Source organism: Streptomyces sp. NPDC031064 (assembly GCF_055570965.1).
Genome location: NZ_JBVIGF010000007.1, coordinates 103,780 through 161,450, shown reverse-complemented (window position 1 = coordinate 161,450; position 57,671 = coordinate 103,780). Strand labels below are relative to the sequence as shown.

55 protein-coding genes (1 of these 55 running past the window's edge) are annotated in these 57,671 nt (G+C 71.6%); 48 read left to right on the top strand and 7 right to left on the bottom strand.

Annotated elements, in window-relative coordinates:
* The 13 genes from ACZ46W_RS25040 to ACZ46W_RS24980 all read left to right on the top strand — a co-directional run.
* Window positions 1-101, top strand: partial view of an N-acyl homoserine lactonase family protein gene (locus tag ACZ46W_RS25040; RefSeq protein WP_468341531.1) — the final stretch only. The gene continues 652 nt to the left of window position 1, outside the view; only the last 101 of its 753 coding nucleotides appear in the window; its start codon lies off the left edge, out of view; the stop codon is at window positions 99-101.
* Between the two features lie 11 nt (window positions 102-112).
* Window positions 113-661, top strand: coding sequence for a LemA family protein (locus tag ACZ46W_RS25035; RefSeq protein WP_468341528.1), 549 nt, complete (start codon window positions 113-115; stop codon window positions 659-661).
* Between the two features lie 108 nt (window positions 662-769).
* Entirely contained in the window at window positions 770-1,678 is a 909-nt protein-coding gene (gene pdxS, locus ACZ46W_RS25030) for a pyridoxal 5'-phosphate synthase lyase subunit PdxS (RefSeq protein WP_073758122.1), read from the top strand.
* Entirely contained in the window at window positions 1,678-2,268 is a 591-nt protein-coding gene (gene pdxT / locus ACZ46W_RS25025; RefSeq protein WP_366130699.1) for a pyridoxal 5'-phosphate synthase glutaminase subunit PdxT, read from the top strand. Before pdxS ends, pdxT begins: the two co-directional genes overlap by 1 nt.
* 62 nt (window positions 2,269-2,330) lie before the next feature.
* On the top strand, window positions 2,331-3,083 hold the full coding sequence (locus tag ACZ46W_RS25020; protein WP_366130700.1) for a YebC/PmpR family DNA-binding transcriptional regulator: 753 nt from the start codon (window positions 2,331-2,333) through the stop codon (window positions 3,081-3,083).
* Window positions 3,084-3,199: 116 nt separating this feature from the next.
* Entirely contained in the window at window positions 3,200-3,733 is a 534-nt protein-coding gene (ruvC, locus tag ACZ46W_RS25015; RefSeq protein WP_468341523.1) for a crossover junction endodeoxyribonuclease RuvC, read from the top strand.
* A complete protein-coding gene (ruvA, locus tag ACZ46W_RS25010) occupies window positions 3,730-4,338 on the top strand; it encodes a Holliday junction branch migration protein RuvA (protein WP_468341521.1) in 609 nt (202 codons plus the stop codon). The genes ruvC and ruvA overlap by 4 nt, the downstream gene beginning before the upstream one ends.
* A 19-nt stretch (window positions 4,339-4,357) precedes the next feature.
* Window positions 4,358-5,446 (top strand): Holliday junction branch migration DNA helicase RuvB, encoded by a 1,089-nt coding sequence (ruvB, locus tag ACZ46W_RS25005; protein ID WP_468341518.1) that lies wholly within the window; start codon window positions 4,358-4,360, stop codon window positions 5,444-5,446.
* A gap of 165 nt (window positions 5,447-5,611) precedes the next feature.
* Complete coding sequence (gene yajC, locus ACZ46W_RS25000) at window positions 5,612-6,085, top strand: preprotein translocase subunit YajC (protein WP_468341515.1); 474 nt, start codon at window positions 5,612-5,614, stop codon at window positions 6,083-6,085.
* 140 nt (window positions 6,086-6,225) lie between these two features.
* Window positions 6,226-7,962, top strand: a complete 1,737-nt coding sequence (gene secD, locus ACZ46W_RS24995; protein WP_468341512.1) for a protein translocase subunit SecD — start codon at window positions 6,226-6,228, stop codon at window positions 7,960-7,962.
* A 1-nt stretch (window position 7,963) separates the two neighbouring features.
* Window positions 7,964-9,070, top strand: a complete 1,107-nt coding sequence (secF, locus tag ACZ46W_RS24990; protein ID WP_468341509.1) for a protein translocase subunit SecF — start codon at window positions 7,964-7,966, stop codon at window positions 9,068-9,070.
* Window positions 9,067-9,609 (top strand): adenine phosphoribosyltransferase, encoded by a 543-nt coding sequence (locus ACZ46W_RS24985; protein WP_366130707.1) that lies wholly within the window; start codon window positions 9,067-9,069, stop codon window positions 9,607-9,609. Before secF ends, ACZ46W_RS24985 begins: the two co-directional genes overlap by 4 nt.
* 166 nt (window positions 9,610-9,775) lie before the next feature.
* Window positions 9,776-12,259, top strand: a complete 2,484-nt coding sequence (locus tag ACZ46W_RS24980) for a RelA/SpoT family protein (RefSeq protein ID WP_366130708.1) — start codon at window positions 9,776-9,778, stop codon at window positions 12,257-12,259.
* Between the two features lie 55 nt (window positions 12,260-12,314).
* On the opposite strand, the gene ACZ46W_RS24975 is transcribed toward ACZ46W_RS24980, so the two are convergent.
* Window positions 12,315-13,544, bottom strand: a complete 1,230-nt coding sequence (locus ACZ46W_RS24975) for a DUF349 domain-containing protein (RefSeq protein WP_468341506.1) — start codon at window positions 13,542-13,544, stop codon at window positions 12,315-12,317.
* Window positions 13,545-13,718: 174 nt separating this feature from the next.
* On the bottom strand, window positions 13,719-14,504 hold the full coding sequence (locus ACZ46W_RS24970; protein ID WP_468341503.1) for a peptidylprolyl isomerase: 786 nt from the start codon (window positions 14,502-14,504) through the stop codon (window positions 13,719-13,721).
* Between the two features lie 154 nt (window positions 14,505-14,658).
* Between ACZ46W_RS24970 and ACZ46W_RS24965 the strand changes: the two genes are divergently transcribed.
* The 4 genes from ACZ46W_RS24965 to ACZ46W_RS24950 all read left to right on the top strand — a co-directional run bounded on the left by ACZ46W_RS24965 (window position 14,659) and on the right by ACZ46W_RS24950 (window position 18,748).
* Window positions 14,659-15,366 (top strand): MBL fold metallo-hydrolase, encoded by a 708-nt coding sequence (locus tag ACZ46W_RS24965; protein ID WP_468341500.1) that lies wholly within the window; start codon window positions 14,659-14,661, stop codon window positions 15,364-15,366.
* 13 nt (window positions 15,367-15,379) lie between these two features.
* Window positions 15,380-16,642 carry a histidine--tRNA ligase gene (hisS, locus tag ACZ46W_RS24960; protein WP_468341497.1) on the top strand — a complete coding sequence of 421 codons (1,263 nt, stop codon included), beginning with the start codon at window positions 15,380-15,382 and terminating at the stop codon, window positions 16,640-16,642.
* Window positions 16,643-16,729: 87 nt separating this feature from the next.
* Entirely contained in the window at window positions 16,730-17,347 is a 618-nt protein-coding gene (locus ACZ46W_RS24955; RefSeq protein ID WP_468341494.1) for a vitamin K epoxide reductase family protein, read from the top strand.
* Between the two features lie 45 nt (window positions 17,348-17,392).
* A complete protein-coding gene (locus tag ACZ46W_RS24950) occupies window positions 17,393-18,748 on the top strand; it encodes a replication-associated recombination protein A (protein WP_468341491.1) in 1,356 nt (451 codons plus the stop codon).
* Here the strand turns inward: ACZ46W_RS24950 and ACZ46W_RS24945 are convergent.
* The gene (locus ACZ46W_RS24945; RefSeq protein WP_468341488.1) at window positions 18,745-19,431 is read right to left on the bottom strand and encodes a DUF2470 domain-containing protein; all 687 of its coding nucleotides are present in this window, start codon (window positions 19,429-19,431) and stop codon (window positions 18,745-18,747) included. The genes ACZ46W_RS24950 and ACZ46W_RS24945 overlap by 4 nt on opposite strands.
* A gap of 194 nt (window positions 19,432-19,625) precedes the next feature.
* On the opposite strand from ACZ46W_RS24945, the gene rpsD reads away from it, so the two are divergent.
* Complete coding sequence (rpsD, locus tag ACZ46W_RS24940; protein ID WP_366130716.1) at window positions 19,626-20,240, top strand: 30S ribosomal protein S4; 615 nt, start codon at window positions 19,626-19,628, stop codon at window positions 20,238-20,240.
* Between the two features lie 131 nt (window positions 20,241-20,371).
* Here the strand turns inward: rpsD and ACZ46W_RS24935 are convergent, their stop codons facing one another.
* Window positions 20,372-22,513, bottom strand: coding sequence for an ATP-binding protein (locus ACZ46W_RS24935; protein ID WP_468341484.1), 2,142 nt, complete (start codon window positions 22,511-22,513; stop codon window positions 20,372-20,374).
* A gap of 172 nt (window positions 22,514-22,685) precedes the next feature.
* On the opposite strand from ACZ46W_RS24935, the gene ACZ46W_RS24930 reads away from it, so the two are divergent.
* The 14 genes from ACZ46W_RS24930 to nusB all read left to right on the top strand — a co-directional run bounded on the left by ACZ46W_RS24930 (window position 22,686) and on the right by nusB (window position 35,819).
* The gene (locus ACZ46W_RS24930; protein ID WP_064068038.1) at window positions 22,686-23,117 is read left to right on the top strand and encodes a DUF948 domain-containing protein; all 432 of its coding nucleotides are present in this window, start codon (window positions 22,686-22,688) and stop codon (window positions 23,115-23,117) included.
* 8 nt (window positions 23,118-23,125) lie between these two features.
* Window positions 23,126-23,485: a DUF6167 family protein gene (locus ACZ46W_RS24925; protein ID WP_468341480.1), complete on the top strand. Its 360-nt coding sequence runs from the start codon at window positions 23,126-23,128 to the stop codon at window positions 23,483-23,485.
* A complete protein-coding gene (gene alaS, locus ACZ46W_RS24920) occupies window positions 23,485-26,154 on the top strand; it encodes an alanine--tRNA ligase (protein WP_468341477.1) in 2,670 nt (889 codons plus the stop codon). The genes ACZ46W_RS24925 and alaS overlap by 1 nt, the downstream gene beginning before the upstream one ends.
* Window positions 26,154-26,618, top strand: coding sequence for a Holliday junction resolvase RuvX (ruvX, locus tag ACZ46W_RS24915; protein ID WP_468341474.1), 465 nt, complete (start codon window positions 26,154-26,156; stop codon window positions 26,616-26,618). Before alaS ends, ruvX begins: the two co-directional genes overlap by 1 nt.
* A gap of 101 nt (window positions 26,619-26,719) precedes the next feature.
* Window positions 26,720-28,381, top strand: coding sequence for an endolytic transglycosylase MltG (gene mltG / locus ACZ46W_RS24910; protein WP_468341471.1), 1,662 nt, complete (start codon window positions 26,720-26,722; stop codon window positions 28,379-28,381).
* A complete protein-coding gene (locus ACZ46W_RS24905; RefSeq protein ID WP_468341468.1) occupies window positions 28,378-29,205 on the top strand; it encodes a shikimate dehydrogenase in 828 nt (275 codons plus the stop codon). The genes mltG and ACZ46W_RS24905 overlap by 4 nt, the downstream gene beginning before the upstream one ends.
* 208 nt (window positions 29,206-29,413) lie before the next feature.
* A complete protein-coding gene (gene aroC, locus ACZ46W_RS24900) occupies window positions 29,414-30,598 on the top strand; it encodes a chorismate synthase (RefSeq protein ID WP_468341466.1) in 1,185 nt (394 codons plus the stop codon).
* A complete protein-coding gene (locus tag ACZ46W_RS24895; protein WP_468341463.1) occupies window positions 30,595-31,110 on the top strand; it encodes a shikimate kinase in 516 nt (171 codons plus the stop codon). The genes aroC and ACZ46W_RS24895 overlap by 4 nt, the downstream gene beginning before the upstream one ends.
* Window positions 31,107-32,198 carry a 3-dehydroquinate synthase gene (gene aroB, locus ACZ46W_RS24890; RefSeq protein WP_468341460.1) on the top strand — a complete coding sequence of 364 codons (1,092 nt, stop codon included), beginning with the start codon at window positions 31,107-31,109 and terminating at the stop codon, window positions 32,196-32,198. The genes ACZ46W_RS24895 and aroB overlap by 4 nt, the downstream gene beginning before the upstream one ends.
* Window positions 32,195-32,635, top strand: coding sequence for a type II 3-dehydroquinate dehydratase (gene aroQ / locus ACZ46W_RS24885; protein WP_468341457.1), 441 nt, complete (start codon window positions 32,195-32,197; stop codon window positions 32,633-32,635). The genes aroB and aroQ overlap by 4 nt, the downstream gene beginning before the upstream one ends.
* A 121-nt stretch (window positions 32,636-32,756) precedes the next feature.
* Entirely contained in the window at window positions 32,757-33,572 is an 816-nt protein-coding gene (locus ACZ46W_RS24880; RefSeq protein WP_468341454.1) for a Pro-rich N-terminal domain-containing protein, read from the top strand.
* Window positions 33,573-33,656: 84 nt separating this feature from the next.
* A complete protein-coding gene (locus ACZ46W_RS24875; protein ID WP_468341451.1) occupies window positions 33,657-34,763 on the top strand; it encodes an aminopeptidase P family protein in 1,107 nt (368 codons plus the stop codon).
* A gap of 58 nt (window positions 34,764-34,821) precedes the next feature.
* Entirely contained in the window at window positions 34,822-35,388 is a 567-nt protein-coding gene (efp, locus tag ACZ46W_RS24870; protein ID WP_468341448.1) for an elongation factor P, read from the top strand.
* Between the two features lie 2 nt (window positions 35,389-35,390).
* On the top strand, window positions 35,391-35,819 hold the full coding sequence (gene nusB / locus ACZ46W_RS24865; protein ID WP_468341445.1) for a transcription antitermination factor NusB: 429 nt from the start codon (window positions 35,391-35,393) through the stop codon (window positions 35,817-35,819).
* Window positions 35,820-36,061: 242 nt separating this feature from the next.
* Here nusB and bldD read toward each other — a convergent pair whose 3' ends face one another.
* Window positions 36,062-36,562 carry a transcriptional regulator BldD gene (bldD, locus tag ACZ46W_RS24860; RefSeq protein WP_064068023.1) on the bottom strand — a complete coding sequence of 167 codons (501 nt, stop codon included), beginning with the start codon at window positions 36,560-36,562 and terminating at the stop codon, window positions 36,062-36,064.
* A 196-nt stretch (window positions 36,563-36,758) separates the two neighbouring features.
* Between bldD and pyrR the strand changes: the two genes are divergently transcribed.
* The 13 genes from pyrR to metK all read left to right on the top strand — a co-directional run bounded on the left by pyrR (window position 36,759) and on the right by metK (window position 51,153).
* Entirely contained in the window at window positions 36,759-37,346 is a 588-nt protein-coding gene (gene pyrR, locus ACZ46W_RS24855; RefSeq protein WP_468341443.1) for a bifunctional pyr operon transcriptional regulator/uracil phosphoribosyltransferase PyrR, read from the top strand.
* A gap of 133 nt (window positions 37,347-37,479) precedes the next feature.
* A complete protein-coding gene (locus ACZ46W_RS24850; protein ID WP_468341440.1) occupies window positions 37,480-38,457 on the top strand; it encodes an aspartate carbamoyltransferase catalytic subunit in 978 nt (325 codons plus the stop codon).
* Window positions 38,458-38,462: 5 nt separating this feature from the next.
* The gene (locus ACZ46W_RS24845; RefSeq protein ID WP_468341438.1) at window positions 38,463-39,749 is read left to right on the top strand and encodes a dihydroorotase; all 1,287 of its coding nucleotides are present in this window, start codon (window positions 38,463-38,465) and stop codon (window positions 39,747-39,749) included.
* Entirely contained in the window at window positions 39,746-40,306 is a 561-nt protein-coding gene (locus tag ACZ46W_RS24840; protein WP_468341435.1) for a PH-like domain-containing protein, read from the top strand. The genes ACZ46W_RS24845 and ACZ46W_RS24840 overlap by 4 nt, the downstream gene beginning before the upstream one ends.
* Window positions 40,303-41,451: a glutamine-hydrolyzing carbamoyl-phosphate synthase small subunit gene (gene carA, locus ACZ46W_RS24835; protein WP_468341432.1), complete on the top strand. Its 1,149-nt coding sequence runs from the start codon at window positions 40,303-40,305 to the stop codon at window positions 41,449-41,451. The genes ACZ46W_RS24840 and carA overlap by 4 nt, the downstream gene beginning before the upstream one ends.
* Window positions 41,444-44,752, top strand: coding sequence for a carbamoyl-phosphate synthase large subunit (carB, locus tag ACZ46W_RS24830; RefSeq protein ID WP_468341429.1), 3,309 nt, complete (start codon window positions 41,444-41,446; stop codon window positions 44,750-44,752). The genes carA and carB overlap by 8 nt, the downstream gene beginning before the upstream one ends.
* A gap of 55 nt (window positions 44,753-44,807) precedes the next feature.
* Window positions 44,808-45,911, top strand: coding sequence for a quinone-dependent dihydroorotate dehydrogenase (locus ACZ46W_RS24825; RefSeq protein WP_468341427.1), 1,104 nt, complete (start codon window positions 44,808-44,810; stop codon window positions 45,909-45,911).
* Window positions 45,908-46,750 carry an orotidine-5'-phosphate decarboxylase gene (gene pyrF / locus ACZ46W_RS24820; protein ID WP_468341424.1) on the top strand — a complete coding sequence of 281 codons (843 nt, stop codon included), beginning with the start codon at window positions 45,908-45,910 and terminating at the stop codon, window positions 46,748-46,750. Before ACZ46W_RS24825 ends, pyrF begins: the two co-directional genes overlap by 4 nt.
* Window positions 46,751-47,082: 332 nt before the next feature.
* A complete protein-coding gene (locus ACZ46W_RS24815) occupies window positions 47,083-47,406 on the top strand; it encodes an integration host factor (protein WP_064068014.1) in 324 nt (107 codons plus the stop codon).
* 38 nt (window positions 47,407-47,444) lie between these two features.
* Entirely contained in the window at window positions 47,445-48,038 is a 594-nt protein-coding gene (gmk, locus tag ACZ46W_RS24810) for a guanylate kinase (protein ID WP_468341420.1), read from the top strand.
* A gap of 29 nt (window positions 48,039-48,067) precedes the next feature.
* The gene (rpoZ, locus tag ACZ46W_RS24805; protein ID WP_005319902.1) at window positions 48,068-48,340 is read left to right on the top strand and encodes a DNA-directed RNA polymerase subunit omega; all 273 of its coding nucleotides are present in this window, start codon (window positions 48,068-48,070) and stop codon (window positions 48,338-48,340) included.
* A 99-nt stretch (window positions 48,341-48,439) separates the two neighbouring features.
* On the top strand, window positions 48,440-49,693 hold the full coding sequence (gene coaBC, locus ACZ46W_RS24800; protein ID WP_468341417.1) for a bifunctional phosphopantothenoylcysteine decarboxylase/phosphopantothenate--cysteine ligase CoaBC: 1,254 nt from the start codon (window positions 48,440-48,442) through the stop codon (window positions 49,691-49,693).
* A gap of 251 nt (window positions 49,694-49,944) precedes the next feature.
* Entirely contained in the window at window positions 49,945-51,153 is a 1,209-nt protein-coding gene (gene metK / locus ACZ46W_RS24795) for a methionine adenosyltransferase (protein WP_468341414.1), read from the top strand.
* Between the two features lie 57 nt (window positions 51,154-51,210).
* Here metK and ACZ46W_RS24790 read toward each other — a convergent pair whose 3' ends face one another.
* The gene (locus ACZ46W_RS24790; protein WP_468341411.1) at window positions 51,211-51,894 is read right to left on the bottom strand and encodes a hypothetical protein; all 684 of its coding nucleotides are present in this window, start codon (window positions 51,892-51,894) and stop codon (window positions 51,211-51,213) included.
* 47 nt (window positions 51,895-51,941) lie between these two features.
* On the opposite strand from ACZ46W_RS24790, the gene ACZ46W_RS24785 reads away from it, so the two are divergent.
* Complete coding sequence (locus tag ACZ46W_RS24785; RefSeq protein WP_468341409.1) at window positions 51,942-54,095, top strand: primosomal protein N'; 2,154 nt, start codon at window positions 51,942-51,944, stop codon at window positions 54,093-54,095.
* Between the two features lie 238 nt (window positions 54,096-54,333).
* Here the strand turns inward: ACZ46W_RS24785 and ACZ46W_RS24780 are convergent, their stop codons facing one another.
* Window positions 54,334-54,879 (bottom strand): hypothetical protein, encoded by a 546-nt coding sequence (locus ACZ46W_RS24780; protein ID WP_468341406.1) that lies wholly within the window; start codon window positions 54,877-54,879, stop codon window positions 54,334-54,336.
* A gap of 228 nt (window positions 54,880-55,107) precedes the next feature.
* Here ACZ46W_RS24780 and fmt point away from each other — a divergent pair, with 228 nt between their 5' ends.
* Window positions 55,108-56,052, top strand: a complete 945-nt coding sequence (fmt, locus tag ACZ46W_RS24775; RefSeq protein WP_468342323.1) for a methionyl-tRNA formyltransferase — start codon at window positions 55,108-55,110, stop codon at window positions 56,050-56,052.
* Between the two features lie 34 nt (window positions 56,053-56,086).
* Complete coding sequence (locus tag ACZ46W_RS24770) at window positions 56,087-57,508, top strand: RsmB/NOP family class I SAM-dependent RNA methyltransferase (RefSeq protein WP_468341403.1); 1,422 nt, start codon at window positions 56,087-56,089, stop codon at window positions 57,506-57,508.
* Window positions 57,509-57,671 lie beyond the last annotated feature (163 nt).

Below are 57,671 nucleotides of genomic sequence, written 5' to 3'. Positions count from 1 at the left end.
AACGGATCGCCGCCTTCCGGCCGCGCCGGGTGCTGTTCGCCCACGACCGGTCGGTGTGGGAGGGCGACGCACCGGAAGGGCATGCGGCGGCGTCCCGGTAGCCTTTGCGCCCGTGATCGAAACCCTCATCTGGATCGTCGTCGGCCTGGTCGCCATCGGGCTCTACCTGAGCTGGACCGCCGGACGGCTCGACCGGCTGCACGCCAGGATCGACGCCGCCCGCGCCGCGCTCGACGCGCAGTTGCTGCGGCGCGCCTCGGTCGCCCAGGAGCTGGCCACCTCGGGCGTGCTCGACCCGGCGGCGTCGATCGTGCTGTACGAGGCCGCGCACGCCGCCCGGCAGGCCGAGGAGGAGCAGCGGGAGGTGGCCGAGAGCGAGCTGAGCCAGGCGCTGCGGGCGGTGTTCGGCGAGCCGGAGCAGGTGGACGCGGTGCGGGCGGCCCCGGGCGGCGAGCAGGCGGCCGGGGAGCTCGCGGCGGCGGTGCGCCGGGTGCCGATGGCGCGCCGGTTCCACAACGACGCCGTACGGGCGGCCCGGGCGCTGCGCCGGCACCGCAAGGTGCGCTGGTTCCGGCTCGCGGGACACGCCCCGTTCCCGATGGCGTTCGAGATGGACGACGAGCCGCCGACGGCGCTGGCGGACCGGCCGGGGAGCGGCTGACCTCGGGAAAACGAGCCACCGGGTCACTATTGGCCCTTGATGTGGACTGGGTGGCCCGGGTTTCCTCGGTGTAGTTGAAACCGCCCCGTTTCTTGAGTGAGGTCATCCGTGTCCAGCACCACCACCCCGCAGTCGCCCGAGACCGGCACCGCGCGCGTCAAGCGCGGCATGGCCGAGCAGCTCAAGGGCGGCGTGATCATGGACGTGGTCAACGCCGAGCAGGCCAAGATCGCCGAGGACGCCGGTGCCGTCGCCGTCATGGCCCTCGAGCGGGTCCCGGCCGACATCCGCAAGGACGGCGGCGTGGCCCGGATGTCCGACCCGAACATGATCGAGGAGATCATCGACGCGGTCTCCATCCCGGTCATGGCCAAGTCCCGCATCGGCCACTTCGTCGAGGCCCAGGTCCTGCAGTCCCTCGGTGTCGACTACATCGACGAGTCCGAGGTCCTCACCCCGGCCGACGAGGTCAACCACTCCGACAAGTGGGCCTTCACCACCCCCTTCGTCTGTGGCGCCACCAACCTGGGCGAGGCCCTGCGCCGCATAGCCGAGGGCGCGGCCATGATCCGCTCCAAGGGCGAGGCCGGCACCGGCAACGTCGTCGAGGCCGTCCGCCACCTGCGCCAGATCAAGAACGAGATCGCCAAGCTGCGCGGCTTCGACAACAACGAGCTGTACGCCGCCGCCAAGGAGCTGCGCGCCCCCTACGAGCTCGTCAAGGAGGTCAGCGAGCTCGGCAAGCTGCCGGTCGTGCTGTTCTCCGCCGGTGGCGTGGCCACCCCGGCCGACGCCGCGCTGATGCGCCAGCTCGGCGCCGAGGGCGTCTTCGTCGGCTCCGGCATCTTCAAGTCCGGCGACCCGGCCAAGCGCGCCGCCGCCATCGTGAAGGCCACCACCTTCTACGACGACCCGAAGATCATCGCCGACGCGTCCCGCAACCTGGGCGAGGCCATGGTGGGCATCAACTGCGACACCCTCCCCGAGGCCGAGCGCTACGCGAACCGGGGCTGGTAATGACCACTCCGCTCATCGGTGTCCTGGCTCTCCAGGGCGACGTACGTGAGCACCTGATCGCCCTGGCCGCGGCGGACGCCGTGGCCAGGCCGGTCCGGCGCCCCGAGGAGCTCGCCGAGGTCGACGGCCTGGTCATCCCCGGCGGGGAGTCCACCACCATCTCCAAGCTGGCCGACCTGTTCGGCCTGATGGAGCCGCTGCGCGAGCGCATCAAGGCGGGCATGCCCGTCTACGGCACGTGCGCCGGCCTGATCATGCTCGCCGACAAGATCCTCGACCCGCGCTCGGGCCAGGAGACGCTCGGCGGCATCGACATGATCGTCCGCCGTAACGCCTTCGGGCGCCAGAACGAGTCCTTCGAGGCGGCCGTCGAGGTCGCCGGCATCGAGGGCGGCCCGGTGGAGGGCGTCTTCATCCGGGCTCCCTGGGTCGAGTCGGTCGGTGCCCAGGCGGACGTCATCGCCGAGCACGACGGCCACATCGTCGCCGTACGGCAGGGCAACGCCCTGGCCACGTCGTTCCACCCGGAGCTGACGGGCGACCACCGGGTGCACGCCCTGTTCGTCGACATGGTGCGCGCCGCGGGGTGACCCCGTCCCGGTAGGATCTCTGGGGTTCGTTCAGAAATTGGTTACGCGAAGGAGACAGGCAGATGTCCGGCCACTCTAAATGGGCTACGACGAAGCACAAGAAGGCCGTGATCGACGCCAAGCGCGGCAAGCTCTTCGCGAAGCTGATCAAGAACATCGAGGTCGCGGCCCGCACCGGCGGCGCCGACCCCGATGGCAACCCCACGCTGTACGACGCCATCCAGAAGGCCAAGAAGAGCTCGGTCCCCAACAAGAACATCGACTCCGCGGTCAAGCGCGGCGGTGGTCTCGAGGCCGGCGGCGTCGACTACGAGACGATCATGTACGAGGGTTACGGCCCGAACGGTGTCGCGGTGCTCATCGAGTGCCTCACCGACAACCGCAACCGCGCCGCCTCCGACGTACGCGTCGCGATGACCCGCAACGGCGGCTCCATGGCGGACCCGGGCTCGGTGTCGTACCTCTTCAACCGCAAGGGCGTCGTGATCGTCCCCAAGGGCGAGCTGACCGAGGACGACGTCCTCGGCGCGGTCCTGGACGCGGGCGCCGAGGAGGTCAACGACCTCGGCGAGACCTTCGAGGTCATCAGCGAGGCCACCGACCTGGTCGCGGTCCGCACCGCCCTCCAGGAGGCCGGCATCGACTACGACTCGGCCGACGCCAACTTCGTCCCGACCATGCAGGTCCAGCTCGACGAGGAAGGCGCGCGCAAGATCTTCAAGCTGATCGACGCGCTGGAGGACAGCGACGACGTGCAGAACGTCTTCGCCAACTTCGACGTCTCCGACGACGTCATGGAGAAGGTCGACGCCTGACCCACGCACGCACGCACGCGACGGGCCGACGGGAACACACCCCGTCGGCCCGTCGCGTCGTTGTCAGTGCCACCCGATAGCCTGCACAAACTGATGAGCGAAGAAGGGGTGGCGGCGTGCGTGTACTCGGGGTGGACCCGGGGCTGACCCGGTGCGGTGTCGGCGTCGTCGAAGGCGTCGCCGGGCGCCCGTTGACGATGCTCGGCGTCGGGGTCGTCCGCACCCCCGCGGACGCGGACACCGGCCACCGGCTCGTCGCCATAGAGCGTGGCATCGAGGAATGGCTGGATGAGTACCGTCCCGAACGGGTGGCGGTGGAGCGGGTGTTCAGCCAGCACAATGTGCGTACGGTGATGGGCACCGCCCAGGCCAGCGCCGTCGCCATGCTGTGCGCTTCCCGCCGCGGCATCCCCGTCGCGCTGCACACGCCCAGCGAGGTCAAGGCCGCCGTCACCGGCAGCGGCCGCGCCGACAAGGCGCAGGTCGGGGCGATGGTCACCCGGCTGCTCCGGCTGGACGCCCCGCCCAAGCCGGCCGACGCGGCCGACGCGCTGGCCCTCGCCATCTGCCACATCTGGCGGGCCCCCGCCCAGAACCGCCTGCAACAGGCGGTCGCCGCCCACCGAGCCATGAAAGGCCGCACCGCATGATCGCCTTCGTGAGTGGTCCCGTCGCCGCGCTCGCCCCGACCACCGCCGTGATCGAAGTCGGCGGCATCGGCATGGCCGTCCAGTGCACGCCGAACACCCTGTCCGGACTGAGGATCGGTCAGGAGGCGCGGTTGGCCACCTCGTTGGTCGTACGGGAGGACTCGCTGACCCTGTACGGCTTCGCCGACGACGACGAGCGGCAGGTCTTCGAGCTGCTCCAGACCGCCAGCGGCGTCGGCCCGCGCCTCGCCCAGGCCATGCTCGCCGTGCACAGCCCGGACGCGCTGCGCGTCGCGGTGGCCTCCGGCGACGAGAAGGCGCTCACGGCGGTGCCGGGCATCGGGAAGAAGGGCGCCCAGAAGCTGCTGCTGGAGCTGAAGGACCGGCTCGGTGAGCCCATCGGTTCGGCACCGGCCGTCGGCGCGCCGGTCACCGCCTCCTGGCGCGACCAACTGCACGCCGCGCTGATCGGCCTGGGCTACGCCACCCGCGAGGCCGACGAGGCGGTGGCCGCCGTCACCCCGCAGGCCGAGGCGGCGGGCGGCGCCCCCGAGATCGGCCGGCTCCTCAAGGCCGCCCTCCAGACCCTGAACCGCACCCGCTGAGACCCCGAGGCAACCCACTGTGAATTGGGACGACACCGCACCCACCAGCAACGAATCCCCGGCCGGCGCCGCCGACCGGCTCGTCGGGGCGTCCGCCGACGGGGAGGACCAGGCCGTCGAGGCGGCCCTGCGGCCCAAGTCGCTGGAGGAGTTCGTGGGCCAGGAACGGGTGCGCGAGCAGCTCGACCTGGTGCTCAAGGCCGCCCTCGCCCGGGGTGCCACCGCCGACCACGTGCTGCTGTCCGGGGCCCCCGGCCTCGGCAAGACGACCCTCTCCATGATCATCGCCGCCGAGATGGGCGCCCCCATCCGCATCACCTCCGGCCCCGCCATCCAGCACGCCGGCGACCTCGCCGCGATCCTCTCCTCCCTCCAGGAGGGGGAGGTGCTGTTCCTCGACGAGATCCACCGCATGTCCCGGCCCGCCGAGGAGATGCTCTACATGGCGATGGAGGACTTCCGGGTCGACGTCATCGTCGGCAAGGGCCCGGGCGCGACCGCGATCCCGCTGGAACTGCCGCCCTTCACCCTCGTCGGCGCCACCACCCGCGCCGGCCTCCTGCCGCCCCCGCTGCGCGACCGCTTCGGCTTCACCGCCCACATGGAGTTCTACGCCCCGGCCGAGCTGGAGCGCGTCATCCACCGCTCCGCCCACCTCCTGGACGTCGAGATCGAGGCCGACGGCGCCGCCGAGATCGCCGGCCGCTCGCGCGGCACGCCCCGTATCGCCAACCGCCTGCTGCGCCGCGTCCGCGACTACGCCCAGGTCAAGGCGGACGGCCTGATCACCCGCGACATCGCCGCCACCGCCCTCAAGGTCTACGAGGTGGACGACCGCGGCCTGGACCGGCTGGACCGGGCGGTGCTGGAGGCCCTGCTCAAGCTGTTCGGCGGCGGACCGGTGGGCCTGTCCACCCTGGCCGTCGCCGTGGGGGAGGAGCGCGAGACGGTCGAGGAGGTCGCCGAGCCCTTCCTCGTCCGGGAGGGGCTGCTGGCCCGCACCCCCCGGGGACGGGTGGCCACGCCCGCCGCATGGACGCATCTCGGCCTCGTACCGCCGCAGGCAGGGGGCCCGGGAAGGGGACAACAGGGGCTCTTCGGGGCGTGACGGCGAGGAGACTCGCCGGGTCAGGAACCGCGGTGCCATGCTGGGCGTTGTTCCATTGATGCGGACTCGCCTAGACTCCGCCGATGCCGACCGTTCAGGCCGGCGTACCCACCCCCGAAGATCAGGCCGCGGTTCCCCGCGACCGTGCGAAGGATTTGTCGTCCCGTGAGTATCGTGACTCTCCTGCCGTTCATCGTCCTCATCGGGGCCATGTTCCTGATGACCCGCTCTGCGAAGAAGAAGCAGCAGCAGGCGATGGAAATGCGCAACCAGATGCAGCCCGGAACCGGCGTACGGACGATCGGGGGGATGTACGCCACCGTCAAGGAGGTCGGCGAGGACACCGTCCTCCTGGAGGTCGCTCCGGGAGTCCACGCCGTCTACGCCAAGAACGCCGTCGGCGCGGTCCTCGACGACGACGAGTACAACCGCATCGTGCACGGTGACGGTGACCTGAAGAGCGACACCCCGGTCGTGCCGGACGACGCCTCCTCGCTCACCGAGTCCGACGACGCGAAGATCGACCTGGGCAAGAAGGACGCGGCCGACGAGGTCGAGACCGCTCCCGAGGCCAAGGACGCCAAGGCCGAGGACGCCAAGGCCGACGACAAGACCGACGGCGACACCGACGCGAAGTAAGGCGTGCAGACGGACCGCGTCGCCGACCGGCGTACGCGGTCCGTTCCGTGCCGACACACGCGGGGGATTCCCCACACCACTTCGTGGCCGCCCCGACGCTCACCCGGCGTAGCGGCGGTTGGACAGGGAGAAACGAGAAGGTGGCAGCACCCAAGAAGGGCCGAGGGCCGGCGTCGGGGGGGCAGGGCAAGCCGGGGCGTGCCCTGGCCGCGATCCTGATCGCCATCGGAGCCCTGATCGGCGGGATGTTCTGGTCGGGTGACCTCACCCCGCGCCTGGGCATCGACCTCGCCGGCGGTACGAGCATCACGCTCCGGGCCGAGAGCCAGCCCGGCAAGAAGGACGCCGTCAACAACACCAACATGCAGACCGCGATCGGCATCATCGAACGCCGCGTCAACGGTCTGGGTGTCTCCGAGGCGGAGGTCCAGCAGCAGGGCAACCGGCACATCATCGTCAACATCCCCAGGGCGACCGACTCCGAGAAGGCCCAGAAGCAGGTCGGTACGACCGCCGAGCTGTACTTCCGCCCGGTCCTCGCCGTCGCCGGCAGCGCGCCGATCCCGGAGCCCTCCGCCACCGGCTCGCCGAGCGCCACGCCCAGCGGCAAGGCGTCGACGACGCCGAGCCCGAAGCCCAGCGCCACCACGCAGGGCCGTGCGGTCACCGACGCCCTGAAGAAGGACGAGTCGCCGTCCCCGAAGCCGGGCACGACCGACAAGCCGGCCACCACGCCGGCCCCGCAGCCCACCGCCTCCGGCGCCGCGGCCGTCGCCGCGCTCGACAAGCAGTTCGCCGCCCTGGACTGCACGCCGGACAAGAAGACCAAGCAGGTCCCCAACCCGGCGCAGAACGCGGACCCGGCCAAGCCGACCGTGGCCTGTGGCACCGAGGGCGACGCCAAGTACATCCTCGGCCCGGCCGAGGTCGCCGGCACGGACGTCGACGAGGCGCAGGGCGTCCTCGACCCGCAGCGCGGCCGCTGGATCGTCCAGCTCGGCTTCACCGACGCGGGCACCAAGAAGTTCGCGGCCACCACCGGCAAGCTGGCCAGCCAGGTCCAGCCGCAGAACCAGTTCGCGATCACGCTCGACGGCCAGGTGGTCTCGGCCCCGTCCGTGAGCAGCGCGATCGGCGGCGGCAGCGCCGAGATCTCCGGCAGCTTCGACCAGGAGTCCGCCACCGAGCTCGCCAACATCCTGTCGTACGGCGCGCTGCCGCTCTCCTTCGAGCAGGAGAGCGTCACCACGGTCACCGCCGCACTCGGCGGTGAGCAGCTCCAGGCCGGTCTGATCGCGGGCGCCATCGGTCTCGCCCTGGTCATCATCTACCTGGTCGTCTACTACCGCGGGCTGTCGCTCATCGCGATCCTCAGCCTCGGTGTCTCGGCCGTCCTCACGTACGCGCTGATGTCGCTGCTCGGCCCGGCCATCGGCTTCGCGCTGAACCTGCCGGCCGTCTGCGGCGCGATCGTGGCCATCGGCATCACCGCGGACTCGTTCATCGTGTACTTCGAACGCATCCGTGACGAGATCCGCGAGGGCCGCACGCTGCGTCCCGCCGTCGAGCGCGGCTGGCCGCGTGCCCGGCGCACCATCCTGGTCTCCGACTTCGTGTCGTTCCTCGCCGCGGCCGTGCTGTTCATCGTGACCGTCGGCAAGGTCCAGGGCTTCGCGTTCACGCTGGGTCTGACGACCCTGCTCGACGTGGTCGTGGTGTTCTTCTTCACCAAGCCGCTGATGACGCTGCTGGCCCGGACGAAGTTCTTCAGCAGCGGCCACCCGTGGTCGGGTCTGGACCCGAAGCGGCTGGGGGCCAAGCCCCCGCTGCGCCGCTCCCGGCGTGTCTCCGCCACCACCGAACCGAAGGAGGCGTGAGATGTCACGACTCGGCAGCATGGGCGCTCGCCTGTACCGCGGTGAGGTCGGGTACGACTTCGTCGGCAAGCGGATGATCTGGTACGGCGTCTCCATCCTGATCACCATCACGGCCATCGCCGGACTGATGGTGCAGGGCCTCAACATGGGCATCGAGTTCAAGGGCGGCGTCGTCGTCACCACGCCCAAGCTCGCGGTGTCCACCGAGGAGGCGCGGGACGCCGCCGAGGAGGTCTCCGGCCACACCCCGATCGTCCAGGAGCTGGGCACCGGCGGTCTGCGCATCCAGATCAGCGATGTGACCACCGCCGAGGCCGGCAAGATCAAGTCCGAGCTCGCCACCGAGCTGAACGTCCCCAGCAACAACCTCAACGCCGACGTCGTCGGCCCGAGCTGGGGCGAGCAGATCGCCAACAAGGCGTGGATGGGCCTCGGGGTCTTCATGGTCCTCGTGGTGATCTACCTGGCGATCGCCTTCGAGTGGCGTATGGCGCTCGCCGCGCTGATCGCCCTGATCCACGACCTGACGATCACCGTCGGCATCTACGCCCTGGTCGGCTTCGAGGTCACCCCGGGCACCGTGATCGGTCTGCTGACCATCCTCGGTTACTCCCTCTACGACACCGTCGTCGTCTTCGACGGTCTCAAGGAGGGGTCGAAGGACATCACCAAGCAGACCCGCTGGACCTACAGCGAGATCGCCAACCGCAGCCTCAACAGCACCCTGGTCCGCTCCATCAACACCACAGTGGTGGCGCTGCTGCCGGTGGCCGGCCTGCTGTTCATTGGCGGCGGCTTCCTCGGCGCCGGCATGCTCAACGACATCTCGCTGTCGCTGTTCGTGGGCCTCGCGGCCGGTGCGTACTCGTCGATCTTCATCGCCACGCCGCTCGTCGCCGACCTCAAGGAACGCGACCCGCAGATGAAGGCGCTGAAGAAGCGCGTCCTCGCCAAGCGTGCCCAGGCCGCCGAGAAGGGCACCGCCGAGGACGGCTCCGCCGAGAACGCCGAGAGCGCGGAGGAGACCGAGCCGGAGGACGCCACGCCCGCCGGGGCGGTCGTCGGACAGCGGCGCCAGCCCACCCGTGGGCGAGGCAGGCGCCGATGACCGTCACCACGCAGGAGCTGCTCCTCAGCCGCATCCGGGACGTCGCCGACTACCCCATCCCCGGCGTGACGTTCAAGGACATCACGCCGCTGCTCGCGGACCCGGAGGCGTTCGGCGCCCTCACCGGAGCGCTGGCCGAGCTGTGCGAACGGCACGGGGCGACGAAGATCGTCGGCCTGGAGGCGCGCGGGTTCATCCTCGCCGCGCCGGTCGCCGTCACCGCGCGCCTGGGCTTCGTCCCGGTCCGCAAGGCGGGCAAGCTGCCCGGGGCGACGCTGAGCCAGGCGTACGAGCTGGAGTACGGCACCGCGGAGATCGAGGTGCACGCCGAGGACCTCCTGCCCGGTGACCGCGTCATGGTCATCGACGACGTCCTCGCCACCGGCGGCACCGCCGAGGCCTCGCTGGAGCTGATCCGGCGGGCCGGGGCCGAGGTCGCGGGCGTCGCCGTCCTCATGGAGCTCGGGTTCCTGGGCGGCCGCGCCCGGCTGGAGCCGACGCTGGCCGGCGCCCCGCTGGAGGCGCTGATCACGCTCTGACCAGCGCGTACAGGGCACGGAAACGGGCACCCGGAGACACCGGGTGCCCGTTTCGCGTTGTCGGCGCCGAGGCCCGTCCCCGTCCGGGGGCGAGCGGCTCCCCCGAGGTCAGTACCATGGGATTCCGGGCCTGACCGGGGGACCCGGACCCGCACGAGGAGCGCTCTTGCCAGACGAGGCCCAGCCACTCTCCGCCGCGAAGCCCGACCAGCAGGCCGACAAGGCCGCGGCGCCCACAGCCACGCCCCCCGACAAGGCCGCGCGGAACACGTCCGGCCCCACGGCGCCCCAGCGCGCGGCCGGCCCGGCCCCCGTCTCGGCGCCGAAGCCCACGCCGCCCGCCGCCGCCCGCTCCGGCGGCTCCTCCAACCGCGTCCGCGCCCGCCTCGCCCGCCTCGGCGTGCAGCGCTCGTCGCCGTACAACCCGGTCCTGGAACCCCTGCTGCGCATAGTCCGCAGCAACGACCCGAAGATCGAGACGTCCACGCTCCGCCAGATCGAGCGCGCCTACCAGGTCGCCGAGCGCTGGCACCGCGGCCAGAAGCGCAAGAGCGGCGACCCGTACATCACGCACCCGCTCGCCGTCACCACCATCCTCGCCGAGCTCGGCATGGACCCGGCGACGCTGATGGCCGGTCTCCTCCACGACACCGTCGAGGACACCGAGTACGGCCTGGAGCAGCTCCGCAAGGACTTCGGCGACCAGGTCGCCCTGCTCGTCGACGGCGTCACCAAGCTGGACAAGGTCAAGTTCGGCGAGGCGGCCCAGGCCGAGACCGTCCGCAAGATGGTCGTCGCCATGGCCAAGGACCCGCGCGTCCTGGTCATCAAGCTCGCCGACCGCCTGCACAACATGCGCACCATGCGCTACCTCAAGCGGGAGAAGCAGGAGAAGAAGGCCCGCGAGACGCTGGAGATCTACGCCCCGCTCGCCCACCGGCTGGGCATGAACACCATCAAGTGGGAGCTGGAGGACCTCGCCTTCGCGATCCTCTACCCCAAGATGTACGACGAGATCGTCCGCCTCGTCGCCGAGCGGGCCCCCAAGCGCGACGAGTACCTCGCCATAGTGACCGACGAGGTCCAGGCCGACCTGCGGGCCGCCCGCATCAAGGCCACCGTCACCGGCCGGCCGAAGCACTACTACAGCGTCTACCAGAAGATGATCGTCCGCGGCCGTGACTTCGCGGAGATCTACGACCTGGTGGGCATCCGCGTCCTTGTCGACACGGTCCGCGACTGCTACGCCGCCCTCGGCACCGTCCACGCGCGATGGAACCCGGTCCCCGGCCGGTTCAAGGACTACATCGCGATGCCGAAGTTCAACATGTACCAGTCGCTGCACACGACGGTCATCGGCCCCAACGGCAAGCCCGTCGAGCTGCAGATCCGCACGTTCGACATGCACCGCCGCGCCGAGTACGGCATCGCCGCGCACTGGAAGTACAAGCAGGAGGCCGTCGCCGGCGCCTCCAAGGTGCGCACCGACGTGCCGAAGAAGGCCGGCAAGGACGACCACATCAACGACATGGCGTGGCTGCGCCAACTGCTGGACTGGCAGAAGGAGACCGAGGACCCCAGCGAGTTCCTGGAGTCGCTGCGCTTCGACCTCTCCCGCAACGAGGTCTTCGTCTTCACCCCCAAGGGTGACGTCATAGCGCTGCCCGCGGGCGCCACCCCGGTCGACTTCGCGTACGCCGTCCACACCGAGGTCGGCCACCGCACCATAGGAGCGCGGGTCAACGGGCGGCTCGTACCGCTGGAGTCGACCCTCGACAACGGCGACCTGGTGGAGGTCTTCACCTCCAAGGCCGCCGGGGCCGGGCCCTCCCGCGACTGGCTGGGCTTCGTCAAGTCGCCGCGCGCCCGCAACAAGATCCGCGCCTGGTTCTCCAAGGAGCGCCGCGACGAGGCGATCGAGCAGGGCAAGGACGCCATCGCGCGCGCCATGCGCAAGCAGAACCTGCCGATCCAGCGCATCCTCACCGGCGACTCGCTGGTCACGCTGGCGCACGAGATGCGCTACCCCGACATCTCATCGCTGTACGCCGCGATCGGCGAGGGCCATGTGGCCGCGCAGGGCGTCGTCCAGAAGCTGGTGCAGGCCCTCGGCGGCGAGGAGGCCGCCAGCGAGGACATCGCCGAGTCGGCCCCGCCGTCGCGCGGGCGCGGCAAGCGCCGCACCAAGGCCGACCCCGGCGTGGTCGTCAAGGGTGTCGAGGACGTGTGGGTCAAGCTGGCCCGCTGCTGTACGCCGGTGCCGGGCGACCCGATCATCGGCTTCGTCACGCGCGGCAGCGGCGTATCGGTTCACCGCGCCGACTGCGTCAACGTCGACTCCCTCTCGCAGCAGCCCGAGCGCATCCTCGACGTCGAATGGGCGCCCACCCAGTCCTCGGTCTTCCTGGTCGCCATCCAGGTCGAGGCCCTGGACCGCTCCCGGCTCCTGTCGGACGTCACCCGGGTCCTGTCCGACCAGCACGTCAACATCCTGTCGGCCGCCGTCCAGACCTCCCGCGACCGGGTGGCCACCTCCCGCTTCACGTTCGAGATGGGTGACCCCAAGCACCTGGGGCACGTCCTGAAGGCGGTGCGGGGCGTGGAGGGCGTGTACGACGTGTACCGCGTGACGTCGGCCCGCAGGCCGTAACCAGGCGACGAAAAGGGCCTCCCCACCCGGGGAGGCCCTTTGCCGTGTCCGTGCGTCAGCCGCCGAACTCCTGAAGACCCTTCAGCGCCTGGTCCAGCAGCGCCTGCCGGCCCTCCAGCTCACGCGCGAGCTTGTCCGCCTTGGCGTCGTTGCCCGCCGCACGGGCCGCGTCGATCTGCTTCCGGAGCTTCTCGACCGCGTCCTGGAGCTGCCCCGTCAGACCCGCCGCACGCGCGCGTGCCTCCGGGTTCGTACGACGCCACTCGGCCTCCTCGGCCTCCTGGATCGCCCGCTCCACGGCGTGCATGCGCCCCTCGACCTTCGGACGGGCGTCACGCGGTACGTGGCCGATCGCCTCCCACCGCTCGTTGATGGACCGGAACGCCGCACGTGCCGCCTTCAGGTCCGTCACCGGCAGCAGCTTCTCGGCCTCGCCCGCGAGCTCCTCCTTCAGCTTGAGGTTCTCGGCCTGCTCGGCGTCACGCTCCGCGAACACCTCGCTGCGCGCGGCGAAGAAGACGTCCTGGGCACCGCGGAAACGGTTCCACAGGTCGTCCTCGTGCTCGCGCTGGGCCCGGCCCGCCGCCTTCCACTCCGCCATCAGCTCGCGGTACCGCGCGGCCGTGGCACCCCAGTCGGTGGAGCCGGAGAGCGACTCCGCCTCGGCGACGAGCCGCTCCTTGGTCTTGCGGGCCTCCTCGCGCTGCGCGTCCAGCGACGCGAAGTGCGCCTTGCGCCGCTTGGAGAACGCCGAGCGGGCGTGCGAGAAGCGGTGCCAGAGCTCGTCGTCGGACTTCCGGTCGAGCCGCGGCAGGCCCTTCCAGGTGTCCACCAGCGCCCGCAGCCGCTCACCCGCGGCCCGCCACTGCTCGCTCTGGGCCAGCTCCTCGGCCTCCTTGACCAGCGCCTCCTTGGCGTGCCGAGCCTCGTCGGTCTGCTTGGCCTTCTGGGCCTTGCGCTCCTCGCGGCGCGCCTCCACCGTCTCGACGAGCTTGTCGAGCCGCTTGCGGAGCGCGTCCAGGTCGCCCACGGCGTGGTGCTCGTCCACCTGATGACGGATGTGGTCGATCGCGGCCATGGCGTCCTTGGCCGACAGGTCGGTGGTCTTCACCCGCTTCTCGAGGAGGCCGATCTCGACAACCAAGCCCTCGTACTTGCGCTCGAAGTAGGCCAGTGCCTCCTCGGGAGTTCCGGCCTGCCACGATCCGACGACCTTCTCGCCGTCGGCTGTACGCACGTACACGGTGCCCGTCTCGTCGACGCGGCCCCACGGGTCGCTGCTCACAGCGCCTCCTCCACATGATGCCGACGAGGGCGGTCACCCCCGGGCATCGTCCACAGTTCCCTGACGGGCCTCGCCCGCCCTCCACAACGCGACAGTCGAGGTCGCGCTGCACAACGCCAATCTAGGCGACCGGCCGCCCGGCTGTCCGCACTCAGCGCGACCGAATTCCGCGGTTCACGCCTTGCTGACGGTGGCCTTCTCAATGGTGACGGCCTTCTTGGGCGCACCGTCGGTGGCGCCGCCCTCGACGCCGCCCTTGGCCACGTCCTGGACGACCTTCAGACCGGCCGCGTCCATCGTGCCGAACGGCGTGTACTGCGGGGGCAGCTTGGTGTCCTTGTAGACGAGGAAGAACTGGCTGCCGCCGGTGCCCGGCTGCCCGGTGTTGGCCATCGCCACCGTTCCGGCCTTGAAGGTCACCGCGCCGTCCGCGCCCGGCTTGCCCAGGGAGGCGAGGTTCTCGTCCGGGAGGGTGTAGCCCGGACCGCCCGTGCCGTCGCCCTTGGGGTCGCCGCACTGGAGGACGAAGATGCCCTGCGTGGTCAGCCGGTGGCACTTGGTGCTGTCGAAGTACTTCTTGTCGGCGAGGTGCTTGAACGAGTTCACCGTGCGCGGCGTCTTCGCGGCGTCCATGGCGATCGAGACGGCGCCGTGGTTGGTGGTGAGCGCCATCGTGTACTTCGCCTTGGTGTCGACGGCCATCTTCGGCTCGTCCGCCTTGGGCTCCGGCGAGGAGCTCGGCGAGGCCGACGGGAACTCGATGGGGTCCTTGGCGTTCGCGGCGGACTCGGTGCGGAAGTTCGTGTACGCCCCGGCGCCCAGCACCAGCGCCACGGCCACCGCGGAGACGATGATCCTGTTGCGGCGCTTCGCCTTGCGCTGGGCCTCCTCACGGCGCTTCTGCTGCCGCTCGAACTTCTCCCGGGCGAGCTGGCGCCGCCGCTGATCGCTGGTGACCACCGGGTCTTCTCCTTGTCGGTCGTCTGTTCCTGTCCTGGCCGAGTGTGCCCGTACCGTATACGGGTTGGCTGTGGAATGAGCAGCGCCGGTAGGCTCTGATCTGCTGCATTCCTCCGCCGGACGACGCGTGCCGGACGACTCTTTAAGGACGATCGTGCTCATTGCCGGGTTCCCCGCCGGGGCCTGGGGGACCAATTGCTACCTGGTCGCCCCCGCCGCAGGCGAGGAGTGCGTGATCATCGACCCGGGCCACCAGGCCACCCAGGGAGTCGAGGAGACGCTCAAGAAGCATCGGCTCAAGCCCGTGGCGGTCGTCCTGACCCACGGCCACATCGACCACGTCGCCTCCGTCGTCCCGGTCTGCGGCGCCCATGACGTACCCGCGTGGATCCACCCCTCCGACCGGTACATGATGAGCGACCCGGAGAAGGCCCTCGGCCGTTCCATCGGCATGCCCCTCATGGGCGAGCTGACCGTGGGGGAGCCGGACGACGTCCACGAGCTGACCGACGGGGCGAAGCTGAGCCTCGCGGGCCTGGAGCTGACCGTGTCGCACGCGCCCGGCCATACCAAGGGGTCGGTGACCTTCAGCATGCCCGAGGCGGCGGACATCCCGCCGGTCTTCTTCTCGGGCGACCTGCTCTTCGCCGGCTCCATCGGACGCACCGACCTGCCCGGCGGTGACATGGCCGAGATGCTCGAATCGCTGGCCCGCGTGTGCCTGCCGCTCGACGACTCGACCGTGGTGCTGTCCGGCCACGGCCCCCAGACGACCATCGGCCGCGAGCGCGCCACCAACCCGTACCTGAGGGAAGTGGCGACCGGCCTCGGGAGCACGGATGCTCCCCGACGAGGAATGTGACGAGAGAAGTCCCGTGAGTACCTTCCAGGCCCCCAAGGGCACCTACGACCTGCTGCCGCCGAGCTCCGCGACGTACCTCGCCGTCCGCGAGGCGATCTCCGCGCCGCTGAAGAACTCCGGCTACGGGTACGTCGAGACCCCCGGCTTCGAGAACGTCGAGCTGTTCGCCCGCGGTGTCGGCGAGTCCACCGACATCGTCACCAAGGAGATGTACGCCTTCGAGACCAAGGGCGGCGACAGGCTCGCCCTGCGCCCCGAGGGCACCGCGTCCGTGCTGCGCGCCGCGCTGGAGGCCAACCTGCACAAGCAGGGCAACCTCCCCGTCAAGCTCTGGTACTCCGGCTCGTACTACCGCTACGAGCGCCCGCAGAAGGGCCGCTACCGCCACTTCTCCCAGGTGGGCGCCGAGGCGATCGGCGCGGAGGACCCGGCGCTGGACGCCGAGCTGATCATCCTCGCCGACCAGGCGTACCGCTCGCTCGGCCTGCGCAACTTCCGCATCCTGCTGAACTCGCTGGGCGACAAGGAGTGCCGCCCCGTCTACCGCGAGGCGCTCCAGGGCTTCCTGCGCGGGCTGGACCTGGACGAGGACACCCGCCGCCGCGTCGACATCAACCCGCTGCGGGTCCTCGACGACAAGCGCGCCGACGTCCAGAAGCAGCTCGTGGGCGCGCCGCTGCTGCGGGACCACCTGTGTGACGCCTGCAAGGCGTACCACTCCGAGGTCCGCGAGCTGCTGACCGCGGCCGGGGTGGTCTTCGAGGACGACGAGAAGCTGGTACGCGGCCTGGACTACTACACGCGCACCACGTTCGAGTTCGTCCATGACGGTCTCGGCTCGCAGTCCGCGGTGGGCGGCGGCGGCCGCTACGACGGCCTCTCCGAGATGATCGGCGGCCCCGCGCTGCCCTCGGTGGGCTGGGCGCTCGGCGTGGACCGCACGGTCCTGGCGCTGGAGGCCGAGGGCATCACCCTCGACCTGCCGGCCACCACCAGCGTGTTCGCCGTGCCCATCGGCGAGGAGGCCCGGCGCCGCCTGTTCGCCGTGGTCAACGAGCTCCGCAGGGCGGGCGTCGCGACGGACTTCGCGTACGGCGGCAAGGGCCTCAAGGCCTCGATGAAGGCCGCCAACCGCAGCGGCGCCCGGTACGCCCTCGTGCTGGGCGAGCGGGACCTCGCCGAGGGCGTGGCCCAGCTCAAGGACATGGAGTCCGGCGAGCAGGAGCCGGTCGCGCTCGACGCCATCGTCGAGAAGCTGGCCTCCCGCCCGGCCTGACCTCCAAGGACACCCCGGCCCCGGCCGGGGTGTCCTTATGTCCACCGAACGGCGGACAGTGGCCGCCATGCGGCAGAATGATCCTCCATGACGACTGCATCGGTTGACGAAAAGTCCTCCGACACGACCACGGTCGGCAGCAGCCGGGCCTTCGCATGGATGCTGGTGATCACGGGCGCGGCCGGGCTGCTCGCGGCGTGGGTGATCACGCTCGACAAGTTCAAGCTGCTGGAGGACCCGAACTTCACCCCCGGGTGCAGCCTCAACCCGATCGTGTCCTGCGGCAACATCATGAAGAGCGAGCAGGCCTCGGCCTTCGGGTTCCCGAATCCCATGCTCGGCCTGGTCACCTACGGCATGGTCGTCGCCATCGGCGTCGCGCTCCTCGCCGGGGCCCGTTACCGCCGCTGGTACTGGCTCGGCCTGAACGCCGGCACGCTCTTCGGCGTGGGCTTCTGCATGTGGCTCATGTACCAGTCGCTGTACGAGATCAACGCGCTGTGCCTGTGGTGCTCCCTGGCCTGGATCGCGACGATCGTCATGTTCTGGTACGTCACCTCGCACAACGTACGCAACGGCCTGCTGCCCGCACCCCGCCCGGTCAGGACCTTCCTCGACGAGTTCACCTGGGTCCTCCCCGTCCTGCACATCGGGATCATCGGCATGCTGATCCTGACCCGCTGGTGGGATTTCTGGACGAGCTGATCCGCTCCGGACCGACTGTCAGTGGCCTGACATACGCTTCTGGATGTGGAGCCCGACCTCTTTACCGCCGCAGCCGAAGAACGCCAGGAGAAGGACCCGTCCACCAGCCCCCTGGCGGTCCGGATGCGCCCGCGCACCCTGGACGAAGTCGTCGGCCAGCAGCACCTGCTCAAGCCCGGCTCGCCCCTGCGCCGGCTGGTCGGCGAGGGCGCGGGCGGCCCCGCCGGCGCCTCCTCCGTGATCCTCTGGGGGCCGCCCGGCACGGGCAAGACGACCCTGGCGTACGTGGTCTCCAAGGCCACCAACAAGCGCTTCGTCGAGCTTTCCGCGATCACGGCCGGCGTCAAGGAGGTCCGCGCGGTCATCGACGGCGCCCGCCGCGCCGCCGGTGGCTTCGGCAAGGAGACCGTCCTCTTCCTCGACGAGATCCACCGCTTCAGCAAGGCCCAGCAGGACTCCCTCCTGCCGGCCGTCGAGAACCGCTGGGTCACCCTGATCGCCGCCACCACGGAGAACCCGTACTTCTCGGTGATCTCCCCCCTGCTCTCCCGCTCGCTCCTGCTCACCCTGGAACCGCTCACCGACGACGACATCCGGAGCCTGCTGAAGCGCGCGCTCACCGACGAGCGCGGCCTCGCCGACGCCGTCACCCTTCCGGCCGACGCCGAAGCCCACCTCCTGCGCATCGCGGGCGGTGACGCCCGCCGGGCCCTGACCGCCCTGGAAGCGGCAGCCGGTGCCGCCCTCGCCAAGAACGAACCCGAGATCAGCCTCGCCACCCTGGAGGAGACGGTCGACCGGGCGGCGGTGACGTACGACCGGGACGGCGACCAGCACTACGACGTCGCCAGCGCCCTGATCAAGTCCATCCGCGGCTCCGACGTCGACGCGGCCCTGCACTACCTGGCGCGGATGATCGAGGCGGGGGAGGACCCCCGCTTCATCGCCCGCCGCCTGATGATCTCCGCCAGCGAGGACATCGGCCTCGCGGACCCGACGGCGCTGCCCCTCGCGGTCGCGGCGGCCCAGGCAGTGGCCATGATCGGCTTCCCGGAGGCGGCCCTCACCCTCAGCCACGCCACCATCGCCCTCGCCCTGGCCCCGAAGTCGAACGCCGCGACCACCGCGATAGCGGCCGCCCAGGCGGACGTGCGCAACGGTCTCGCGGGCCCGGTCCCGCCCCACCTCCGCGACGGGCACTACAAGGGCGCGGCCAAGCTGGGTCACGCCCAGGGGTACGTGTATCCGCACGACGTCCCCGGCGGAATCGCCGCCCAGCAATACGCACCCGACGCGATCCATGGCAGGCGCTACTACGAGCCCACCCGCTACGGCGCGGAGGCGCGGTACGCGGACGTGGTCGAGAAGGTGCGCGAACGCCTGCGCGGCGCGGAGGACTAGCCCTGCGCCGCCGCCTCGAACAGGGCGTGCATGGCGCGCCGCAGCCCGTGGATCTCCCGTACGGGCTCGGGGAAGTCGAAGCGCGCGTCGAAGGAGCGCCCCGCCGTGTCCCGGCAGCGCACCCGCAGCCCGAACCGGTCCAGCGCCAGCGGCACCACGCGCCGCACGCCGGCACGGTCCCCGAGCAGGCCGCTCAGCCCCTGCACATGGTCGTCGTGCGCGGCGGCGAGGTGCTGGAGCAGCTCGGTCTCGTACTCCATGAGCGGGTCCGGCGAGGCTGCCGCGAAGTCCTCGGCGCTCACCGCGGCGTCGCCCCACAGGTCGTCCACGTACACCTCGCCGACCTCCAGGCGCAGCATCATGTGCCCGGGCTCGGCGATCCCCGGGGCGCACGTGAGCCATCCGGAGACCCATGCCCGCCCCCGGATGCGGTGGGGGACGGCCACCGGGGCCACATCGGTCAGCTCCAGCACGGCGCGCAGCTCATCGTCCTGGGCGTGCGTGGCCGCGCGCACCACCGGCGCGTCGGCCGGGAACAGCAGGTACACCTCGCCGTCCGCGCCGACCGTCCGGACGTCCGGCATGAGCTGGTCGGCCCGGGCGCCCTCGGCCCCGGGCACGATGAGCACCGCGGAGCATGTACTCTGTACGAGAGTTCGTGTGCGCTCGGCTGCTGACGGCATCCGGGCGGTTTCAAGCCCGCTGGGACGCGGCTGACCATGAGCTGATCGGACCTCCGTCACATCGATGCTCTGCGAAGCAGGAGCATCGCTCTTTGTGCTGCTGTCTGTGATGCGCGTGGTGTTCCCAGGGCTCGACATGCGATCTCCTTGATTAAGGTAAGCCTAACCTAACCTATATCGGAGGTCTGGAGAACGTGCCTAACCAGTCGCGTCCCAAGGTCAAGAAGTCTCGCGCGCTCGGTATCGCGCTGACGCCGAAGGCCGTCAAGTACTTCGAGGCCCGCCCCTACCCGCCGGGCGAGCACGGCCGTGGCCGCAAGCAGAACTCGGACTACAAGGTCCGTCTGCTCGAGAAGCAGCGTCTGCGCGCCCAGTACGACATCAGCGAGCGCCAGATGGCGCGCGCCTACGACCGCGCCAAGAAGGCCGAGGGCAAGACGGGCGAGGCGCTGGTCGTCGAGCTCGAGCGCCGTCTCGACGCCCTGGTCCTGCGTTCGGGCATCGCCCGCACCATCTACCAGGCCCGCCAGATGGTCGTTCACGGCCACATCGAGGTCAACGGTGGCAAGGTCGACAAGCCGTCGTTCCGCGTCCGTCCCGACGACGTCGTGATGGTCCGCGAGCGCAGCCGCAACAAGAGCCTGTTCCAGGTGGCGCGTGAGGGCGGCTTCGCCCCCGAGGGTGAGACCCCCCGCTACCTCCAGGTGAACCTGAAGGCCCTGGCGTTCCGCCTCGACCGCGAGCCGAACCGCAAGGAAATCCCGGTCATCTGCGACGAGCAGCTCGTCGTCGAGTACTACGCCCGCTGACCTGACCGTCCCGGGTGCGCAGCCCGCCGCTTCCCTCGGGGAGCGGCGGGCTTCTGCGTTCCGCGACCCGTCGGGGCTCCGCCCCGACCCCGGGCGCACCGGCAGTGGCCGCAGGGCCGCACGGCGCGCCGTCAGGGAGACGCGGACCTCCCGCGCGCGCCCGCCGAGGCCCCTCGCGGCGGCGGCACCCGCCCTGGGCCCCCGCCCGACGGACCCGACAGCGCCCGCGCCACCGCCGCCTCCTTGCACAGGGCCGCCCCCTCCGCCACGTACGCCCGCAAGCGCTCAGCGCCCAGCTCCTCGCCCGCCCGCCGCTCGCACAAGGTGCGCGGCGCGCTGAAGTAGCCGGAGCCGAAGAGCGGCAGGCCGACCGCCTCCCACATCGGCGCGGCCGCGCCCTGGAGCACCGCCGCCTCCGCCGGGTCGCCCTCGGCGGCCGTCACCAGCGCCAGCAGCTCGATGGCCAGCACCAGGCCGACCAGGTCGTTGAACGCGTGGTCGATGGTGATGCACTCGACCAGCAGCTCCCGCGCCTCCCCGTGCGCGCCCCGCGCCCAGGCCGAGTACGCCAGGACGTACAGCGCGTACGCCCGCGTCCACCGCTCGCCCCGCTCCTCACAGATCTCCCGGACCTCCCGGCACAGGGAGACCGCCGCCTCGAGATCGCCCAGGAAGACCTTCGCCATGGCCAGCTCCACCTGGCCCATCAGCACCTGGCTGTTCAGCTCGCCCACCTCGCGGTACGCGGCCAGCGCCCGCGACAGCAGCTCCTCGGCGCGCGGCATGTCGTCCGACAACAGCGCCAGGCAGCCCATCCGGTGGGTCGTGTACGCGGCCGCCAGGGCGTTGCCCGTACGCGCCGCGCCCTCCCCGCACTCGTGCAGCGCCGCCACCGCCGCCGTGTCGTCGCCCTGGAGGATCGCCACGTACCCCAGCACCCACAGCGCCCGCAGCCGCACCTCGTCGTAACGGGACTCATGCCCCGGCTCCCGGCCGGGCTCCAGCGCCACCGCCCGGTCCAGCCAGTGCCGCCCCTCCGCCAGCCGCCCGCACCCCACCCACGAGAACCAGAGCGTCGCGGCGAGGTGCTGCGCCAAGTGGGCGTCCTCCGGCACCTCCAGGCACAGTTCGAGCGCCGCCCGCAGGTTGGGCAGCGCGCTGTCGGCGCAGGCCGCCACCTCCGCCTGGCGCGGGCTGAACCACTCCAGCTCGCACCAGGTGGCCAGGCCCATGTACCAGTCGCGGTGGCGCCGCCGCATCCGCTCCTCGTCGCCCAGCGCGGCCAGCCACTCCGCCCCGTACGCCCGGACCGTGTCCAGCAGCCGGAACCGCACACCCGCCGCCGTGTCCTCGCGGACCACCACCGACTGGGCGACCAGCTCGGCGAGCACGTCCAGTACCCGCTCGGCCGCCGGCTCGGGGCCGCCGCACACGTACTCGACCGCCTCCAGGTCGAACGGGCCCGCGAAGACCGACAGCCGTGCCCACAGCAGCCGCTCCTCGGGCGTGCACAGCTCGTGGCTCCAGCCGATGGCCGTCCGCAGCGTCTGGTGCCGGGGCAGCGCCCCGCGGGTGCCGCCGGTCAGCAGCCGGAACCGGTCGTCGAGCCGGTCCAGCATCCGTCCCACGGTGAGCACGGGCAGCCGCCCCGCCGCCAGCTCCAGGGCCAGTGGAATCCCGTCGAGGCGCCGGCACAGTTCCCGCACGGCGCCCGTGTCCCCGACGGGACGCCCCGGCACCGCGGCCGCCGCCCGGTCCAGGAACAGCCGAACGGCGTCGTCGGACGGCAGCGGGGCGAGCGGCATGACGGCCTCCCCGTCCAGCCGCAGTGGCCGGCGGGCGGCGGCCAGTACGGTCAGCCCGGCGGAGCGGCGCAGCAGCTCCCGCACGAGCCCGGCGCAGTCGTCCACGAGGTGTTCGAAGCCGTCCAGGACCAGCAGCAGCCGCCGGTCGGCGAGGTGCTCGACCAGCACCTCGCGCGGCGGACGGCGTGTGTGGTCGGTGAGCCCGAGCGCGTCCAGCAGCGCGTGCTCCAGCAGCTCCGCGTCGCGCAGCGGCGCCAGCTCCGCCAGCCGGACCCCGTCGCAGTAGCGTTTCTCCGTAGCGGCGGCGACGGCGGCCGCCGCCCGCGCCACGAGCCGGGACTTCCCCACCCCGCCCACCCCGACCACCGTGACGAGCCGGAACTCCCTCAGCAGCCGCTCCAGTTGGTCCAGTTCGCCGTCACGTCCGACGAACCGGTTCAGCTCCGCCGGGAGGTTGCTCCGTCGCATGGAACACGGAGCGTACCGACGCCGGTGCACTCCGTACAATCGGACCGCACAACTCCGTCTCTCTCCGCCCGTAATGCGGTACGGGGAGCGAGCGTCGGCGCGATAGGCTCGGAGGACGACTTTCAAGACGATCGACGTCCGACGTCCGACGATGCAGAGAGCGGTGCGCGCAGTGACCGGTGGAGAGGTTGCCGGGATCCTGGTCGCCGTCTTCTGGGCGATCCTGGTCTCCTTCCTGGCAGTGGTGCTGGTGAGGCTGGCCCAGACGCTCAGGGCGACCACCCGGCTCGTGGCCGAGGTGACCGAGCAGGCGGTCCCGCTGCTGGCCGACGCCTCGGCGACCGTCCGGTCCGCGCAGACGCAGCTCGACCGGGTCGACGCCATCGCGTCGGACGTCCAGGAAGTCACCTCCAACGCCTCCGCGCTCTCCACGACGGTCGCCTCCACCTTCGGCGGACCGCTCGTCAAGGTCGCGGCGTTCGGCTACGGCGTGCGCCGGGCGATGAGCCGGAACAAGAACGACAGGCCGGCCGAGCAGCCCCGGCGTACGGTGATCGTCGGCCGTACGGTGCCGGGCGCCAGGGGCCGGAAGCGGAAGGGCTGACGCAAGGGATGTTCCGCCGTGCTTTCTGGTTCACCGCGGGCGCCGCGGCCGGCGTGTGGGCCACCACCAAGGTCAACCGCAAGCTGAAGCAGTTGACCCCCGAGAGCCTCGCAGCCCAGGCCGCCGACAAGGCGATCGAGACCGGCCACCGGCTCAAGGACTTCGCGCTCGACGTCCGCGCCGGCATGCTCCAGCGCGAGTCCGAACTGGGCGAGGCGCTCGGGCTGAACGCACCCGTCGAGGACCCCGCGCTCCCGGCGCCGCGCCGCGCGGCCGCCCTGGGCGGCGCCCGGAGCGACGGCTCCCGCCGTGACGCCCGCCCCCCGTACCCCAACAACCACTCGTACAACCGGAATGAGGACCACTGATGGAGTCGGCTGAAATCCGCCGCCGCTGGCTGAGCTTCTTCGAGGAGCGCGGGCACACCGTCGTCCCTTCGGCGTCGCTCATCGCGGACGACCCGACTCTGCTCCTGGTCAACGCCGGCATGGTGCCGTTCAAGCCGTTCTTCCTGGGCGAGGAGAAGCCGCCGTACAAGCGTGCCTCCAGCGTCCAGAAGTGCGTGCGCACGCCGGACATCGAGGAGGTCGGCAAGACCACCCGGCACGGCACGTTCTTCCAGATGTGCGGCAACTTCTCCTTCGGGGACTACTTCAAGGAAGGTGCCATCAAGCTCGCCTGGGAGCTGCTGACCACCCCGGTCGAGCACGGCGGCTACGGCCTGGAGCCGGAGAAGCTCTGGATCACCGTCTACCAGGACGACGACGAGGCCGAGCAGATCTGGCGCGACGTCGTGGGCGTCCCGTCCGAGCGCATCCAGCGCCTGGGCAAGAAGGACAACTTCTGGTCCATGGGCGTCCCCGGCCCCTGCGGCCCCTGCTCCGAGATCAACTACGACCGCGGCCCCGAGTTCGGCGTCGAGGGCGGCCCGGCCGTCAACGACGAGCGGTACGTGGAGATCTGGAACCTCGTCTTCATGCAGTACGAGCGCGGCGAGGGCACCTCCAAGGAGGACTTCGAGATCCTCGGTGACCTGCCGAGCAAGAACATCGACACGGGCCTCGGTCTTGAGCGCCTGGCGATGATCCTCCAGGGCGTACAGAACATGTACGAGACCGACACCCTGAAGGTCGTCATCGACAAGGCCACCGAGCTGACCGGTGTGCGCTACGGCCAGGCCCACGAGAGCGACGTCTCGCTGCGCGTGGTCGCCGACCACATGCGTACGTCCGTGATGCTCATCGGCGACGGCGTCACCCCCGGCAACGAGGGCCGCGGCTACGTGCTGCGCCGCATCATGCGCCGCGCCGTCCGCAACATGCGCCTGCTGGGCGCCTCCGGCCCGGTCGTCGGCGAGCTCGTCGACACGGTCATCAGGACGATGGGCGAGCAGTACCCGGAGCTGGAGACCGACCGCAAGCGCATCGAGACCGTCGCGCTCGCCGAGGAGGCCGCGTTCCTCAAGGCCCTCAAGGGCGGCACGAACATCCTCGACACCGCCGTGACCGAGACCAAGGCCGCCGGCGGCACGGTCCTCTCCGGCGACAAGGCGTTCCTGCTCCACGACACCTGGGGCTTCCCGATCGACCTCACCCTGGAGATGGCCGCCGAGCAGGGCCTGTCCGTGGACGAGGCCGGCTTCCGCCGCCTGATGCAGGAGCAGCGGGACCGCGCCAAGGCCGACGCCAGGGCCAAGAAGACCGGCCACGCCGACGTCTCCGCGTACCGCGAGATCGCCGACACCTCCGGTGCCACGGAGTTCGTGGGCTACACCAACACCGAGGGCGAGACGACCGTCGTCGGCCTGCTCGTCAACGGCGTCTCCTCGCCCGCCGCCACCGAGGGCGACGAGGTCGAGGTCGTCCTCGACCGCACGCCGTTCTACGCCGAGGGCGGCGGCCAGATCGCCGACACCGGCCGCATCAAGCTGCACAGCGGCGCCGTCATCGAGGTGCGCGACGTCCAGCAGCCGGTTCCGGGCGTCTCCGTCCACAAGGGATCGGTGCAGGTCGGCGAGGTGACCGTCGGGTCGACGGCGTACGCCACGATCGACGTCAAGCGCCGCCGTGCCATCGCCCGCGCCCACAGCGCCACCCACCTCACCCACCAGGCGCTGCGTGACGCCCTCGGCCCGACGGCCGCCCAGGCCGGTTCGGAGAACCAGCCGGGTCGTTTCCGGTTCGACTTCGGCTCGCCGTCCGCCGTGCCGCAGACGGTCATGACCGACGTCGAGCAGAAGATCAACGAGGTGCTCGCCCGCGAGCTGGACGTGCACGCCGAGGTCATGCCGATCGACGAGGCCAAGCGGCAGGGCGCCATCGCCGAGTTCGGCGAGAAGTACGGCGAGCGGGTGCGTGTCGTCACCATCGGCGACTTCTCCAAGGAGCTGTGCGGCGGTACGCACGTCCACAACACCGCCCAGCTCGGTCTGGTGAAGCTGCTCGGCGAGTCGTCGATCGGCTCCGGTGTGCGGCGTATCGAGGCCCTCGTCGGTGTCGACGCGTACAACTTCCTCGCCAAGGAGCACACGGTCGTCGCCCAGCTCCAGGAGCTGGTCAAGGGCCGCCCCGAGGAGCTTCCCGACAAGATCTCCGCCATGCTCGGCAAGCTGAAGGACGCCGAGAAGGAGATCGAGAAGTTCCGCGCCGAGAAGGTGCTCCAGGCCGCCGCCGGTCTCGCCCAGTCCGCCCAGGACGTCCGCGGCGTGGCCCTGGTGACCGGCCAGGTCCCCGACGGCACCTCCGCCGACGACCTGCGCAAGCTGGTGCTCGACGTGCGCGGCCGCATCCCGGGCGACCGCCCGGCCGTCGTCGCCCTGTTCACCACGGCCAACGGCCGCCCGCTGACCGTAATCGCCACCAATGAGGCCGCCCGCGAGCGTGGCCTCAAGGCCGGCGAGCTGGTCCGCACGGCCGCCAAGACCCTCGGTGGCGGCGGTGGCGGCAAGCCGGACGTCGCCCAGGGCGGCGGCCAGAACCCGGAGGCCATCGGCGACGCCATCGACGCCGTCGAGCGGCTCGTCGCGGACACCGTCTGATGAGACGCGGCCGCCGGCTCGCGATCGACGTCGGGGACGCCCGGATCGGGGTCGCCTCGTGCGACCCCGACGGGGTCCTGGCCACGCCGGTGGAGACCGTGCCGGGACGTGATGTCCCGGCCGCCCACCGGCGGTTGAAGCAGATCACCGAGGAGTACGAACCCATCGAGATCGTGGTCGGTCTCCCTCGCTCCCTCAGCGGGGGCGAGGGCCCGGCCGCGGCCAAGGTCCGCGCCTTCGCGCAGGAGCTGGCCCGGGGCGTCGCCCCCGTCCCCGTACGGCTCGTGGACGAGAGGATGACCACAGTGACAGCCACTCAGGGGCTGCGCGCGTCGGGCGTCAAGTCCAAAAAGGGCCGGTCTGTCATCGATCAGGCAGCCGCTGTGATCATCCTTCAGAACGCTCTTGAGTCCGAACGGGTATCGGGTAATCCGCCCGGAGAGAGCGTCGAAGTGGTCATCTGATCGCGATACGGTAACGTTCCGCGCTACGCGGCGGTGTTCGAACAACTGCCGCGCTACGTAGAGGCGGATCGTCCGGACGCCTCGCGGCTGTTTGGGGATCGATGACTGAGTATGGCCGGAGCCCCGGCTCCGAACCGTGGCACCCCGAGGACCCGGCTCACGGGAACCAGGGGTGGGAAGGTCAGCAGGCCTACTACCAACAGGCGCAGTACGGGAACGAGCACGACCCGTACCAGCAGCAGCCGCAGCAGGGTTACGGCGACCAGCAGTACCACGCCGCGCAGGAGTACCAGGCCCAGCAGACCTACGCGGGCCAGGCCTACGCCGGCCAGCAGCCGTACGACACCGGCGCCTGGGACACCGGCCAGCAGACGGCCATGCCGTACGGGGCAGCCGCCCCGGCCGACCCGTACGGCCCCCAGGCCCCCGACCTGTACGGCACGCCCGAGGCGTACCCGCCGCCGCAGCCCCCGGGCCAGCGGCGGGCCGAACCGGAGCCCCGCCGGGAGCCGGTGCGCCAGGAGCCGGAGGAGGAGAGCCACCCGTTCTTCTCGGACGGCGCGGCGGACGGCGGCCCGGACGACGACGGGTTCGACGGCCCCGACGACGAGCCGGCCACGTCCCGGCGCGGCGGTGGCCAGGGCCGCCGGGGCGGCAAGCAGCAGAAGAAGCGCAAGAGCCGCAACGGCCTCGCCTGCCTGGTCGTCGCCCTGGTCATGGCGGGCGGCGCCGGCGGCGTCGGCTACTTCGGTTACCAGTTCTGGCAGGGCCAGTTCGGCCCGGCCCCCGACTACACCGGTGACGGCACGAACGAGACCGTCCAGGTCGAGATCCCCAAGGGCGCCGGCGGTTACGAGATCGCCGCCCTCCTCGTCGAGCACGGTGTGGTCAAGAGCCAGGGCGCCTTCGTCTCCGCCCAGGAGAAGAACCCCCGCGGCAAGAGCATCCAGGACGGTGTCTACACGCTCAAGAAGGGCATGTCCGCCGCCAGCGCGGTCGAGGCCATGCTCAACCCGGAGAACCGGAACGCCCTCACCATTCCCGAGGGCAAGCGGAGCGCCTTCATCTACGCGGAGATCGACAAAAAGCTCGAACTCAAGCCCGGGACGACGAAGTCGGTCGCCAAGGCGAAGGCGAAAAACCTCGGCCTGCCGGAATGGGCGACCGGCCACCCCGACGTCAAGGACCCGCTGGAAGGATTCCTCTTCCCGGCCAGCTACCCGGTGGCGAAGGGCGCCAAGCCGGAGGACGTCCTGCGGAAGATGGTCGCCCGGGCGAACGCCGAGTACGGAAAGCTCGACATCGAGAACAAGGCCAAGTCCCTGGGTCTTGACGGTCCGTGGGAGCTGCTGACCGTCGCGAGCCTGGTGCAGGTCGAGGGCAAGTACAAGCACGACTTCGACAAGGTCGCCCGCGTCGTCTACAACCGTCTCAAGCCCAACAACGTCGAGACGGTCGGCCGGCTCGAATTCGACTCCACGATCAACTACATCAAGGAAGAAAGCACCCTCGACGTCGGTGCGGTGGCCGATCTGCGCAAGATCGACGACCCGTACAACACCTATGACATCAAGGGGCTGACGCCCGGACCGATCAGCAATCCCGGCGTCGACGCCATCAATTCCGCGCTGAAACCGACGCCGGGCCCCTGGTATTACTTCGTTTCGATCAACGAGGACAAGACGGTGTTCTCGGTGACCAACGAGGAGCACAACCGGAACGTGGAGCAGTACGAAAAGGAACGGGAGAAGTCCGGCCAGTGAGCACAGTGAAGCGCGCCGCCGTCCTGGGGTCGCCGATCGCCCACTCCCTCTCCCCGGTGCTGCACCGGGCCGCCTACGCGGAGCTCGGCCTCACCGACTGGTCGTACGACCGCCACGAGGTCGACGAGGCCCGGCTCCCCGCGTTCCTGGACGGCCTGGACGCGTCCTGGGCCGGACTGTCGCTGACCATGCCGCTCAAGCGGGCCGTCATCCCACTGCTCGACGAGATCACCGCCACGGCAGCCTCCGTCGAAGCCGTCAACACGGTCGTCTTCACCGAGGACGGCCGCCGGATCGGCGACAACACCGACATCCCCGGCATGATCGCCGCGCTGCGGGAGCGGGGCGTGGGCAAGGTGGAGAGCGCCGCCGTGCTCGGCGCCGGCGCCACCGCGTCCTCCGCCCTCGCCGCGCTGTCCCGGATCTGCACCGGGCCCGTCACCGCGTACGTACGCAGCGAGGCCCGCGCCGCCGAGATGCGCGGCTGGGGCGAGCGGCTGGGCATCGAGGTCCTTACCGCCGACTGGACCCGGGCGGCCGAGGGCCTGCGGGCGCCCCTGGTCATCGCCACGACCCCCGCCGGGACGACCGACGCGCTCGCCGCCGAGGTGCCCGACCGGCCCGGCACCCTCTTCGACGTGCTGTACGAGCCGTGGCCCACCGCCCTGGCGGCCGCCTGGTCGGCGCGCGGCGGCGCCGTGCTGGGCGGGCTCGACCTGCTCGTCCACCAGGCCGTCCTCCAGGTGGAACAGATGACCGGCCGGGCGCCCGCTCCGCTGGCCGCCATGAGGGCCGCCGGAGAACGCGCCCTCGCCGCCCACTAGGCACCCGCCGGGCACCCGCGCACCCGGGCGGCGCCCCGGTTCGCCGCCGGGAAGCTCCGGAGCGCGTACCGGACGTGACCACTCCGGCGTCCGTCTTGTGGACCGGGCACCGGCGCGGGGCCCGGACGTGGGAGGATCAGTGGTGGCGGGCCAGGGCCGCGCACCCGGTCGCGCCGTCGCTGTCGAGGCGCGAGCATGAGGAGCACCGTTGAGCAGGTTGCGCTGGCTGACCGCTGGGGAGTCCCACGGTCCCGCACTGGTGGCGACGCTGGAGGGTCTTCCCGCCGGTGTCCCGATCACCACGGAGATGGTGGCGGACCACCTCGCCCGCCGGCGCCTCGGCTATGGGCGCGGCGCGCGGATGAAGTTCGAGCGCGACGAGGTGACCTTCCTCGGCGGCGTACGCCACGGCCTGACCATGGGCTCGCCCGTCGCCGTGATGGTCGGCAACACCGAGTGGCCCAAGTGGGAGAAGGTCATGGCGGCCGACCCGGTCGACCCGGACGAGCTCGCCGAACTGGCCCGTAACGCCCCCCTGACCCGCCCGCGCCCCGGCCACGCCGACCTGGCGGGCATGCAGAAGTACGGGTTCGACGAGGCCCGCCCGGTCCTGGAGCGGGCCAGCGCCCGCGAGACCGCCGCCCGCGTCGCCCTCGGCGCCGTCGCCCGCTCCTACCTCAAGGAGACGGCCGGCATCGAGATCGTGTCGCACGTCGTCGAGCTGGCCGCCGCCAAGGCGCCGTACGGCGTGTACCCGACCCCCGCCGACGTCGAGCGGCTGGACGCCGACCCCGTGCGCTGCCTGGACGCCGACGCGTCGAAGGCGATGGTCGCCGAGATCGACCAGGCCCACAAGGACGGCGACACCCTCGGCGGCGTCGTCGAGGTCCTCGCCTACGGCGTGCCCGTCGGCCTCGGCTCGCACGTCCACTGGGACCGGCGCCTGGACGCCCGGCTGGCCGCAGCCCTCATGGGCATCCAGGCCATCAAGGGCGTCGAGGTCGGCGACGGCTTCGACCTGGCGCGGGTGCCCGGCTCCAAGGCGCACGACGAGATCGTCGCCACCGACGAGGGCATCAAGCGCACCTCGGGCCGCTCCGGCGGCACCGAGGGCGGCCTGACCACCGGCGAGCTGCTGCGCGTCCGCGCCGCGATGAAGCCCATCGCGACCGTGCCCCGGGCGCTCAAGACCGTCGACGTCGTCACCGGCGAGGCCGCCGCCGCGCACCACCAGCGCTCCGACGTGTGCGCGGTCCCGGCCGCCGGCATCGTCGCCGAGGCCATGGTCGCCCTCGTCCTCGCCGACGCGGTCGCGGAGAAGTTCGGCGGCGACAGCGTCGCCGAGACCCGCCGCAACGTCCGCTCGTACCTCGACAACCTCCACATCAAGTGAGCGCCGGCCCGCTGATCGTCCTGGTCGGCCCGATGGGCTCCGGCAAGTCCACCGTGGGCGCGCTGCTCGCCGACCGGCTCGGCGTGCCCTACCGGGACACCGACGCCGACATCGTGGCCGCCCAGGGGCGCGAGATCTCCGACATCTTCGTCGAGGACGGCGAGGAGCACTTCCGCGCCCTGGAGCGCGAGGCCGTACGGGCCGCCGTCGCCGAACACCAGGGCGTCCTCGCCCTCGGCGGCGGCGCCGTCCTCGACCCCGGCACCCGCGAGCTGCTCGCCGGCCTCCCGGTCGCGTACCTCTCGATGGACGTCGAGGAGGCGGTCCGGCGCGTCGGCCTGAACACCGCCCGCCCGCTGCTCGCCGTCAACCCGCGCCGCCAGTGGCGCGAGCTGATGGAGGCACGCCGGCACCTGTACACCGAAGTCGCCCGCGTGGTGGTGGCCACCGACGACAAGACCCCCGAAGAGGTCGCCCAGGCGGTCCTCGACGCACTGGAGCTTCAGAAGTGACTGACCAAGCAGTGACCCGTATCCAGGTCGGCGGCACGGCCGGCACCGACCCGTACGAGGTGCTGGTCGGCCGGCAGTTGCTCGGCGAGCTCGCCGGCCTTGTCGGCAACGCCAAGCGCGTCGCCGTCATCCACCCCGAGGCGCTGGCCGAGACGGGCGAGGCGCTGCGCGCCGACCTCGCCGAGCAGGGCTACGAGGCCATCGCGATCCAGGTGCCGAACGCGGAGGAGGCCAAGACCGCCGAGGTCGCCGCCTACTGCTGGAAGGCGCTCGGCCAGTCCGGCTTCACCCGCACCGACGTGATCGTCGGCGTCGGCGGCGGAGCCACCACCGACCTCGCCGGCTTCGTCGCGGCCACCTGGCTGCGCGGCGTGCGCTGGATCGCCGTCCCCACCACCGTCCTCGCCATGGTGGACGCGGCGGTCGGCGGCAAGACCGGCATCAACACCGCCGAGGGCAAGAACCTCGTCGGCGCCTTCCACCCGCCGGCCGGCGTCCTGTGCGACCTCGCCGCGCTCGACTCGCTCCCGGTCCACGACTACGTCAGCGGCCTGGCCGAGATCATCAAGGCGGGCTTCATCGCCGACCCGGTGATCCTCGACCTGATCGAGTCCGACCCCGAGGCCGCCCATACGCCTTCCGGCCCGCACACGGCCGAGCTCATCGAGCGCTCCATCCGGGTCAAGGCGGACGTCGTCTCGTCCGACCTGAAGGAATCCGGCCTCCGCGAGATCCTCAACTACGGCCACACGCTCGCCCACGCCATCGAGAAGAACGAGCGCTACAAGTGGCGCCACGGCGCGGCCGTCTCCGTCGGCATGGTCTTCGCGGCCGAACTGGGCCGCCTCGCCGGGCGCCTGGACGACGCCACCGCCGAGCGGCACCGCACCATCCTGGGCTCCGTCGGCCTGCCGCTCACCTACCGCGGCGACCAGTGGCCCAAACTGCTGGAGACCATGAAGGTCGACAAGAAGTCCCGGGGCGACCTGCTGCGCTTCATCGTCCTGGACGGCCTCGCCAAGCCGACGGTCCTCGAAGGCCCCGACCCGGCCGTCCTCGTCGCCGCGTACGGGGAGGTCTCCGCATGACCGCCCGCCGGGTCCTCGTCCTCAACGGCCCCAACCTCGGCCGCCTCGGCTCCCGCGAGCCCGACGTGTACGGCTCCACGTCGTACGCCGGTCTCGTCGACGCCTGCACGACGCTCGGCAAGGAGCTCGGCTTCGACGTCGACGTGCGGGAGACGAACGACGAGGGCGAGATGATCCGCTGGCTCCACGAGGCGGCCGACCACGCGATCCCCGTGGTCCTCAACCCCGGCGCGTTCACGCACTACTCGTACGGGATGAGGGACGCGGCCGCCCAGCGCACCGCCCCCCTGATCGAGGTGCACATCTCCAACCCGTACACCCGCGAGGAGTTCCGCCACACCTCCGTCGTGGCGGCCGTCGCCAGCGGCACCGTCGCGGGCTTCGGCATCGGCTCCTACCGGCTCGCCCTGCGCGCCCTCGCCGACGAACTCGTCTGACGGGCACTGCGTACCCTCCCCGGCCGTTCCCATACAGTCGGCCGGGGAGGGTACGGTTCGGTAACGGGCCGCCCAACGGCCGCCCGACCAGCACCGATCGGACGAGACGGAGTGGCACCGGATGCAGCACGCAGTGGGGGCTCCGCTGCCGCCGCCCCATCAGCCGGGGCACGCAGCCACCGGATGGACGAACCAGGCCGCCGCCCACCACCCGGGCCCGCCGCCGCCCCAGGGCCCCCCGCCCGCGGCCCCGCCCGCGCCGGGCTGGGTCCCGCCCGAGACCACGGGCCACATCCACCTCCCGCCCGGCGCCCCGGTCGCCGCCCCGGCCCCCGCGCCGGCCCAGGCCCCGCACACCGCTCCCGGTTCCGGCACCGGTACGGCCACCCTCGCCGTCCTCCTGATCGGCCCGGCCGGCGCGGGCAAGACCACCGTCGCCCGCTACTGGGCCAGCAACCGCCGGGTGCCCACCGCGCACATCAGCCTCGACGACGTACGCGAATGGGTCTGCGCCGGCTTCGCCGACCCCCAGTCCGGCTGGAACGACCAGTCCGAGGCCCAGTACCGGCTCGCCCGCCGCACCTGTGGCTTCGCCGCGCGCAACTTCCTCGCCAACGGAATCTCCTGCATCCTCGACGACGCCGTCTTCCCCGACCGCCCCGTCGTGGGCCTCGGCGGCTGGAAGCGCCATGTCGGGCCGGGCCTGCTCCCCGTCGTCCTCCTCCCGGGCCTGGAGATCGTCCTGGAGCGCAACGCCGAGCGCACCGGGAACCGGCGCCTGTCCGACGAGGAGGTCGCCGGCATCCACGGCCGCATGGCCGGCTGGTACGGCTCCGGGCTGCCGATCATCGACAACTCCAAGTACGACGTCGAGACCACCGCCCGCGTCCTGGACGACGTCCTCGCCCGCGCCATAGCGAGCCCACCGGTCTACTGACCGCGACCCGCCACCGGGGCGCCGAATGGTCCGGTCGGACCCGCCCGACCTGCCGGGGCGCGGCCGCGCTCGTAGGCTCGGGGCATGTCAGAGGTGTTTGCGGACCGCCGAGGGCGGCTGCGCGACCGGTGCGCGGCGTCCGGCTCTGCGGCGGCCCTGGTCTCCCGCCCCGCCAACGTCCGGTATCTCGCGGGCGGCGCGCCCCCGGGCGCCGTCCTGCTCCTGGGGGCCGGCGACGACGTGCTGCTCTGCCCCCGGCCGCCCACCGGGGACCCGGTGGAGGGCCGCCTCGACGAGCAGTTGCGCCAGCTCGTCCTGCCGTCCTCGGGCGGCGACCCGGCGGTCGCGGCGGTCGGCATCGCCGGCAAGGCGGGGGCGGACGCCCTCGCGGTGGAGGAGCACCACCTCACCGTCACGCGCCACCGCGCCATGGCCTCGGTCGCCCCGCGGGTGCGCCTGGCGGACCTGGGCACGGCCATCGAGCAGGAGCGGATCGTCAAGGACGAGGACGAGATCACCTGCCTCAGGATCGCCGCGGAGATCACCGACCAGGCGCTGGGCGAGCTCCTCGAATCCATCCTGGTCGGCCGCACCGAGCGCCACCTCGCCCTGGAGCTGGAACGCCGCCTGGTCGACCACGGTGCCGACGGCCCCGCGTTCCCCACCTCCGTCGCCACGGGCCCGAACGCGGGCCGGGGCGGTCACCGGCCCTCCGACCGCCGTGTCGAGGAGGGTGATTTCCTCTCCGTCTGCCTGGGCGCCAACTACCGCGGCTACCGCTGCGAGATCGGCCGCACCTTCGTGATCGGCACCTCGCCCGCCGACTGGCAGATCGAGCTGTACGACCTCGTCTTCGCCGCTCAGCGGGCCGCCCGGGAGTCCCTGGCCCCCGGCACCGCGTACCGCGACGTGGACCGCGCGGCCCGCCAGATCCTGGACGCGGCGGGGTACGGCGAGTGCCTGGAGCCCTTCCTCGGACACGGTGTGGGGCTCGAAATCGAGGAGGACCCGCAGTTGGCACCCGGCGCCATGGGTAAACTGGACGCTTGTGTGCCGGTCACCGTCGAACCGGGGGTCCACCTCCCGGGCCGGGGCGGTGTCCGGATCGATGACACGCTCGTCGTACGCCAGGAGGCGGACGGCGGACCCGAGCTACTCACCATCACGACCAAGGAGCTGCTCGCGCTGTAGCGCGTGACGCACCACGCCTCGGTCGTCCACCAGCGTCAGTCCAGGAGATTCCGCAACCGTGGCTTCCACGAACGACCTCAAGAACGGCATGGTGCTCAAGCTCGACAACGACCAGCTCTGGTCCGTGGTCGAGTTCCAGCACGTCAAGCCCGGCAAGGGCCCGGCCTTCGTGCGCACCAAGCTCAAGAACGTGCTCTCCGGCAAGATCGTCGACAAGACGTTCAACGCCGGTGTGAAGGTCGAGACGGCCACCGTCGACCGCCGCGACATGCAGTTCTCGTACATGGACGGCGAGTACTTCGTGTTCATGGACATGCAGACCTACGACCAGCTCCACGTCTCCAAGGCGGCCGTCGGCGACGCCGCCAACTTCCTGGTCGAGGGCTTCACCGCCACCGTCGCCACGCACGAGGGCGAGGTGCTCTACGTCGAGCTCCCGGCCGCCGTCGAGCTGACGATCCAGGAGACCGAGCCGGGCGTCCAGGGCGACCGCTCCACCGGCGGCACCAAGCCGGCCATCCTGGAGACCGGCCACCAGATCCAGGTCCCGCTCTTCATCACCACCGGTGAGAAGATCAAGGTCGACACTCGTGACAGCGGCTACCTCGGCCGGGTGAACAGCTAACCGTGGCTGCCCGGAACAAGGCCCGTAAGCGCGCCTTCCAGATCCTCTTCGAGGCCGACCAGCGCGGTGCGTCCGCGCAGGAGGTCCTCGCGGACTGGGTCCGGCACGCCCGGTCCGACGACCGGCAGCCGCCGGTCAGCGAGTACACGATGGAGCTCGTCGAGGGGTACGCGCAGTACGCCGACCGGATCGACGAGCTCATCGCCACCTACGCGGAGGGCTGGGCGCTCGACCGGATGCCGGTCGTCGACCGGAACATCCTGCGCCTCGGTGCGTACGAGCTGGTCTGGGTGGACGGCACCCCGGACGCGGTGGTGATCGACGAGGCGGTTCAGCTCGCCAAGGAGTTCTCCACCGACGAGTCCCCGTCGTTCGTCAACGGCCTGCTGGCCCGGTTCAAGGACCTCAAGCCGAAGCTCCGCCGGGACTGAGAGCCGGTACGAAGGGCCCGCAGCGCACCTCGCGCGGCGGGCCCTTCGGCGTATCCGCACGGGGACGACGAGCGGGTCCCCACGGGGACGACGAGCGTGTCCCCACGGGGACGACGAGCGTGTCCCCACGAGGACGAGGCAGTGCTCTCCACGGGGACGAAAGAGCCGCCGGGGCGGTGGGGCACCCATCAAGGCTCCCCCCGCACCCGGCGGCAACGTTTCTGCTGTAGTAGGCCCCTGGCTCAGGCCTCTTCGTGCGCGACCGCACGGCGGGCGTCCGCGTCCAGCACTCCCCAACTGATGAGCTGCTCGGTCAGCACGGAGGGCGACTGGTCGTAGATGACCGCCAGGGTGCGCAGGTCGTCCTGCCGGATCGACAGCACCTTGCCGTTGTAGTCGCCGCGCTGCGACTGGATCGTCGCGGCGTAGCGCTGCAACGGGCCGGCCTTCTCCGCGGGGACGTGAGCCAGGCGCTCCAGGTCCAGGACGAGCTTCGGCGGCGGCTCGGCGGCCCCGCCCGGCGTGGTGCCCGGCAGCAGCTCCTGCACCGGGACGCCGTAGAAGTCAGCCAGCTCGGCCAGGCGCTGCACGGTCACGGCACGGTCACCGCGCTCGTACGAACCGACCACCACGGCCTTCCAGCGGCCCTGGGACTTCTCCTCCACCCCGTGGAGAGAGAGGCCCTGCTGGGTGCGGATGGCGCGGAGCTTGGCCCCGAGCTGTTTTGCGTATTCGCTGGACATATAGCTCCCGGGAAAGAGTGGTAACTCACTGTGAGGTTACGCAGCGTTACTTGGCTGCGTCAAGCCGAATGGTCCGTACCGACTCTCTTTGGCGACCCCGGTCGGGAGCATGCGCCGGGCCCTGGTACGGTGGATGGCGCAATTCCGACGTCCTTTAAGGTCCGTCCCGTGAGGCGGAGAAGGAGGTCCGTTTCGTATGGACGCCACTCAGCAGTCCGATGCCGCACGCCCCGTTCTCGAGGGCCCCGACATCGCGCGGGTACTGACCCGCATCGCCCACGAGATCGTCGAGCGCGCCAAGGGCGCCGACGACGTGGTCCTCCTCGGCATCCCCACGCGTGGCGTCTTCCTCGCCCGCCGCCTCGCCGACAAGCTCGAGCAGATCACCGGCCGCCCGGTGCCGGTCGGCTCCCTCGACATCACCATGTACCGCGACGATCTGCGGATGCGGCCGGCCCGCGCGCTCGCCCGCACCGAGATCCCCGGCGACGGCATCGACGGCCGCCTCGTCGTCCTGGTCGACGACGTGCTCTTCTCCGGCCGTACCATCCGCGCCGCCCTCGACGCGCTCGGCGACATCGGCCGCCCGCGCGCCGTCCAGCTCGCGGTCCTCGTCGACCGCGGCCACCGCGAACTGCCCATCCGCGCCGACTACGTCGGCAAGAACCTCCCCACGTCGCTGCGGGAGACGGTCAAGGTCCAGCTCGCCGAGGAGGACGGTCGCGACACCGTGCTGCTCGGGCTGCGGGAGACCGCCTCCACGGCTCCGGCCGGCGAGCAGTAGCACCCCCGTACGACCCCTGCGTACGGCGTGCCGCGCTGCGCGCCCGCATGCCCGACGGGCCTGTCCGTACCCGGTCACCCGTCAGGTCACTCCTCGGCCCTGAACCTCCACAAAACCGGAGAAATACCCCAAGATGATGCGCCACCTCATCTCGGCCGCCGACCTCACCCGCGACGACGCCGTCCTCATCCTCGACACCGCCGAGGAGATGGCCCGGGTCGCCGACCGGCCGATCAAGAAGCTGCCCACCCTGCGCGGCCGCACCGTCGTCAACCTCTTCTTCGAGGACTCGACCCGTACCCGCATCTCCTTCGAGGCCGCCGAGAAGCGCCTTTCCGCCGACGTCATCAACTTCAGCGCCAAGGGCTCCTCGGTCTCCAAGGGCGAGTCGCTGAAGGACACCGCGCAGACCCTGGAGGCGATGGGCGTGGACGCCGTCGTCATCCGGCACGGCGCCTCGGGAGCCCCGTACCGCCTGGCCACCTCCGGCTGGATCGACGCCGCCGTCATCAACGCCGGTGACGGCACCCACCAGCACCCCACCCAGGCGCTGCTGGACGCCTTCACCATGCGCCGCCGCCTGGTCGGCCGGGACGCGGGCCTGGGCCAGGACCTGGAGGGCAAGCGCATCACCATCGTCGGTGACGTCCTGCACAGCCGGGTCGCCCGCTCCAACGTCGACCTGCTGCACACCCTGGGCGCCCAGGTCACCCTCGTCGCCCCGCCCACCCTGGTCCCCGTCGGCGTCGAGACCTGGCCGTGCGAGGTGTCGTACGACCTCGACAGCACCCTGCCGAAGTCCGACGCCGTGATGATGCTGCGCGTCCAGCGTGAGCGCATGAACGCCGCCTTCTTCCCGACCGAGCGCGAGTACTCCCGCCGCTACGGCCTGGACGGCGACCGCATGGCGAAGATGCCCGAGCACGCCATAGTGATGCACCCCGGCCCGATGGTGCGTGGCATGGAGATCACCGCCGAGGTCGCCGACTCCGGCCGCTGCACGGTCGTCGAGCAGGTCGCCAACGGCGTCTCGATCCGCATGGCCGTCCTGTACCTGCTGCTCGGCGGCAACGAATCCGCCGTCGCCAACACCCGTACCGAGGAGAAGTAAGACAGATGAGCAAGACCCTGATCCGTGGTGCGAAGGTGCTGGGCGGCGAGGCCCAGGACGTCCTGATCGACGGCGAGACCATCGCAGAGGTCGGTACCGGTCTTCCGGCCGACGGGGCGACCGTCGTCGAGGCCGGGGGACGCATCCTCCTGCCCGGCCTGGTCGACCTGCACACCCACCTGCGCGAGCCGGGCCGCGAGGACTCCGAGACGGTCCTCACCGGTACCCGCGCCGCCGCCTCGGGCGGCTACACCTCCGTGTTCGCCATGGCCAACACCTTCCCGGTCGCCGACACCGCCGGCGTCGTCGAGCAGGTGTACCGGCTCGGCCAGGAGCACGGCTACTGCGACGTGCAGCCCATCGGCGCCGTCACCGTCGGCCTGGAGGGCAGGAAGCTCGCCGAGCTGGGCGCCATGCACGAGTCCGCCGCCGGCGTCACCGTCTTCTCCGACGACGGCAAGTGCGTGGACGACGCCGTGATCATGCGCCGGGCGCTGGAGTACGTGAAGGCCTTCGGCGGCGTCGTCGCCCAGCACGCCCAGGAGCCCCGCCTCACCGAGGGCGCCCAGATGAACGAGGGCGTCGTCTCCGCCGAGCTGGGCCTGGGCGGCTGGCCGGCCGTCGCCGAGGAGTCGATCATCGCCCGTGACGTGCTGCTCGCCGAGCACGTCGGCTCCCGCGTGCACATCTGCCACCTGTCGACCGCCGGGTCCGTCGAGATCGTCCGCTGGGCCAAGTCGCGCGGCATCGACGTCACCGCCGAGGTCACCCCGCACCACCTCCTCCTGACCGACGAGCTGGTCCGCTCGTACAACCCGGTCTACAAGGTCAACCCGCCGCTGCGCACCGAGCGCGACGTGATGGCGCTGCGTGAGGCGCTGGCCGACGGCACGATCGACATCGTCGCCACCGACCACGCCCCGCACCCGCACGAGGACAAGGACTGCGAGTGGGCCGCGGCCGCCATGGGCATGGTCGGTCTGGAGACCGCGCTGTCCGTGGTCCAGCACACGATGGTCGAGACCGGGCTGCTGGACTGGGCCGGCGTCGCCGACCGCATGTCCTTCAAGCCTGCGAAGATCGGCCGCGCCACCGGCCACGGCCGCCCCGTCTCGGCTGGTGAGCCCGCCAACCTCACCCTGGTCGATCCGGCATACCGTGGTCCCGTGGACCCCGCGGGCTTCGCCTCCCGCAGCCGCAACACCCCCTACGAGGGCCGTGAGCTGCCGGGGCGCGTCACCCACACCTTCCTGCGGGGCCGGGCGACGCTCATGGACGGGAAGCTGGCGTGACACTCTTCGAACTGGCCGCGGAGCAGAAATCCGCCGAGGTGACCGACTGGGCCGCCCGGCTCGGCTGGGTCGCCGGACTGCTGCTCTTCGTCGCCCTCCTCTACTGGCTGATGCGCCAGGGGTGGAAGTGGCGCGGCAGCCTCCAGTCGGACCTGCCGGACCTGCCGGGAATGCCGGAAACCCCCGGCACGGCGAAACTGACGATGACCGGCCGCTACCACGGCTCCACCACCGCCGGGCAGTGGCTCGACCGGATCGTCGCCCACGGCCTGGGTACCCGCAGCCGCGTCGAGCTGACGCTCACCGACCAGGGCCTGGAGGTCGTACGCCCCGGGGCGCGCGACTTCTTCGTCCCGGCCGCGCAGTTGCGCGGCGCCCGGCTCGACAAGGGCATCGCGGGCAAGGTCCTCGCCGAGGGCGGCCTGCTGATCGTCACCTGGGCGCACGGCGACACCCTGATCGACTCGGGCTTCCGCTCCGACCGGGCCGCGGAGCACACCACCTGGGTCGACACCCTGAACACCATGATCACCACGACGGAAGGCACCGCACGATGACCACCTCCACAAGGGGAGCTGCCAAGACTCCCGCCGTACTCGTCCTGGAGGACGGCCGCACCTTCCGCGGCCGTGCCTACGGGGCCGTGGGGGAGACCTTCGGCGAGGCTGTCTTCTCCACCGGCATGACCGGCTACCAGGAGACCCTGACCGACCCGTCGTACCACCGCCAGGTTGTCGTGATGACCGCGCCGCACGTCGGCAACACCGGTGTCAACGACGAGGACCCCGAGTCCAAGAAGATCTGGGTCTCCGGCTACGTGGTCCGCGACCCCGCCCGCGTCCCGTCGAACTGGCGCGCCACGCGCACGCTCGACGAGGAGCTGGCCGCGCAGGGCGTCGTCGGCATCAGCGGCATCGACACCCGCGCCCTCACCCGCCACCTCCGCGAGCGCGGCGCCATGCGCGTCGGTATCTTCTCCGGCGACGCGTGGACCGGGGTCCGCGAGGAGGCGCTGCTGGACAAGGTCCGGGCGCAGCCGCAGATGAAGGGCGCGAACCTGGCCGCCGAGGTCGCCACCACCGAGCCGTACGTCGTCCCCGCGATCGGCGAGAAGAAGTTCACCGTCGCGGCCGTCGACCTCGGCATCAAGGGCATGACCCCGCACCGGATGGCCGAGCGCGGCATCGAGGTGCACGTGCTCCCCGCCACCGCCACCGTCGAGGACGTGTACGCCGTCAACCCCGACGGCGTGTTCTTCTCCAACGGCCCCGGCGACCCCGCCACCGCCGACGGCCCCGTCGCCGTCATGCGTGCCGTCCTGGAGCGCAAGACGCCCCTGTTCGGCATCTGCTTCGGCAACCAGATCCTGGGCCGCGCGCTCGGCTTCGGCACCTACAAGCTGAAGTACGGCCACCGCGGCATCAACCAGCCCGTGCAGGACCGTACGACCGGCAAGGTCGAGGTCACCGCGCACAACCACGGCTTCGCCGTCGACGCCCCGCTCGACAAGGTGTCCGACACCCCCTACGGCCGCGCCGAGGTCTCCCACGTCTGCCTCAACGACAACGTGGTGGAGGGCCTCCACCTGCTCGACCAGCCGGCCTTCAGCGTCCAGTACCACCCCGAAGCGGCCGCCGGCCCGCACGACGCCGCGTACCTGTTCGACCGCTTCGTTTCCCTGATGGAGGGCCAGCGTGCCTAAGCGCACCGATATCCAGTCCGTCCTGGTCATCGGCTCCGGCCCGATCGTCATCGGCCAGGCCGCCGAGTTCGACTACTCCGGCACCCAGGCGTGCCGCGTCCTCAAGTCCGAGGGCCTGCGGGTCATCCTGGTGAACTCCAACCCGGCGACGATCATGACCGACCCGGAGATCGCCGACGCCACGTACGTCGAGCCGATCACCCCCGAGTTCGTCGAGAAGATCATCGCCAAGGAGCGCCCCGACGCGCTCCTGCCCACCCTCGGTGGCCAGACCGCGCTCAACACCGCGATCTCCATGCACGAGCAGGGTGTGCTGGAGAAGTACGGCGTGGAGCTGATCGGCGCCAACGTCGAGGCCATCCACAAGGGCGAGGACCGCGACAAGTTCAAGCTGGTCGTGGAGGAGGTCCGCAAGAAGATCGGCCACGGCGAGTCCGCCCGCTCGGTCATCTGCCACTCCATGGACGACGTCCTCAAGGGCGTCGAGACCCTCGGCGGCTACCCCGTCGTCGTCCGCCCCTCCTTCACCATGGGCGGCGCCGGCTCCGGCTTCGCGCACGACGAGGAGGAGCTGCGCCGCATCGCCGGCCAGGGCCTGACCCTCTCTCCCACCACCGAGGTGCTCCTGGAGGAGTCCATCCTCGGCTGGAAGGAGTACGAGCTGGAGCTGATGCGCGACAAGCACGACAACGTCGTGGTCGTCTGCTCCATCGAGAACTTCGACCCGATGGGCGTCCACACCGGTGACTCGATCACCGTCGCCCCGGCGATGACGCTCACCGACCGCGAGTACCAGATCCTCCGTGACGTCGGCATCGCGATCATCCGCGAGGTCGGCGTGGACACGGGTGGCTGCAACATCCAGTTCGCGGTCAACCCGGAGGACGGCCGGGTCATCGTCATCGAGATGAACCCCCGCGTCTCCCGCTCCTCCGCGCTGGCGTCGAAGGCCACCGGCTTCCCGATCGCGAAGATCGCGGCCCGACTCGCCGTCGGCTACACGCTGGACGAGATCCCCAACGACATCACCGAGAAGACCCCGGCATCCTTCGAGCCGACCCTCGACTACGTCGTCGTCAAGGCGCCGCGCTTCGCCTTCGAGAAGTTCCCGTCGGCCGACTCCACGCTGACCACGACCATGAAGTCGGTCGGCGAGGCCATGGCCATCGGCCGGAACTTCACCGAGGCCCTCCAGAAGGCGCTGCGCTCGCTGGAGAAGAAGGGCAGCCAGTTCACCTTCACCGGCCCCGTCGGTGACAAGGCCGAGCTGCTGCGCGAGGCGGTGCGCCCGACCGACGGCCGCATCAACACCGTCATGCAGGCCATCCGCGCCGGCGCGACGCCCCAGGAGGTCTTCGACGCCACGAAGATCGACCCCTGGTTCGTCGACCAGCTCTTCCTGATCAAGGAGATCGCCGACGAGCTGGCCGCCGCCGACCGCCTCGACGCCGACCTGCTCGCCGAGGCCAAGCGCCACGGCTTCTCCGACGCCCAGATCGCCGGGATCCGGGGCCTGCGCGAGGACGTCGTCCGCGAGGTCCGCCAGTCCCTCGGCGTCCGCCCGGTCTACAAGACGGTCGACACCTGCGCCGCCGAGTTCGCCGCGAAGACCCCGTACTTCTACTCCTCGTACGACGAGGAGAGCGAGGTCGCGCCGCGCGAGAAGCCCGCCGTGATCATCCTCGGCTCCGGCCCGAACCGCATCGGCCAGGGCATCGAGTTCGACTACTCGTGCGTCCACGCCTCCTTCGCGCTCAGCGACGCGGGCTACGAGACCGTGATGGTCAACTGCAACCCGGAGACGGTCTCCACCGACTACGACACCTCCGACCGCCTGTACTTCGAGCCGCTGACGCTCGAGGACGTGCTGGAGATCGTCCACGCCGAGTCGAAGGCCGGCCCCATCGCGGGCGTCGTCGTCCAGCTCGGCGGCCAGACCCCGCTCGGCCTCGCCCAGGCGCTCAAGGACAACGGCGTGCCCATCGTCGGCACCTCCCCGGAGGCCATCCACGCCGCCGAGGACCGCGGCGCCTTCGGCCAGGTCCTCGCCGAGGCCGGGCTGCCCGCGCCCAAGCACGGCACCGCGACCACCTTCGCCGGCGCCAAGGCCATCGCCGACGAGATCGGCTACCCCGTGCTCGTACGCCCGTCGTACGTGCTCGGCGGCCGCGGCATGGAGATCGTGTACGACGAGGCCCGCCTGGAGTCGTACATCGCCGAGTCCACCGAGATCTCCCCGGACCGCCCGGTCCTGGTCGACCGGTTCCTCGACGACGCCATCGAGATCGACGTCGACGCCCTGTACGACGGCGCCGAGCTGTACCTCGGCGGCGTCATGGAGCACATCGAGGAGGCCGGCATCCACTCCGGCGACTCGGCGTGCGCGCTGCCCCCGATCACCCTCGGCGGCCACGACATCAAGCGGCTGCGCGCCTCCACCGAGGCCATCGCCAAGGGCGTCGGCGTACGCGGCCTGATCAACATCCAGTTCGCGATGGCCGGCGACATCCTGTACGTCCTGGAGGCCAACCCGCGCGCCAGCCGCACGGTCCCCTTCACCTCCAAGGCGACCGCCGTGCCGCTGGCCAAGGCCGCCGCCCGGATCTCGCTGGGCGCCACCATCGCCGAGCTCCGGGAAGAGGGCCTGCTGCCCAAGACGGGCGACGGCGGCACCCTGCCGCTGGACGCGCCGATCTCCGTCAAGGAGGCCGTCATGCCGTGGTCGCGCTTCCGCGACGTGCACGGCCGCGGCGTGGACACCGTCCTCGGCCCGGAGATGCGCTCCACCGGCGAGGTCATGGGCATCGACGCGGTCTTCGGCACGGCGTACGCCAAGTCGCAGGCCGGCGCCTACGGCCCGCTGCCCACCAAGGGCCGCGCGTTCATCTCGGTCGCCAACCGCGACAAGCGCTCGATGATCTTCCCGGCCCGCGAGCTGGTCGCCCACGGCTTCGAGTTGATGGCCACCTCCGGCACCGCCGAGGTCCTCAAGCGCAACGGCATCAACGCCACCGTCGTGCGCAAGCAGTCCGAGGGCGAGGGCCCGAACGGCGAGAAGACCATCGTCCGCCTCATCCACGACGGCGAGGTCGACCTCATCGTCAACACCCCGTACGGCACCGGCGGCCGCCTCGACGGCTACGAGATCCGCACGGCGGCCGTGGCGCGCGGCGTCCCGTGCCTGACGACGGTCCAGGCGCTCGCCGCCGCCGTCCAGGGCATCGACGCGCTCAACCACGGCGGAGTGGGCGTCCGTTCCCTCCAGGAACACGCGGAGCACCTGACCGCGGCCCGCGACTAGCAGCCCACGAGGGGGACACCGGAAACGGTGTCCCCCTCCTCATGAGGACACCACCATGTACAAGCTCTTCTTCCGGCTGTTCTTCACCCGGATGGACCCGGAGCAGGCCCACCACCTCGCCTTCCGCTGGATCCGCCTCGCCGCCCGCGTCCCCGTGCTGCGCACACTGCTGTACCGCCTCTTCGCCACCGGCCACGAGTCGCTGCGCGTCGAGGCCCTGGGCCTGGAGTTCGACGGCCCCTTCGGGCTCGCCGCCGGCTTCGACAAGAACGCCGTCGCCATCGACGGCATGGCGATGCTCGGCTTCGACCACGTCGAGATCGGTACGGTCACGGGCGAGCCGCAGCCCGGCAACCCCAAGAAGCGCCTCTTCCGCCTCGTCGCCGACCGCGCCCTGATCAACCGCATGGGCTTCAACAACGACGGCTCCGCGGCCGTCGCCGAGCGGCTCCACGCGCGCGTGCCGGTCTTCGGGACCGTCGTGGGCGTCAACATCGGCAAGACCAAGGTCGTCCCGGAGGCCGAGGCCGCCGCCGACTACGTGAAGTCGACCGAGCGGCTCGCCCGCCACGCCGACTACCTGGTCGTCAACGTCTCCTCGCCGAACACCCCGGGCCTGCGCAACCTCCAGGCGACGGAGTCCCTGCGGCCCCTGCTGACGGCCGTCCGCGAGGCCGCCGACCGCACGGTCACCGACCGCCGCGTCCCGCTGCTCGTGAAGATCGCGCCGGACCTCGCCGACGAGGACGTCGACGCGGTCGCCGACCTCGCCGTCGAGCTGGGCCTGGACGGCATCATCGCCACCAACACCACGATCGCCCGCGAGGGCCTGAAGTCCCCGGCGCACCTCACCGGTGAGACCGGCGGCCTGTCCGGGGCGCCGCTCAAGAAGCGCTCCCTTCAGGTGCTGCGCCGCCTCTACGCGCGCGTGGGCGACCGCATCACGCTCGTCGGCGTCGGCGGCGTCGAGAACGCCGAGGACGCCTGGCAGCGCATCCTCGCCGGCGCCACCCTGGTCCAGGGCTACAGCGCCTTCATCTACGAGGGCCCGTTCTACGCCCGCGCCATCCACAAGGGCCTCGCCGCCCGGCTGAAGGCCTCCCCGTACGCCACCCTCGCCGAGGCCGTCGGCGCCGACACCCGAAAGGCCGCCGTATGAGCCCGCTGGAACCCTTCGGTGCCCGTCTGAGGCACGCCATGGACGCCCGTGGCCCGCTGTGCGTCGGCATCGACCCGCACGGCTCCCTGCTGTCCTCCTGGGGGCTGAACGACGACGTGGCGGGCCTGGAGCGGTTCACGCGCACGGTCGTGGACGCCCTCGCCGGCACCGTCGCCGTCTTCAAGCCGCAGAGCGCCTTCTTCGAGCGGTTCGGCTCCCGCGGCATCGCCGTCCTGGAGCGCGCCGTGGCGGACCTCAGGGACGCGGGCGCGCTGGTCGTCATGGACGCCAAGCGCGGCGACATCGGCTCCACGATGGCCGCCTACGCCGAGACCTACCTGCGCAAGGACTCCCCGCTCTTCTCCGACGCGCTCACGGTCTCGCCCTACCTCGGGTACGGCTCGCTGAAGCCCGCCGTCGACCTGGCCCGCGAGAGCGGCGCCGGACTGTTCGTCCTCGCGCTGACCTCCAACCCGGAGGGCGCCGAGGTCCAGCGCGCGGTGCGCGAGGACGGCCGCACCATCGGCGCGACCATGCTCGCCCACCTCGCTGAGGACAACGCCGGCCAGAGCCCCATGGGCTCCTTCGGCGCGGTCGTCGGTGCCACGCTCGGCGACCTCTCCTCGTACGACCTCGACATCAACGGCCCGCTGCTCGCCCCCGGCATCGGCGCCCAGGGTGCGACCCCCGCCGACCTGCCGGCCGTCTTCGGCGCCGCCGTGCGCAACGTCGTCCCGAACGTCAGCCGGGGCGTCCTGCGCCACGGTCCGGACGCGGCGGCGCTGCGCGAGGCCGCCGAGCGGTACGCGGACGAGGTGCGGGCGGCGGTCGGCGCCTGACGCCCGCCACCCCGCCTCCGTCGGAGCCCACGGTCACCCCGAGGTGACCGTGGGCTCCTGCGTTCGAGGCGTGACGCACCTCACGTTCGGCCGGTGCGGGATCCCCGGGGTCGGAATCTGCGCGCAAAACCGGGTCGATATATCCCAAATGTCCGGGTAGGTCGATGCTGACCAGGACTTTTCCGCTGTTCTCGCTGACTCTGGCGGCCATGGCCGCTAGTCTCCGTCGCAGAGCCAACGTGCACTGCGTTGCTCGTTGCTCCCCTGGTGTGGGCCGACTAGGTTCCTCACCGGTCCGTATCCGACAGTTCGACATCCGAGGTGACGTAGGCGTGGCTCTTCCGCCCCTTACCCCTGAACAGCGCGCAGCCGCGCTCGAAAAGGCCGCCGCGGCTCGCCGGGAGCGGGCCGAGGTCAAGAATCGACTCAAGCACTCCGGCGCCTCGCTCCAAGAGGTCATCAAGCAGGGTCAGGAGAACGAGGTCATCGGCAAGATGAAGGTCTCCGCCCTCCTGGAGTCCCTGCCGGGCGTGGGCAAGGTCCGCGCCAAGCAGATCATGGAGCGGCTCGGCATCTCCGAGAGCCGTCGTGTGCGGGGTCTCGGCTCCAACCAGATCGCCTCCCTGGAGCGCGAGTTCGGCAGCACCGGGGCCTGACGTCCAGGGCACTGGAGTAAACCTGGAATAATCGCCCCATGGCTGCAACATCCCGGGGGACCGCCCCCGAGCCCCCGGACGTACGTCCGCGACTGACCGTGCTCTCCGGCCCCTCCGGGGTCGGCAAGAGCACGGTCGTCGCTCATCTGCGCAAGGTCCACCCCGAGGTCTGGCTGTCGGTGTCCGCCACGACCCGCAAGCCGCGACCCGGCGAGCGGGACGGCGTGCAGTACTACTTCGTCACCGACGACGAGTTCGACAAGCTGATCGCCAACGGCGAGCTGCTGGAGTGGGCCGAGTTCGCCGGAAACCGCTACGGCACCCCGCGCCGCGCCGTGCTGGAGCGGCTCGACGCGGGGGAGCCCGTGCTGCTGGAGATCGACCTCCAGGGCGCGCGGCTGGTCCGCGATTCGATGCCGGAGGCCCAGCTCGTCTTCCTCGCCCCGCCGAGCTGGGACGAGCTGGTCCGCCGGCTCACCGGCCGGGGCACGGAGCCGCCGGAGGTCATCGAGCGGCGGCTGGAAGCAGCCAAGATCGAGCTCGCGGCGGAGTCCGAGTTCGACACCACCCTCGTCAACACCTCCGTCGAGGACGTAGCCCGTGAGCTGCTAGCCTTGATGGCAGTTGTTTGATCTTTGTCCACTTTTTCGGAAGGTAGAGCGTGTCCTCTTCCATCACCGCGCCCGAGGGCATCATCAACCCGCCGATCGACGAGCTGCTCGAGGCCACTGACTCGAAGTACAGCCTCGTGATCTACGCGGCCAAGCGTGCGCGTCAGATCAACGCGTACTACTCGCAGCTCGGTGAGGGCCTGCTGGAGTACGTCGGTCCGCTGGTGGACACCCACGTCCACGAGAAGCCGCTCTCGATCGCCCTGCGCGAGATCAACGCGGGTCTGCTGACCTCCGAGGCCATCGAGGGCCCGGCCCAGTAGGTGCCCCACTGCACGTCATGACAGGCCCGGTGGAGACTCCACCGGGCCTGTGGTGTGTCATGGAATCCGTAGTCACGAGCCGGAGCCGGGAGGCGTCGAGTGGACAAGCCCAAGGTGGTCCTCGGAGTCAGCGGTGGCATCGCCGCCTACAAGGCGTGCGAGCTGCTGCGCCGGCTGACCGAGTCCGGCCATGACGTACGGGTCGTCCCGACCGCGGCCGCCCTGCACTTCGTGGGCGCCGCCACCTGGTCCGCCCTCTCCGGCAACCCGGTCTCGACCGAGGTCTGGTCGGACGTCCACGAGGTCCCGCACGTCCGCATCGGTCAGCACGCCGACCTCGTGGTCGTCGCCCCCGCCACCGCCGACATGCTCGCCAAGGCCGCCCACGGCCTCGCCGACGACCTGCTGACCAACACGCTGCTCACCGCCCGGTGCCCGGTGGTCTTCGCGCCCGCCATGCACACCGAGATGTGGGAGCACCCCGCCACCCAGGAGAACGTCGCCACGCTGCGGCGCCGGGGCGCCGTGGTGATCGAGCCGGCCGTGGGCCGCCTCACCGGCGTCGACACCGGCAAGGGCCGGCTGCCCGACCCGGACGAGATCTTCGAGATCTGCCGCCGGGTGCTCGCGCGCGGCGCCGCCGCCGGGCCCGACCTCTCGGGCCGCCACGTCGTGGTCAGCGCGGGCGGCACGCGCGAGCCGCTGGACCCGGTGCGCTACCTGGGCAACCGTTCCTCCGGCAAGCAGGGGTACGCCCTGGCCAGGACCGCCGCCGCCCGGGGTGCCCGGGTGACGCTGATCGAGGCCAACACCGGCATGCCGGACCCGGCGGGGGTCGACGTCGTCCACGTGGGGACCGCCGTCCAGCTCCGCGAGGCGGTGCTCAAGGCGGCGGCCGACGCGGACGCCGTGGTGATGGCCGCGGCCGTCGCGGACTTCCGCCCCGCCACGTACGCCGAGGGTAAGATCAAGAAGAAGGACGGCCAGGAGCCGGCGCCCATCGTGCTGGTCCGCAACCCGGACATCCTGGCCGAGATCTCCGCGGAGCGGGCCCGTCCGGGGCAGGTGATCGTCGGCTTCGCCGCCGAAACGGATCATGTTTTGGCCAATGGTCGTGACAAGCTCCGCCGCAAGGGCTGCGACCTGCTCGTCGTGAACGAGGTGGGGGAGCGCAAGACCTTCGGCTCAGAGGAGAACGAGGCCGTGGTGCTGGCCACGGACGGCACCGAGACCCCCGTCCCGTACGGGCCGAAGGAAGCCCTGGCGGAGACCGTCTGGGACCTCGTCGTCCCCCGGCTCGCCGCCGTGGACACCGCGCCTCAAAACGGCGACTCGGATCCACGACTCGGGTAACAGGATGAATCTCTCATTTCGCCCCTTTGGGTGGAGGAAACCATAGGAAAACCGGCGTTCCGGCCCGTGGTGAGAGCCGATCTTCGTACCGCCGATACGGCAGATGTGGCCGATCCGTCGCCCACCGTGCGAGACACCTGGTCCAACGGCCGAGAGCGCCCGATAAACTGTCCTCGGAACGACGCGGGGCGCAGCCCCCTGCCGGTTCCGCAAATGATCAGCCAGCAGCCGCTGCAAACCCAGGGAGCGTTGTGTCCCGTCGTCTCTTCACCTCGGAGTCCGTGACCGAGGGTCACCCCGACAAGATCGCTGACCAGATCAGCGACACCATTCTCGATGCGCTGCTGCGTGAGGACCCCACCTCCCGCGTCGCCGTGGAGACGTTGATCACCACCGGCCTGGTGCACGTGGCCGGCGAGGTGACGACCAAGGCGTACGCCGACATCCCCACGCTGGTGCGCAACAAGATCCTGGAGATCGGTTACGACTCCTCGAAGAAGGGCTTCGACGGCGCGTCCTGCGGAGTCTCCGTCTCGATCGGCGCCCAGTCGCCGGACATCGCGCAGGGCGTCGACACGGCGTACGAGAAGCGCGTCGAGGGCGACGAGGACGAGCTCGACAAGCAGGGCGCCGGCGACCAGGGCCTGATGTTCGGGTACGCGTCGGACGAGACCCCCGAGCTGATGCCGCTGCCGATCCACATCGCGCACCGGCTGTCCAAGCGCCTCACCGAGGTCCGCAAGAACGGCACCATCCCCTACCTCCGTCCCGACGGCAAGACCCAGGTCACCATCGAGTACGACGGCGACAAGGCCGTCCGCCTCGACACCGTCGTCGTCTCCTCGCAGCACGCCTCCGACATCGACCTGGAGTCGCTGCTCGCGCCCGACATCCGCGAGTTCGTCGTCGAGCACGTGCTCAAGCAGCTCCTCGACGACGGCATCAAGCTGGACACCGAGGGCTACCGCCTGCTGGTCAACCCGACCGGCCGCTTCGAGATCGGCGGCCCCATGGGCGACGCCGGCCTGACCGGCCGCAAGATCATCATCGACACCTACGGCGGCATGGCCCGCCACGGCGGCGGCGCCTTCTCCGGCAAGGACCCGTCCAAGGTCGACCGCTCGGCCGCCTACGCCATGCGCTGGGTCGCCAAGAACGTCGTCGCGGCGGGCCTCGCCTCCCGCTGCGAGGTCCAGGTCGCCTACGCCATCGGCAAGGCCGAGCCCGTCGGCCTGTTCGTCGAGACCTTCGGCACCGCCAAGGTCGAGGTGGAGCGGATCGAGAACGCCATCGCCGAGGTCTTCGACCTCCGCCCGGCGGCGATCATCCGCGACCTCGACCTGCTGCGCCCGATCTACGCGCAGACGGCGGCGTACGGCCACTTCGGCCGCGAGCTCCCCGACTTCACCTGGGAGCGCACCGACCGCGTGGACGCGCTGCGCAAGGCGGCGGGGCTTTAGTCCCGGCTCCTCACGCGAAGTCCGGCACCCCTTTCCGGGGTGCCGGACTTCGGCGTTTCAGCGGCCGTGCCGGGGATAGCCGATGGCCGCGAAGTCCTCGGTGAGATCGGCGAGGGTGAGCTTCGGGTTCAAGGCGGTGACCACCTCGTCCGTGAGCGGACGCTGGGCGAACACGTGGCATACGGCGTCCAGGTCGACCGGCACCTCGTGCATGTCCTCGGCGAAGGCCTGGTACGTCTCGGCGGACCGGTCCGTCAGGTGCTCGAACAGGTACTCCGATCCGTCCGGGTCGCCGGCGCCGGGGAACTCGATGGTGCCCGTACGCCAGGCGTCGTCCCCGGTGGTTCGCCACAGGCAGGCGGTGACGGACGGGAAGCCGACGCCGTCCGAGAAGGCCGGCTCGTCCACGTACCGCCGGAAGACGTCCGGGACCTCATCCACGACACCCGGCCACGGCGCCTCGTCGACGTACGGGCTCATCGGCGACTCGTGGTCGAAGCCCCGGATGTACGCCCCGGCGGGGGAGAAGACGATCGAGTACTCGTCACCCCCGCCATTGCTCATCGACGCGAGCTCCTCGGTCGCAGACCAGCGCGCGTCGAATGCGTAGTGCCGGAAGTGGGCGTCGGGGCAGAGAATCGCCTCCAGCATGGCCAGGGCACGGCAGTGGTCGCGGAGGACGGGTATCGCGGGCAGCAGCCTCGCGGTTTCGTAGACGGTCACGCGGTCATACAAGCGCATGCCACTGACAGCGGGCGCTGTCAGTGCGCTCTGGTAGGAATGACGCTGTGAGCAGCGAGAACGGGAAGCCGGAGGGCGAGGGCGGTCGGGGGGCCGAGCCGCCCGAGCAGCTCGCGCTCATACGGGAGACGGTGCGCAAGGCGAAGGTGCCCAGGGCCAAGCCGCGCACCTGGCGGGGGGCCGCGCTGGCGAAGGAGCTGCCGGTCGCGCGGGTCGTGGTGAACAAGGGCGTGCTGCACCTGGACCAGTTCTTCGACTACGCCGTGCCCGAGGAGCTCGACGCGGTCGCGCAGCCGGGCGTGCGGGTGCGGGTGCGGTTCGGGGCCGGGGCGCACCAGGTGCGGGGCGGGCGGCGTGAGGGCGGGCGGCTCATCGACGGGTTCCTCGTCGAGCGGCGGGCCGAGTCGGACTACTCGGGGCCGCTCGCCGCGCTGGCCGACGTGGTGTCGCCCGAGCCGGTGCTGAGCACCGAGCTGCTGGGGCTCGCGCGTGCGGTGGCCGACCGGTACGCCGGGAGCCTCGCCGACGTGCTGCAACTGGCGATTCCGCCGCGCAATGCCCGCGCCGAGGGCCGGCCGTCGCCGCAGCCGCTGCCGCCGCCCCCGCCGCCGGAACCCGGCACGTGGGTCAGGTACGTACGGGGCGAGGCGTTCCTGGCGGCCCTCGCGGCCGGCCGCTCGCCCAGGGCCGTGTGGAACGCGCTGCCCGGGCCGCACTGGGCGGAGGAGCTGGCCCGCGCGGTGGCCGCCACCCTGGCGTCGGGGCGCGGCGCGCTCGTCGTGGTGCCCGACGGGCGTGCGGCCGGGCGGGTGGACGCGGCGCTGACCGCCGTGCTGGGGGAGGGGCGGCACGCGGTGCTGACCGCCGAGGCCGGGCCCGAGAAGCGGTACGCGCAGTGGCTCGCCGTGCGGCGAGGGGCGGTGCGGGCGGTCGTGGGTACGCGGGCGGCGATGTTCGCCCCCGTGCGGGACCTGGGGCTCGTCGCCATCTGGGACGACGGGGACTCCAGCCACAGCGAGCAGCACGCGCCGCTGCCCCACGCGCGCGAGGTGCTGCTGCTGCGCGCCGCGCACGACAAGTGCGGCTTCCTGCTGGGCGGTACGAGCTGCACCGTCGAGGCCGCCCAGCTCGTCGAGAGCGGCTGGGCGCGCCCGCTGCCGGCGCCCCGCGAGCAGGTCCGCGCCGCCGCGCCGCTCGTACGGACCGTGGGCGACGGGGAACTGGCGCGGGACGAGGCGGCGCGGGCGGCCCGGCTGCCGTCGCTGGCGTGGCAGGTGGCACGCGAGGGCCTGAAGACCGGGCCGGTGCTGGTGCAGGTGCCGAGGCGGGGGTACGTACCGAGGCTGGCCTGCGAGCGGTGCCGCACGCCCGCGCGCTGCCGACACTGCGCGGGTCCCCTGGAGGCGCCCGAGCAGCGGGAGTTGAGGTGCGGCTGGTGCGGGCGGGGCGCGCCCGACTGGACTTGCGTGGAGTGCGGGTCCGTCCGGCTGCGCGCCCAGGTGGTGGGCGCACGGCGTACGGCGGAGGAGCTGGGGCGGGCGTTCCCGGCCGTTCCGGTACGGACGTCGGGGCGCGACCACGTCCTGGACACCGTGCCGGCCCGGCCCGCGCTGGTCGTCAGCACCCCGGGCGCCGAGCCGGTCGCCGAGGGCGGGTACGCGGCGGCGCTGCTGCTGGACGGCTGGGCCATGCTCGGGCGGGCCGACCTGCGCTCCGGCGAGGAGGCGCTACGGCGCTGGATCGACGCGGCCTCGCTGGTGCGGGGCCAGGACGAGGGCGGCACCGTCGTGATCGTGGCCGAGCCGACGCTGCGTCCCGTGCAGGCACTGGTGCGGTGGGACCCGGTGGGCCACGCCCAGCGCGAGCTGGCCGAGCGGGCGGAGCTGGGCTTCCCGCCGGTCTCCCGCATGGCGGCCGTGACCGGGCGGGCGGAGGCGGTCGCGGCGTTCCTGGCCGCCGCCGAGCTGCCCCCCGAGGCGGAGGTGCTCGGCCCCGTGCCGCTGGCACCCCCGCCGCCGGGCGCCCCGCGCCGCCCCGGCGACGCCCCACCGGGTGAGGTTTGGGAGCGTGCCCTGCTCCGGGTCCCGCCCGGCAGCGGTGCGGCGCTCGCCGCCGCCCTGAAGGCCGCCCAGGCGGCACGGCTCGCCCGCGGCGGCACGGACCCGGTGCGCATCCGCGTGGACCCGCCCGACATCGGGTGACCGCCGGTCGGACGCGGCGCGGCGGGCGCGGCAGGCGCGGGGTGGACCGCGCTGGGCGGACGGCGCGAGGGGCGCGGACCGCGCCGAGCCCGTTCTGGCGACGCTGATCGCGAGGCGGGCCGCGACGACGATTCCGACGGCCCGGCGGACAGCGCACCACCGAGGTCGCGGGCCTGGATCGGAGGACATGGGGCGGCCGCCCCGCCCCCACTTCCGGGAACGGGGCGGCCGGTGGGGGTCAGCCGTTGCGCGGGCCGGGGAAGGCGCTCGGGCGGACCTCCTCGCGGAGGCTCGGGCGGACCTCCTCGCGGAGGGTCTGGGAGCCGGACGTGGGCTGGGGCGGCATCGAGCGCGCGGCCGGGACCGAGGGCAGCGTGCGCGTGCCGCCCGGCTCGACGGCGTGGTCCGCCTCGGCCGTGGCCGGCTGCTGGGCCGCCGCCCGGCGGGCGCCGTAACGGCGGTGGACCGCCTGCTTGGTGACGCCGAGCGCCGAGCCCACCGCGTCCCACGAGAAGCCCAGCGAACGGTCGAAGTCCACCGCCGCGGTCACCAGGGTCTCGACGCTGTCCCGCAGCTCCTGGGCGAGCCGGACGGTGGGGGCCGGGGCCCTGCCGTAGACGACGAAGCCCGTGGAGGGGCCGGATCGCCGCGGGCGGTACACATTGCCGAGCTGGGCGGTGAGCGTGCGCAGTGCGTCCACCTGCCGGCGGACCCGCTCGATGTCCCGCACCAGCAGATGCAGGCTCGCCCGGGCTTGGGCGTCGTGGGTTGCGTGGTCGGCCATTTACAAGCCTCTCGAACCGGCGTTGAAAGGGGTGGGCCGCTCCGAGGCGGCGGCCCGTTTCGGTCAATCTGCCTTGACCAACGCGCCACCCGTGTCCGGGGTCACGCTGCGGGGGCGTATCCGCATATGCCCAGGGCGCGCATGGCCACGTACGCCCCCCGCCCCGCCCGCCCCTAAACTGGTGCGTTGCCCACCACCGCCACCGAACAGACAGGCAGTCAGCCACTGATGAAGCTCGTCTTCGCAGGCACCCCCGAGGTCGCCGTACCCGCCCTGGACGCCCTGATCGCCTCGGACCGGCACGAGGTGGCCGCCGTCGTCACCCGGCCCGACGCCCCCGCCGGACGGGGCCGCCGGCTCGTCGCGAGCCCGGTCGCCCAGCGCGCCGAGGAGGCCGGCATCGAGATCCTCAAGCCGGCCAAGCCGCGCGACGAGGACTTCCTGGCGCGGCTGCGCGAGATCGCGCCCGACTGCTGCCCGGTCGTCGCCTACGGCGCCCTGCTGCCGAAGGCCGCCCTCGACATCCCCGCGCACGGCTGGGTGAACCTGCACTTCTCCCTGCTGCCCGCCTGGCGCGGTGCCGCGCCCGTGCAGCACGCGATCATGGCCGGGGACGAGATCACCGGCGCGTCGACGTTCCTGATCGAGGAGGGCCTGGACTCGGGACCGGTGTACGGGACGGTCACCGAGCAGGTGCGGCCCACCGACACCAGCGGCGACCTGCTCACCCGGCTCGCCTTCGCCGGCGCCGGCCTGCTCGCCGCCACCATGGACGGCATCGAGGACGGCACCCTCAAGGCCGTACCGCAGCCCGCCGACGGTGTCACCCTCGCCCCGAAGATCACCGTCGAGGACGCGCACATCGATTGGAAGACCCCGGCGCTGCGCGTCGACCGGGTCGTCCGCGGCTGCACGCCCGCCCCCGGCGCCTGGACCGTCTTCCGGGGCGAGCGGCTCAAGGTCATCCAGGCGGCCCTCGTCCAGGACCGCACCGACCTGGCGCCCGGCGAGCTGTCGGCGGCGAAGAACAACGTGTACGTCGGCACCGGCTCGCACGCCGTCGAGCTGCTGTGGGTCCAGCCCCAGGGCAAGAAGCCGATGCGCGGCGCGGACTGGGCCAGGGGCGTGCGGATCGCCCCGGGGGAGAAGGCCGGCGGGACCGACGTAGGCTGAAAGGGTTCGAGCCTCACGAAAAGCGGAGCACCTTTTGAGCGAGCAGTCCCGTCGCCGTCCCTCCAAGCCGTACCGCCGCCCCAAGAAGGACCCGGTGCGGATCCTGGCGTTCGAGGCGCTGCGCGCCGTCGACGAGCGCGACGCGTACGCCAACCTCGTCCTGCCGCCGCTGCTGAAGAAGGCGCGGGAGAAGGAGGGCTTCGACGGCCGGGACGCGGCGCTCGCCACCGAGCTGGTGTACGGCACGCTGCGCCGCCAGGGCACGTACGACGCGATCATCGCGGCGTGCATCGACCGGCCGCTGCGCGAGGTCGACCCGCCGGTGCTGGACGTGCTCGCGCTGGGCGCGCACCAACTGCTCGGCACGCGCATCCCGACGCACGCGGCCGTCTCGGCGAGCGTGGAGCTGGCGCGGGTGGTGCTCGGCGACGGGCGGGCCAAGTTCGTCAACGCCGTACTCCGCAAGATCGCGCAGCAGGACCTCGACGCCTGGCTGGAGCAGGTGGCCCCGCCGTACGAGGAGGACGCCGAGGACCATCTGGCGGTCGTGCACTCGCACCCGCGCTGGGTCGTCTCCGCCCTGTGGGACGCCCTCGGCGGCGGCCGCGCCGGGATGGAGGACCTGCTGGAGGCCGACAACGAGCGCCCCGAGGTCACCCTGGTGGCCCGCCCCGGCCGGTCGACGACGGCCGAGCTGCTGGACGTACTGGGCGAGGAAGCGGGCCTGCCGGGCCGCTGGTCGCCCTATGCCGTACGGCTGGCCGAGGGTGGCGAGCCCGGCGCGATCGACGCGGTGCGCGAGGGCCGGGCGGGCGTCCAGGACGAGGGCAGCCAGCTCGTCGCGATCGCCCTCGCGAACGCCCCGCTCGACGGCCCCGACGAGCGCTGGCTCGACGGCTGCGCGGGCCCCGGCGGCAAGGCGGCCCTCCTGGGCGCCCTGGCGGCCGAGCGCGGCGCCGCCCTGCTCGCCTCCGAGAAGCAGCCGCACCGCGCCCGGCTGGTCGACCGCGCGCTGGCCGGCAACCCCGGCCCGTACCAGGTCATCGCCGCCGACGGCACCCGCCCGCCCTGGCGCCCCGGCTCCTTCGACCGCGCCCTGGTGGACGTGCCGTGCTCGGGCCTGGGCGCCCTGCGCCGCCGCCCGGAGGCCCGCTGGCGCCGCCGCCCGGAGGACCTGGAAAGCTTCGCCCCGCTGCAACGCGCCCTGCTGACCGAGGCGTTGAAGGCCGTCCGGGTGGGGGGCGTGGTCGGATACGCGACCTGCTCACCGCACCTGGCGGAGACCCGGGTCGTCGTCGACGACGTACTGAAGAGGACCGGCGGCGCCGAGCTGATCGACGCCAGGCCCCTGATGCCCGGCGTGCCGGCGCTCGGCGACGGCCCCGACGTACAGCTCTGGCCGCACCTGCACGGCACCGACGCGATGTACCTGGCACTGCTGCGGCGCACGGCGTAGGCCGCGACGGCGAGGCCGAGGCGGCGAGGCCCAAGCGGACGCATGGGGCGGCACCCGGCCACCCGGCCAAGGGGGGGGGGGGGGGGGGGGGGAGGGGGGGGGGGGGGGGGGGGGGGGGGGGGGGGGGGGGAGGGATGGACAACAGGGAAACCATGGACGGTGC

Bases quoted from the DNA above. Each gene is read 5' to 3' on its own strand.
- pdxT (WP_366130699.1), top strand. From the start codon at position 1,678: ATGACCACTCCGCTCATCGGTGTCCTGGCTCTCCAGGGCGACGTACGT.
- ACZ46W_RS25020 (WP_366130700.1), top strand. From the start codon at position 2,331: ATGTCCGGCCACTCTAAATGGGCTACGACGAAGCACAAGAAGGCCGTG.
- ruvA (WP_468341521.1), top strand. From the start codon at position 3,730: ATGATCGCCTTCGTGAGTGGTCCCGTCGCCGCGCTCGCCCCGACCACC.
- secF (WP_468341509.1), top strand. From the start codon at position 7,964: ATGTCACGACTCGGCAGCATGGGCGCTCGCCTGTACCGCGGTGAGGTC.
- ACZ46W_RS24985 (WP_366130707.1), top strand. From the start codon at position 9,067: ATGACCGTCACCACGCAGGAGCTGCTCCTCAGCCGCATCCGGGACGTC.
- ACZ46W_RS24955 (WP_468341494.1), top strand. From the start codon at position 16,730: ATGACGACTGCATCGGTTGACGAAAAGTCCTCCGACACGACCACGGTC.
- ACZ46W_RS24945 (WP_468341488.1), bottom strand. From the start codon at position 19,431: ATGCCGTCAGCAGCCGAGCGCACACGAACTCTCGTACAGAGTACATGC.
- ACZ46W_RS24935 (WP_468341484.1), bottom strand. From the start codon at position 22,513: ATGCGACGGAGCAACCTCCCGGCGGAGCTGAACCGGTTCGTCGGACGT.
- ACZ46W_RS24925 (WP_468341480.1), top strand. From the start codon at position 23,126: ATGTTCCGCCGTGCTTTCTGGTTCACCGCGGGCGCCGCGGCCGGCGTG.
- alaS (WP_468341477.1), top strand. From the start codon at position 23,485: ATGGAGTCGGCTGAAATCCGCCGCCGCTGGCTGAGCTTCTTCGAGGAG.
- ruvX (WP_468341474.1), top strand. From the start codon at position 26,154: ATGAGACGCGGCCGCCGGCTCGCGATCGACGTCGGGGACGCCCGGATC.
- mltG (WP_468341471.1), top strand. From the start codon at position 26,720: ATGACTGAGTATGGCCGGAGCCCCGGCTCCGAACCGTGGCACCCCGAG.
- aroQ (WP_468341457.1), top strand. From the start codon at position 32,195: ATGACCGCCCGCCGGGTCCTCGTCCTCAACGGCCCCAACCTCGGCCGC.
- ACZ46W_RS24880 (WP_468341454.1), top strand. From the start codon at position 32,757: ATGCAGCACGCAGTGGGGGCTCCGCTGCCGCCGCCCCATCAGCCGGGG.
- ACZ46W_RS24875 (WP_468341451.1), top strand. From the start codon at position 33,657: ATGTCAGAGGTGTTTGCGGACCGCCGAGGGCGGCTGCGCGACCGGTGC.
- bldD (WP_064068023.1), bottom strand. From the start codon at position 36,562: ATGTCCAGCGAATACGCAAAACAGCTCGGGGCCAAGCTCCGCGCCATC.
- pyrR (WP_468341443.1), top strand. From the start codon at position 36,759: ATGGACGCCACTCAGCAGTCCGATGCCGCACGCCCCGTTCTCGAGGGC.
- ACZ46W_RS24850 (WP_468341440.1), top strand. From the start codon at position 37,480: ATGATGCGCCACCTCATCTCGGCCGCCGACCTCACCCGCGACGACGCC.
- ACZ46W_RS24845 (WP_468341438.1), top strand. From the start codon at position 38,463: ATGAGCAAGACCCTGATCCGTGGTGCGAAGGTGCTGGGCGGCGAGGCC.
- carA (WP_468341432.1), top strand. From the start codon at position 40,303: ATGACCACCTCCACAAGGGGAGCTGCCAAGACTCCCGCCGTACTCGTC.
- ACZ46W_RS24825 (WP_468341427.1), top strand. From the start codon at position 44,808: ATGTACAAGCTCTTCTTCCGGCTGTTCTTCACCCGGATGGACCCGGAG.
- pyrF (WP_468341424.1), top strand. From the start codon at position 45,908: ATGAGCCCGCTGGAACCCTTCGGTGCCCGTCTGAGGCACGCCATGGAC.
- gmk (WP_468341420.1), top strand. From the start codon at position 47,445: ATGGCTGCAACATCCCGGGGGACCGCCCCCGAGCCCCCGGACGTACGT.
- ACZ46W_RS24790 (WP_468341411.1), bottom strand. From the start codon at position 51,894: ATGCGCTTGTATGACCGCGTGACCGTCTACGAAACCGCGAGGCTGCTG.
- ACZ46W_RS24780 (WP_468341406.1), bottom strand. From the start codon at position 54,879: ATGGCCGACCACGCAACCCACGACGCCCAAGCCCGGGCGAGCCTGCAT.
- fmt (WP_468342323.1), top strand. From the start codon at position 55,108: ATGAAGCTCGTCTTCGCAGGCACCCCCGAGGTCGCCGTACCCGCCCTG.